At 58.8% G+C, this 57,671-nt stretch carries 51 protein-coding genes and 1 pseudogene (2 of these 52 cut by a window edge); 14 read left to right on the forward strand and 38 right to left on the reverse strand.

The genetic code is table 11. The annotated features are described in order from the left end of the window. Together C8K63_RS26335 and C8K63_RS26340 are read left to right on the forward strand one after the other, a co-directional pair. Positions 1–1,857, forward strand: partial view of an efflux RND transporter permease subunit gene (locus C8K63_RS26335; protein WP_108219341.1) — the 3' portion only. The gene continues 1,251 nt to the left of window position 1, outside the view; only the last 1,857 of its 3,108 coding nucleotides appear in the window; its start codon lies off the left edge, out of view; its stop codon occupies positions 1,855–1,857. 234 nt (positions 1,858–2,091) lie between these two features. Continuing rightward, positions 2,092–2,721, forward strand: coding sequence for a LysE family translocator (locus C8K63_RS26340; protein WP_108219342.1), 630 nt, complete (start codon positions 2,092–2,094; stop codon positions 2,719–2,721). Positions 2,722–2,851: 130 nt separating this feature from the next. Here C8K63_RS26340 and C8K63_RS26345 read toward each other — a convergent pair whose 3' ends face one another. Next, positions 2,852–3,403, reverse strand: a complete 552-nt coding sequence (locus C8K63_RS26345) for a DinB family protein (protein WP_108219343.1) — start codon at positions 3,401–3,403, stop codon at positions 2,852–2,854. A 106-nt stretch (positions 3,404–3,509) separates the two neighbouring features. Next, positions 3,510–4,412, reverse strand: a complete 903-nt coding sequence (locus C8K63_RS26350) for a LysR family transcriptional regulator (protein WP_108219344.1) — start codon at positions 4,410–4,412, stop codon at positions 3,510–3,512. 117 nt (positions 4,413–4,529) lie between these two features. On the opposite strand from C8K63_RS26350, the gene C8K63_RS26355 reads away from it, so the two are divergent. From C8K63_RS26355 to C8K63_RS26370, 4 genes are all read left to right on the forward strand, one after another. Further along, positions 4,530–4,949, forward strand: coding sequence for an ester cyclase (locus C8K63_RS26355; protein WP_108219345.1), 420 nt, complete (start codon positions 4,530–4,532; stop codon positions 4,947–4,949). A 3-nt stretch (positions 4,950–4,952) separates the two neighbouring features. Further along, on the forward strand, positions 4,953–6,020 hold the full coding sequence (locus C8K63_RS26360; RefSeq protein WP_108219346.1) for an SDR family oxidoreductase: 1,068 nt from the start codon (positions 4,953–4,955) through the stop codon (positions 6,018–6,020). 170 nt (positions 6,021–6,190) lie between these two features. Next, entirely contained in the window at positions 6,191–6,733 is a 543-nt protein-coding gene (locus tag C8K63_RS26365; RefSeq protein ID WP_108219398.1) for a histidine phosphatase family protein, read from the forward strand. Between the two features lie 127 nt (positions 6,734–6,860). Then, complete coding sequence (locus C8K63_RS26370; RefSeq protein WP_108219347.1) at positions 6,861–8,054, forward strand: MFS transporter; 1,194 nt, start codon at positions 6,861–6,863, stop codon at positions 8,052–8,054. Between the two features lie 18 nt (positions 8,055–8,072). On the opposite strand, the gene C8K63_RS26375 is transcribed toward C8K63_RS26370, so the two are convergent. The 3 genes from C8K63_RS26375 to gabT form a co-directional block, all read right to left on the reverse strand. After that, positions 8,073–8,564 carry an Lrp/AsnC family transcriptional regulator gene (locus tag C8K63_RS26375; RefSeq protein ID WP_108219348.1) on the reverse strand — a complete coding sequence of 164 codons (492 nt, stop codon included), beginning with the start codon at positions 8,562–8,564 and terminating at the stop codon, positions 8,073–8,075. Positions 8,565–8,611: 47 nt separating this feature from the next. Then, a complete protein-coding gene (locus C8K63_RS26380) occupies positions 8,612–9,268 on the reverse strand; it encodes a 2-haloalkanoic acid dehalogenase (protein WP_108219349.1) in 657 nt (218 codons plus the stop codon). Between the two features lie 93 nt (positions 9,269–9,361). Next, a complete protein-coding gene (gene gabT, locus C8K63_RS26385) occupies positions 9,362–10,654 on the reverse strand; it encodes a 4-aminobutyrate--2-oxoglutarate transaminase (protein WP_108219350.1) in 1,293 nt (430 codons plus the stop codon). 287 nt (positions 10,655–10,941) lie between these two features. Between gabT and C8K63_RS26390 the strand changes: the two genes are divergently transcribed. From C8K63_RS26390 to C8K63_RS26405, 4 genes are all read left to right on the forward strand, one after another. Continuing rightward, on the forward strand, positions 10,942–11,868 hold the full coding sequence (locus C8K63_RS26390) for a glyoxylate/hydroxypyruvate reductase A (protein ID WP_108219351.1): 927 nt from the start codon (positions 10,942–10,944) through the stop codon (positions 11,866–11,868). Between the two features lie 464 nt (positions 11,869–12,332). Continuing rightward, the gene (locus C8K63_RS26395) at positions 12,333–13,190 is read left to right on the forward strand and encodes a GNAT family N-acetyltransferase (RefSeq protein ID WP_108219352.1); all 858 of its coding nucleotides are present in this window, start codon (positions 12,333–12,335) and stop codon (positions 13,188–13,190) included. A 57-nt stretch (positions 13,191–13,247) separates the two neighbouring features. Then, complete coding sequence (locus C8K63_RS26400; protein WP_108219353.1) at positions 13,248–13,955, forward strand: cupin domain-containing protein; 708 nt, start codon at positions 13,248–13,250, stop codon at positions 13,953–13,955. Positions 13,956–14,040: 85 nt separating this feature from the next. After that, positions 14,041–14,262: a twin-arginine translocase TatA/TatE family subunit gene (locus C8K63_RS26405; protein ID WP_108219354.1), complete on the forward strand. Its 222-nt coding sequence runs from the start codon at positions 14,041–14,043 to the stop codon at positions 14,260–14,262. Positions 14,263–14,835: 573 nt separating this feature from the next. Here the strand turns inward: C8K63_RS26405 and C8K63_RS26415 are convergent. The 12 genes from C8K63_RS26415 to C8K63_RS26475 all read right to left on the reverse strand — a co-directional run bounded on the left by C8K63_RS26415 (position 14,836) and on the right by C8K63_RS26475 (position 29,558). Continuing rightward, positions 14,836–15,915 carry a tartrate dehydrogenase gene (locus tag C8K63_RS26415; protein ID WP_108219355.1) on the reverse strand — a complete coding sequence of 360 codons (1,080 nt, stop codon included), beginning with the start codon at positions 15,913–15,915 and terminating at the stop codon, positions 14,836–14,838. A gap of 41 nt (positions 15,916–15,956) precedes the next feature. Further along, positions 15,957–17,414 (reverse strand): NAD-dependent succinate-semialdehyde dehydrogenase, encoded by a 1,458-nt coding sequence (locus tag C8K63_RS26420; protein WP_108219356.1) that lies wholly within the window; start codon positions 17,412–17,414, stop codon positions 15,957–15,959. Between the two features lie 723 nt (positions 17,415–18,137). Continuing rightward, a complete protein-coding gene (gene argE / locus C8K63_RS26430) occupies positions 18,138–19,295 on the reverse strand; it encodes an acetylornithine deacetylase (RefSeq protein WP_108219358.1) in 1,158 nt (385 codons plus the stop codon). Continuing rightward, positions 19,292–20,446, reverse strand: a complete 1,155-nt coding sequence (locus tag C8K63_RS26435) for an FAD-binding oxidoreductase (RefSeq protein WP_108219359.1) — start codon at positions 20,444–20,446, stop codon at positions 19,292–19,294. Before C8K63_RS26435 ends, argE begins: the two co-directional genes overlap by 4 nt. Next, on the reverse strand, positions 20,443–21,834 hold the full coding sequence (locus C8K63_RS26440) for an NAD(P)/FAD-dependent oxidoreductase (protein WP_108219360.1): 1,392 nt from the start codon (positions 21,832–21,834) through the stop codon (positions 20,443–20,445). Before C8K63_RS26440 ends, C8K63_RS26435 begins: the two co-directional genes overlap by 4 nt. Further along, entirely contained in the window at positions 21,816–22,124 is a 309-nt protein-coding gene (locus C8K63_RS26445; RefSeq protein ID WP_052964739.1) for a (2Fe-2S)-binding protein, read from the reverse strand. Before C8K63_RS26445 ends, C8K63_RS26440 begins: the two co-directional genes overlap by 19 nt. Beyond that, entirely contained in the window at positions 22,121–23,965 is a 1,845-nt protein-coding gene (locus C8K63_RS26450) for an ABC transporter ATP-binding protein (RefSeq protein ID WP_108219361.1), read from the reverse strand. Before C8K63_RS26450 ends, C8K63_RS26445 begins: the two co-directional genes overlap by 4 nt. 1 nt (position 23,966) lies before the next feature. Beyond that, a complete protein-coding gene (locus C8K63_RS26455) occupies positions 23,967–24,839 on the reverse strand; it encodes an ABC transporter permease (RefSeq protein ID WP_108219362.1) in 873 nt (290 codons plus the stop codon). Further along, a complete protein-coding gene (locus tag C8K63_RS26460) occupies positions 24,836–25,792 on the reverse strand; it encodes an ABC transporter permease (protein ID WP_108219363.1) in 957 nt (318 codons plus the stop codon). The genes C8K63_RS26455 and C8K63_RS26460 overlap by 4 nt, the downstream gene beginning before the upstream one ends. A 46-nt stretch (positions 25,793–25,838) precedes the next feature. Then, the gene (locus C8K63_RS26465; protein ID WP_108219364.1) at positions 25,839–27,485 is read right to left on the reverse strand and encodes an ABC transporter substrate-binding protein; all 1,647 of its coding nucleotides are present in this window, start codon (positions 27,483–27,485) and stop codon (positions 25,839–25,841) included. Positions 27,486–27,578: 93 nt separating this feature from the next. Continuing rightward, on the reverse strand, positions 27,579–28,853 hold the full coding sequence (locus C8K63_RS26470; protein ID WP_108219365.1) for an FAD-binding oxidoreductase: 1,275 nt from the start codon (positions 28,851–28,853) through the stop codon (positions 27,579–27,581). 36 nt (positions 28,854–28,889) lie between these two features. Then, positions 28,890–29,558: a haloacid dehalogenase type II gene (locus C8K63_RS26475; protein ID WP_108219366.1), complete on the reverse strand. Its 669-nt coding sequence runs from the start codon at positions 29,556–29,558 to the stop codon at positions 28,890–28,892. An 862-nt stretch (positions 29,559–30,420) separates the two neighbouring features. Here C8K63_RS26475 and C8K63_RS26480 point away from each other — a divergent pair. Beyond that, a complete protein-coding gene (locus tag C8K63_RS26480) occupies positions 30,421–31,908 on the forward strand; it encodes an aldehyde dehydrogenase family protein (RefSeq protein WP_108219367.1) in 1,488 nt (495 codons plus the stop codon). 202 nt (positions 31,909–32,110) lie between these two features. On the opposite strand, the gene C8K63_RS26485 is transcribed toward C8K63_RS26480, so the two are convergent. The 7 genes from C8K63_RS26485 to C8K63_RS26515 are packed head-to-tail and all read right to left on the reverse strand — an operon-like array spanning position 32,111 to position 38,394. After that, positions 32,111–32,815, reverse strand: coding sequence for a 2-oxo acid dehydrogenase subunit E2 (locus C8K63_RS26485; protein ID WP_108219368.1), 705 nt, complete (start codon positions 32,813–32,815; stop codon positions 32,111–32,113). A 3-nt stretch (positions 32,816–32,818) separates the two neighbouring features. After that, entirely contained in the window at positions 32,819–33,052 is a 234-nt protein-coding gene (locus tag C8K63_RS26490; protein WP_108219369.1) for a lipoyl domain-containing protein, read from the reverse strand. Between the two features lie 4 nt (positions 33,053–33,056). Beyond that, positions 33,057–34,082, reverse strand: coding sequence for an alpha-ketoacid dehydrogenase subunit beta (locus C8K63_RS26495; RefSeq protein WP_108219370.1), 1,026 nt, complete (start codon positions 34,080–34,082; stop codon positions 33,057–33,059). 24 nt (positions 34,083–34,106) lie between these two features. Further along, positions 34,107–35,186, reverse strand: a complete 1,080-nt coding sequence (locus C8K63_RS26500) for a 2,3-butanediol dehydrogenase (RefSeq protein WP_108219399.1) — start codon at positions 35,184–35,186, stop codon at positions 34,107–34,109. 56 nt (positions 35,187–35,242) lie between these two features. Beyond that, positions 35,243–36,232, reverse strand: a complete 990-nt coding sequence (locus C8K63_RS26505; RefSeq protein WP_108219371.1) for a thiamine pyrophosphate-dependent dehydrogenase E1 component subunit alpha — start codon at positions 36,230–36,232, stop codon at positions 35,243–35,245. Positions 36,233–36,244: 12 nt separating this feature from the next. Then, positions 36,245–37,825: a GMC family oxidoreductase gene (locus tag C8K63_RS26510; RefSeq protein WP_108219372.1), complete on the reverse strand. Its 1,581-nt coding sequence runs from the start codon at positions 37,823–37,825 to the stop codon at positions 36,245–36,247. A gap of 50 nt (positions 37,826–37,875) precedes the next feature. Further along, a complete protein-coding gene (locus C8K63_RS26515; protein WP_108219373.1) occupies positions 37,876–38,394 on the reverse strand; it encodes a transcriptional initiation protein Tat in 519 nt (172 codons plus the stop codon). A gap of 493 nt (positions 38,395–38,887) precedes the next feature. Here C8K63_RS26515 and C8K63_RS26520 point away from each other — a divergent pair, with 493 nt between their 5' ends. Continuing rightward, on the forward strand, positions 38,888–40,837 hold the full coding sequence (locus C8K63_RS26520) for a sigma-54-dependent Fis family transcriptional regulator (RefSeq protein ID WP_108219374.1): 1,950 nt from the start codon (positions 38,888–38,890) through the stop codon (positions 40,835–40,837). Between the two features lie 61 nt (positions 40,838–40,898). Here the strand turns inward: C8K63_RS26520 and C8K63_RS26525 are convergent, their stop codons facing one another. From C8K63_RS26525 to C8K63_RS31040, 4 genes and pseudogenes are all read right to left on the reverse strand, one after another. Continuing rightward, positions 40,899–41,459: a VOC family protein gene (locus C8K63_RS26525; RefSeq protein WP_108219375.1), complete on the reverse strand. Its 561-nt coding sequence runs from the start codon at positions 41,457–41,459 to the stop codon at positions 40,899–40,901. A gap of 260 nt (positions 41,460–41,719) precedes the next feature. Continuing rightward, complete coding sequence (locus tag C8K63_RS26530; protein WP_108219376.1) at positions 41,720–43,132, reverse strand: aldehyde dehydrogenase family protein; 1,413 nt, start codon at positions 43,130–43,132, stop codon at positions 41,720–41,722. 5 nt (positions 43,133–43,137) lie between these two features. Continuing rightward, positions 43,138–44,187 carry a homoserine dehydrogenase gene (locus tag C8K63_RS26535; protein WP_108219377.1) on the reverse strand — a complete coding sequence of 350 codons (1,050 nt, stop codon included), beginning with the start codon at positions 44,185–44,187 and terminating at the stop codon, positions 43,138–43,140. A 169-nt stretch (positions 44,188–44,356) separates the two neighbouring features. Beyond that, positions 44,357–44,434 (reverse strand): annotated as a pseudogene (locus C8K63_RS31040) (outer membrane lipoprotein carrier protein LolA); the annotation flags it as partial. Positions 44,435–44,821: 387 nt separating this feature from the next. Between C8K63_RS31040 and C8K63_RS26545 the strand changes: the two are divergent. Next, entirely contained in the window at positions 44,822–45,181 is a 360-nt protein-coding gene (locus C8K63_RS26545; protein WP_108219379.1) for a DUF6124 family protein, read from the forward strand. A 329-nt stretch (positions 45,182–45,510) separates the two neighbouring features. Here C8K63_RS26545 and C8K63_RS26550 read toward each other — a convergent pair whose 3' ends face one another. From C8K63_RS26550 to C8K63_RS26600, 10 genes are all read right to left on the reverse strand, one after another. Next, positions 45,511–45,948: an Lrp/AsnC family transcriptional regulator gene (locus C8K63_RS26550; RefSeq protein ID WP_108219380.1), complete on the reverse strand. Its 438-nt coding sequence runs from the start codon at positions 45,946–45,948 to the stop codon at positions 45,511–45,513. A gap of 22 nt (positions 45,949–45,970) precedes the next feature. Further along, positions 45,971–47,350, reverse strand: coding sequence for a threonine synthase (gene thrC / locus C8K63_RS26555; protein ID WP_108219381.1), 1,380 nt, complete (start codon positions 47,348–47,350; stop codon positions 45,971–45,973). 16 nt (positions 47,351–47,366) lie between these two features. Beyond that, the gene (locus tag C8K63_RS26560; RefSeq protein ID WP_108219382.1) at positions 47,367–48,257 is read right to left on the reverse strand and encodes a LysR substrate-binding domain-containing protein; all 891 of its coding nucleotides are present in this window, start codon (positions 48,255–48,257) and stop codon (positions 47,367–47,369) included. Positions 48,258–48,317: 60 nt separating this feature from the next. Then, the gene (locus tag C8K63_RS26565; protein ID WP_108219383.1) at positions 48,318–49,748 is read right to left on the reverse strand and encodes an amino acid permease; all 1,431 of its coding nucleotides are present in this window, start codon (positions 49,746–49,748) and stop codon (positions 48,318–48,320) included. Positions 49,749–49,898: 150 nt separating this feature from the next. Then, a complete protein-coding gene (locus tag C8K63_RS26570) occupies positions 49,899–51,176 on the reverse strand; it encodes a cystathionine gamma-synthase family protein (RefSeq protein ID WP_108219384.1) in 1,278 nt (425 codons plus the stop codon). A gap of 394 nt (positions 51,177–51,570) precedes the next feature. Then, positions 51,571–52,509 carry a carbohydrate kinase gene (locus tag C8K63_RS26580; protein WP_108219385.1) on the reverse strand — a complete coding sequence of 313 codons (939 nt, stop codon included), beginning with the start codon at positions 52,507–52,509 and terminating at the stop codon, positions 51,571–51,573. A 69-nt stretch (positions 52,510–52,578) separates the two neighbouring features. Next, entirely contained in the window at positions 52,579–53,238 is a 660-nt protein-coding gene (locus tag C8K63_RS26585; RefSeq protein ID WP_108219386.1) for a nucleoside/nucleotide kinase family protein, read from the reverse strand. 126 nt (positions 53,239–53,364) lie between these two features. Further along, positions 53,365–54,291, reverse strand: a complete 927-nt coding sequence (locus C8K63_RS26590; RefSeq protein WP_108219387.1) for an ABC transporter substrate-binding protein — start codon at positions 54,289–54,291, stop codon at positions 53,365–53,367. A gap of 46 nt (positions 54,292–54,337) precedes the next feature. After that, on the reverse strand, positions 54,338–55,360 hold the full coding sequence (locus C8K63_RS26595; RefSeq protein WP_108219388.1) for a ribose ABC transporter permease: 1,023 nt from the start codon (positions 55,358–55,360) through the stop codon (positions 54,338–54,340). Further along, positions 55,357–56,916 carry a sugar ABC transporter ATP-binding protein gene (locus C8K63_RS26600; RefSeq protein WP_108219389.1) on the reverse strand — a complete coding sequence of 520 codons (1,560 nt, stop codon included), beginning with the start codon at positions 56,914–56,916 and terminating at the stop codon, positions 55,357–55,359. The genes C8K63_RS26595 and C8K63_RS26600 overlap by 4 nt, the downstream gene beginning before the upstream one ends. A 459-nt stretch (positions 56,917–57,375) precedes the next feature. On the opposite strand from C8K63_RS26600, the gene C8K63_RS26605 reads away from it, so the two are divergent. Beyond that, positions 57,376–57,671 carry the 5' end (the start) of a LacI family DNA-binding transcriptional regulator gene (locus C8K63_RS26605; RefSeq protein ID WP_108219390.1) on the forward strand. Its footprint extends 709 nt past the window's final position, so 296 of the gene's 1,005 nt are visible here — the first part of the coding sequence; the start codon lies at positions 57,376–57,378; its stop codon lies beyond the right edge, outside the window.

Below are 57,671 nucleotides of genomic sequence, written 5' to 3' on the forward strand. Positions count from 1 at the left end.
ACCGGCATGGATCGCGTGAAGGCAGCCGCCTTCTCCTATCAGTCCACCGCCATGCCGCGCCTGACCGGTGCACTCATCACCGTCGTGGGCTTCCTGCCGATCGGCCTCTCGAAGTCCACCACCGGCGAGTACGCGGGCGGCATTTTCTGGATCGTCGGTGCCGCGGTGCTGTTCTCGTGGATCTGCTCCGGCATCTTCACGCCGTACCTGGCGGTCAAGATGCTGCCCAACGACTTGGGCAAGCACCAGCACGGTGATCTGCACGATACCAAGTTCTACCGCAGCCTGCGCCGCCTGATCGACGCCGCCATCGAGCGCCGCTGGGTGGTCATCGGTGCGACGGTTGGCGCTCTGGTACTTGCTCTGGCCTGTATCAAGCTAGTGCCACAGCAATTCTTCCCCAACAGTTCGCGTCCTGAGCTGGTCATTGACCTGCGTGTCAAGGAAGGCTCCTCGTTCGCCGCGACGACCGAGCAAGTCAAGCACATGGAGGAGATCCTCGCGAAGGACGAGGACGTGCGTTTTTATACCGCCTACACCGGCGCCGGCGCACCGCGCTTCTATCTCTCGCTCAACCCCGAGCTGCCGAATCCGGGCTTTGCCCAGTTCGTCGTGATGACCAAGGATCTGGATGCACGCGAGCGAGTACGTGCGCGGCTGGTGGCCTCGGCTGACCAACAATTCCCACAGGCGTGGGTGCGCGTGACCCGGCTCGAGTTGGGGCCGCCTGTCGGCTACCCGGTGCAGTTCCGCGTCGTAGGCCCCGATACCCAGATGGTGCGCAAGATCGCCCGCGACGTGGAGAAGGTGGTTGCGTCCAACCAAAAGGTGCGCGATCTCCAGCTCGACTGGAACGACCCGGTGCGTACGCTGAAAGTGGAGCTCGATCAGGACAAGTCCAGCGCGCTTGGCCTTACACCGGCCGACGTGTCGTTGGCGACCCAGACCGTGATGAACGGCGCAACCCTGTCGCAGCTGCGTGAGCGCGAGGATCTGATCGACATCGTAGCCCGTGCCGTGCCAGAGGAACGTTTGAACCTCGACACACTGAAAGACATCAACCTCTACACGCGCCAGGGCACGGTGGTGCCACTGTCGCAAGTCGCACAGGTGCGTTCTGAACTGGAAGAGCCAGTGCTGTGGCGCCGTAACCGCGACATGGCGATCACGGTGCGTGCCGACGTGAAGGATGGCGAGCAGGGTGTATCGGTGACGCAGGAAATCCAGCCGTTGCTCAAGGATATCGAAGCCAGGCTGCCGACCGGTTACCGCATCGACGTGGGCGGCGCGGTGGAGGAAAGTGACAAGGCGAACAAGGCGCTACTCGCGGTGGCCCCGTTGATGCTGATCACCATCCTGCTGTTACTCATGCTGCAACTGCAGAACTTCTCCCGCATGTGGATGGTGATGCTGACCGCACCGCTGGGCCTGATCGGTGTGGTGCCGGCGCTCTTGGTGTTCCAGTCGCCGCTGGGCTTCGTCGCGATCCTGGGCATCATCGCACTGGGTGGCATGATCATGCGCAACGCGGTGATCCTGATCGATCAGGTTCAAATCGAAATCGCCGAGGGGCGTGACCCGTGGAATGCTGTGCTGGATGCCGCCATTCACCGGGCCCGTCCGGTGATGCTGACGGCGCTGGCCACTGTGCTCGCCATGATCCCGCTAACGCGCAGTGTGTTCTGGGGGCCGATGGCAATTGCGATCATGGGCGGCCTTACCGTGGCGACGCTGCTGACGATTTTCTTCGTCCCGGCGTTGTACGCTGCATGGTTCAAGGTGGGTCGCCAGACGGCCGCTGGTACCCTGCCGGTGAGCTCGCCATCGCCAACGCGCAAAACCGATTGTCCAGCGTGAACCGGACCACGGCCGCGCACGGCGCGGCCATCGCCCGGTTGGCGCGAGCCACCGACATCAAGTGCTGCGACCGCTGTATGACGTTTTGTCAGTCAATCTGTATCTAACGTTCTCCCTTTGGCCGCCCTACTATCGTCCGCACCATCCAGGTCCATACCTCAGAGATCGCGAAAGCCGTTTTATACGGATTTAGCGCAGCTTCAATTCGTTATCTCTTCCTTCAGGAGTTACGCCATGCCCGAACTGTCCAACCTGCTTGCCTACGGCCTGATCTCACTCGGCATGGTGCTGACTCCCGGCCCGAACATGATCTATCTCATCTCGCGATCGATCTGCCAGGGACGAATGGCCGGACTGATTTCCCTGGGTGGCGTGGCGTTGGGTTTCGTCGTTTATATGTTGTGCGCCGCATTGGGTATCACAGCCCTGGTCCTGGCGGTTCCCTATGCGTATGACGCCCTGCGACTCGGCGGCGCACTCTATCTGCTCTACCTGGCCTGGCAAGCGGTCAAGCCCGGCGGCCGTTCTCCGTTCCAGGTGCGCGACCTGCCCAAGGACAGCCCGCGCAAGCTGTTTACGATGGGGTTTGTCACCAACCTGTTGAATCCCAAAGTCGCGGTCATGTATTTGTCGCTGCTGCCCCAGTTCATCGACCCCGCCGGCCACGGCAGCGTGCTGGCGCAATCCATCGTGCTTGGCTCTACGCAGATCGTCATCAGCGTAAGCGTCAACGCCCTGATTGCCGTCATGGCGGGCTCCATTGCGACATTCCTCGCACGCAAGCCCGTGTGGCAGACCGTGCAGCGCTGGCTGATGGGGACGGTCCTCGCGGGCTTGGCCATGCGCATGACCGTCGAAGGGTAACGCTGAACCGCAATGCTGTTCAGTCAAGGAAATTGTAGGAGCGAGCTCGCTCCTACAAACAGCATTGGACGCCAAACCGGACTGTTTGCGGTTGGCGTATCGGGCACGCTTGAAAAAAGATCCGCGCAGGTTAGCGAAGGCCCCCGCTGGATCGGGATGGGATGAGGGCGACTAAATCTGTATCACCTATGTCGACACCAGCCTGTGAAAGCAGCGTAGTAACCTGGCCACGGTGATGGGTCTGATGGTTGAAGAAATGCATCACCAGGCCGAAAAAATCCTTGTCCGACACTACCCCCTTCAAGCTCGCATAATGGAGGGTGTGATCCAGATCGGACTCTGTAATAGAGCTGGCCCATTCGACGATGATCTGATCAAGCGTCTCTCGATACACTGAGAGTTCTCGAATAGTAGAGAACAACGCCTGGTCAAGGCTTTTCGGATCAGAAAATCGCCTCACCGGCTCCAATGTCGAGTGGTTCGCTGGATGTTTGGCGAATCGCTTTAGCCACACGGTGTCTCCGACTGCCACGTGGTTCAGCGTCCCGAGAATCGACCTGAAGAACGCTTTTCTATCAGCTGATAGCTCATCATCGGACAAGCACCTGGCCGCTCCATAGATCTTTTCGTTCATCCATTTGTTATAGGTCGCCATCAGGCAGATATGGCCGGTACGGCTCATGTGCTCATCCTCTGAGTGGGTATTTGACAAGCGCTCCACGCTCACCGCAAACCCAGTCTATTGCACGGTGACCCGTACGCGGTAGAGATCGTTATTGCCCCGATACTCACGGGCCACCCCCCAAGAGGTAACCTTCGACATTTTCCATGGACAGGGCTTCGAGCAGCACCTGCTCCAGAATGGCAAAAAAACATTTGATGTGGGCCTGCTTCAATGCCTGAGGCCGGGTCACCAGATAGACCTCCATATCTGGAAGGTGGAGATCCGGGAACAACCCGATCAGATCCTTCGCCAGTATACGGGGCAGTACGGCCACCCCCATACCTCGCCTCACCGATTCGAGCTGCACGGCGAACGAATTCACGCTGATCTGCGCGCGGTCCAGACCACCGGCCTTTGCCGCACGCATTTGCGGCAACATGTCCAGCGGGGGAAGCAAGGCAACATTGACCGCAGTGGCCGGGGTCACCCCTGGAAACCGCTTCAGATAACCTGCATCAGCGAAGACACCGTAGGCGAGCCGGCCTATGGGTCGATAAATCAGCGACGGCTCACCCAGATGAGCGGTACGTACAGCAATGTCTGCCACGCCGCGGACGATCTTGTGAAAGTCGGCTGTTACCAAAAGCTCCACCGAGCAACGCGGGTGCAGAGAAGTGAAGCGACTCGCGGCCTCCAGCACGCAAGACGAGAACCCCTCGCCTGCACTGACCAGGACACTGCCAGCCAGCTCTGTGTGTGGCTCGGATATGCCTGCAGCGGTTTGACGCCTCAAGCCCGCTTCCGCAGCCAGGGCAACTTCCACGAGGGATTGGCCCCGCGAGGTCAACCAGCATCCTTCAACGCCCCGCTCGACGAGTGGCTCGCCCAGTGCGACCTCAAGTTGGGTCAGGCGGCGGGACACGGTAGACGCCGCGATACCCAGCAACTGGCCAGCTTGAAGGAAGCTGCCACGCCGCGAGACTGCCAACAGCAGACGAAGATCGTCCCAATTTGCTTGCAACGCCATGCGTCCTGTCCTCCCTGGTCTGCATATGTGCAAATCCATTATGCAGTAGTCGCTGTTTTTCGGGGGAGGCCTCAAAGGTATATCTACAGACCCTCGACACGAATGGAATGGACTGTAATGACTACTGGCCCCAACGACTATGCGGAACGCGCCTCAAGAGCCTTCAATCGCCGTGATGTGGAGGCGATGCTTGCATTGGTTTGCGAAGACTTCATCTACGTCGATGGCATGGGGATTCAAACCGGTCGCGACGCCATGCGCAAACGAGAGACTGCGCTGTTCGAAGCGTTCCCTGATGCCCAAGTGACCTTCACCCCATTCATGGTCGCTGACGATCGTTTGGCGCTGACTGCTTTACTGACCGGCACCTTCGCCGCACCCTTGGTGCTGCCAGGCCGGGTGATTGCACCCCATGGACGCCATATTACCGTGCACTACGCCGCACACTTCACCTTCAGAAACGGGCTGGCCATCCGTGAAGAGGTTTTCTTCGACAGTGCGGTGTTGATGCCGTCAGCCGAACAGGGTGAGGGTTGAGCCATGCGCAGCGTATTTGTTACTGGAGCAACCGGCTTGCTGGGCAACAACCTGGTGCGTGAATTGGTCGCTCGTGGCTACACGGTCAAAGGCCTGGTCCGCTCAAGAGCCAAAGGTGAACAGCAGTTCAACAATCTACCGGGGGTGGAGCTGGTCGTGGGTGACATGGCCGATGTCGACGCATTCGCAGCATCGCTGCAAGGTTGCGATACGGTGTTTCACACCGCGGCGTTCTTTCGCGACAACTACAAGGGCGGCAGCCACTGGAAAGAACTCGAAAAGATCAATGTGTCTGGTACGCGGCGCCTGCTTAACCAGGCCTACCGCGCCGGTATACGACGGTTCGTCCATACCTCTTCCATTGCCGTGCTCGACGGCGCACCTGGCTCGTCCATCGATGAGACATGTCTGCGGGCCGACGCCGACGCGGATGACTACTACCGCAGCAAGATCCTCGCCGACCGTGTCGTCCTGTCGTTCCTGGAAGCACATCCCGAGATGCATGCCTGCATGGTCCTGCCCGGTTGGATGTGGGGCCCTGCCGACATTGGCCCGACCTCCTCGGGACAATTGGTCAACGATGTCGTGAACGGCAAGTTGCCCGGGCTGATCCCTGGCAGCTTCTCCGTTGTCGATGCCCGTGATGTGGCATGGGCGCTGATTGCTGCCGCCAAACAGGGCCGACGAGGTGAGCGCTATCTCGCGGCGGGCCGGAATATGACGATGCGTCAGCTGGTCCCTGTTCTAGGACGTATCGCTGGCGTAAAGACCCCCGTTCGACAACTACCGCTGCCCTTTCTATACACCTTGGCAACTGTGCAGGAGATCTATGCGCGCCTGACCGGCAAGCCCATTCTGCTGAGCATGGCCACGTTGCGCCTGTTGATACGAGAGGAGGACCGCTCCTGCTTCAACCATCGCAAGAGCGAGCAGGAGCTTGGCCTGAGTTTCCGGACGCTAGAGCAGACAATCACTGACACCGTGGCGTGGTACCGTGATCACGGCTGGTTTGAAAAGCACAGTGCGCGCGCCTCGAAGAAAAAAAGCTCATCGGTCATGGTCGACAACTGACTTTCGCAGAAGGGATTACCGTCCAGTCCCAAAGCCGATAATCTCGAGCCTCATTGTGCGGTTTTATGCGGGTACGCGAGGGGTACCTTGAGTTCCCGAGACCGCACTTGCTGGTCATTTACCACACACCAGAACAAGGACGTCAATTTGTGAACAGGGAAATCATCCTGATGCGTCACGGCCAGCCAAAACTGGCCGCAACCGACAAGATCTCAGCGCTCGAGATGAAAGACTGGATCGAACAATACAACCGATCCGAAATTACCCACCACCCGGTCCCGCCTGCCAGTCTGCAACTCGCCGCAACCGCCACGGTGATTGTTTCAAGCAGCGCGCCTCGTGCGCTGACCTCCGTCCAGGCGCTCGGCCTGAAGCCTGCGCTGGTAGACGCACTTTTCTGCGAAGCACAACTGCCTTTTGGTCATTGGAAACGGCCACGGCTATCGCCGTTTACCTGGGCATTTATCCTTCGAGTCTTATGGCTGTGCGGTTACTCGCGCAACGTCGAATCCGCCGGCACTGCGAGGATGCGCGCCAGTGTGGCAGCCAAACGATTGCAGTCCCTTGCCAGCGATGGACCGGTTCTGCTGCTCGGTCACGGCTTTATGAATCGAATGATCGCCAATCAACTGGTGGCCGACGGATGGGCTCGCCAAAAACGTAACGGCAACCAGTACTGGAGTGCGACCGTGTATCAGTACGGCGGTGTGTAAGAGGCGCCAACGGGTCGGCAGAGATGCCTGTCAAATGCAGCACTGCGTTCATCGTCATCCGGGTAACCCGTCTTGACGATGCAACGGCAGCAGCATTAAGGGACGATTCATTCAAGGGAGAGAAGTCGTGTCAGCCACATCCGGGAACAGCAACATTTTTCGACTGGCAACCGCCCAGGCATTGGCGGGTGGTAACTCAGTCATCGTCTATGCAACCGGCGCTATCGTGGGAGACATGCTTGCACCGGATAAGGCATTGGCGACGCTGCCCATCTCCATTTTTGTCGTGGGCATGGCGAGCTGCACGCTACCTGCCGGTGCCATTGCGCAGCGCTATGGGCGCAGCCTCGTGTTTATGCTGGGAGCGTTGTGCGGCATCCTGATGGGAGTGCTGGCTGCGATTGGCATTTATTTGTCCTCCTTTTTCATTTTCTGCGCTGCGATGCTGTTGGGTGGCGCTTATGCCGCTGTGGTGCTGACGTTTCGTTTCGCCGCCGCAGAATGCGTTCCAGAAAACAGGCAACCCTGGGCGCTTTCAATCGTCATGGCTGCCGGGCTAGTGGCGGGTGTACTAGGTCCACAGACGGTCACCTATACGATGGACCTATGGGAGTCACACCTGTTTATCACCACTTACGTTGCAGCCGCATTAATGGCAGTGATTTCGGCGGCGGTGCTGTCAGGTGTCGATTTGCCACGCCATGAGGCAGCTGTTCGTACTCCAGGTCGCCCGCTTGCGGTGATTGTTCGGCAGCCTCGACTCATCAACGCCATGCTCTGTGGTGTCATCATTTACACCTTGATGAATTTCCTGATGACTTCGGCCCCACTGGCAATGAAGCATGAGGATCTTTCACTGGAATCATCGAATCTGGCATTGCAGTGGCACGTCATTGCAATGTACGCACCCAGTTTTTTCACTGGAAATCTGATCCGCCGTTTTGGAGCAAACCGCGTTGTGTTGATGGGGTTGATGTTAACCGGCGCTGCTATTGCGGTCGGGCTTGCCGGTGTGCAGCCCTACCACTTTTATCTATGTTTGGTGCTTCTGGGGATTGGTTGGAATTTCGGTTTTGTCGGCGCCTCTGCGCTCGTCCTTCAGTGTCATAAAACGAGCGAAAGACAAAGTGTCCAGGCGCTCAATGATTTCATTGTCTTTGGCGCCGTGGTGCTCGGCTCGTTTGCATCGGGAGGCATATTGAATCGATACGGTTGGACCGTTATCTGTGCGCTTGCCTTTGTACCTGTGCTGGTTGCCATACCGACGTTGATGTTGAGCGAGCATCGCGTCTGGCGCTCAATCCAGGAACGCACAAGCTAGGTGCCGTCAGCGAACCATTTAATGGTGACGCAATAGCCTACGCAGCGGGACCCCATCTTTAAGTACTGGGGATTTGATGACGATGTAACTGAAGTACTTGGAAATACCGATATTCTTGTCCAGCAGCCCTTCGATCACTTCCTGATAATGCTGAATACTGCAGGTCATGAAGCGCACCAGGTAATCGTAACCGCCGCTGACTAAATGGCACTCAAGCACCTCATCGACCAAACGAATATTGGACTCGAACTTGGCGAAGTCCTCCCGTTTATGGTCGCTGAGCGTGATTTCAGTAAATACCGTGACCGAGTCGGTGATCTTGGCAAGGTTTAGATGAGCTCTATACCCGGAAATATAGCCAGCCGACTCAAGCCGTTTGACCCGCTGCAAGCATGGACTGGATGACAGGCCCACCGCATCGGCCAGACTGACGTTGGTCATTCGACCGTCTTTTTGAAGCTCAACCAGGATACTGATATCAATTCGGTCTAGTTTAATTAAACCTTCCATCGGGTACCTCTTGATTGCCGTTCAGATAGACAGTGGTTTTAGCAAACTCAACGTCGCAAAGATAGCTGATGCTGCGCGACCAGGTCGGCCATGCTTGTGATGTAAAAATCTGCGGAATATTCCTGAGTATAATTCTCATGACCACGGCGGATCAGGCACAAACCAACCAATTTTGGCGGCTGCGCAGGAGGTCTGGAAATCTGCAGAATATTTTTGGGCTCCAGGTTGTTGGCCAGCAACCACTCGCTGTCCTCCAATGGATTACTGGCTCGGGAATGCAGGTCTTCGGGCACAATCCCCAAACGCTCGCAGAGCTGTTCGCGATCCTCGGCATCTCTATCGCAGTACACCAGCAGCCGATAGAATTTGCGCAGATACAACATGGCACCGGGCGCGTCCTCGAACAGCGACCAGTTGCATGCCGAACGGGCGAAACTCATGCCCTCTTCCCAACTGGCCTTGAGCCCAAAACGCTCGGCCAGCTGACGATGGGCAAAGCACAATAAGCCACTGAAGCCCAGCTCGGAAAAACGTGGATAGAGCGTGCGCACCGCCTCGTCAAACTCAGCCAATACCTCTTCCCTGCCTGGCATGCCCGGATGGTTTTCGAGCAAAGGTTGCAGGGCCGTCCAGATACCGGAATCCCGATCGACCAGGACTTCGTCGCAATCGATCAGCAGTGCACAATAATCAGTCAGGTACATGGTGTGTAGCCTCCCATGATGCATTCATCAATCCATGTGCTCTAAATGCCCTCGGTCGGCGCATTGCTACATTGCGCCAACCGAGACCTGAGATTAATCCAACACTCGCAACAATGCCGCTTCAAGAATTGTCAGCGCTTCGTCGATCTGATTTTCTTCGGTTACCAGAGGAGCCAGGAAGCGCAGCACATTTCGGTACACCCCGCATTTGATCACCAACAGCCCGCCAATCCTGGCCTGATCGATCAGTTGTTGGGTGAGCTCTGCATCGGGGCTACGGGCCTCATCGTCTTTGATCAATTCGATTGCCAGCATGAAGCCGGTGCCGCGCACGTCACCAATACGAGGGTGACGTGCCTGCAAGCGCAGCAGGCCCTGACGCAGCCGCTCGCCCAATACCTCACCACGCTCGAGCAACTGATCCTGCTCGTAAGTTTCGATCACCGCCAACGCGGCCGCACAAGCCAGGGCGTTACCGCCGTAGGTACCGCCGAGACCACCGGGTAATGGCGCGTCCATGATGTGCGCACGACCTACCACGCCCGATATTGGCAAACCACCGGCGAGGCTCTTGGCGACGGTGACCAGATCCGGCTGAATCCCGGCGTGCTGGAAGCCGAACCATTTGCCGGTACGGCCGAATCCGGTCTGAATCTCATCGAGAATGAGCACGATGCCATGTTGCTCGGTCAGAGCCCGCAGCGCCTGGAGAAATTCCGGCGGCGCGGACAGGAAGCCTCCGTCACCCTGCACCGGCTCGATGATGATCGCAGCTACTCGATCCGGAGCGACTTGGGTCGCCAGCAATTCGTTCAGGGCTTGCAGCGCCATCTCACTGCTGAAACCACGATAGGCGTTAGGGTATGGGGTATGGAAGACTTCGGGAGCGAAGGGCCCGAAGTTCTGCTTGTAGGGTTGGCTCATGCCAGTCAGGGTCGTACCCAGTAAAGTACGCCCATGGAAACCGCCACGAAAGGAGATAACGGCTGAACGATTGGTATGCGCGCGGGCGATCTTCACCGCGTTCTCTACCGCCTCTGCACCAGACGTAAACAGCGCCGCCTTGTAGGCTTCTTGGCCACCCACCAACTCGCACAAACGCTGTACCAGGTCTATGTAGGGTTTGTAGGCCACCACCTGGAAGCAAGCATGGCTGATCTTTTGTAATTGGGTCTGCACTGCCGCGACCACCTTCGGGTGATTGTGACCGATGTTCAAAACGCCAATGCCGCCGACGAAGTCCAGGTAGCGCGTCCCGTCCACGTCCCACACTTCAGAACCCTGGGCCCGGTCGATGACCAGCGGGTGTGCCGTGACCAAACCCCGTGGCACGAATTGATCGCGCTGACGGAGCAAACTCGGGGTTTCTTCGACTTTACTGTTCATGGCATCTCCCATAGTGAACCTGGCAACCGGGAAACGGCTGCAATGTGTTCCAAAGGTTAAGCTTTCGACGCAATTGTCTAAGCCGAACTTGGCCTCTGAGAAATTCGGATCGACTGTTTTCACCCCGGTAAACAGCAGAATCCTTCAGCTGTGGCCAGCGCCCATGGAATCTGCCGACATGCGCCCCATACAACGCAACGTTATGCGTTTACGCAGATTCTTTCGACATATCCTGCTCTGCCACTCGGGCATGCTGGATACTCCCAATCTGAAGCGAGAAGTTACCCATGGCCCTGCTCTATAAAGCTGACCCGGTGCGCGGCGAACAATGGAAGCGCCTATTCGCTGAGCACGCTCCAGATATCGAATGGCGTGCCTGGCCGGACGTCGGCGATCCGAAGGATATTCGCTACCTGGCAGCCTGGCAGGCGCCGGACGATCTCGAAACATTGTTGCCAAACCTGCAGGTACTGTTCGCCTTGTCTGCCGGGGTCGACCAACTTGACCTTGACCGTCTGCCAACGACCCTGCCGGTGGTACGTTTACTCGACCCGAGCATCACCCGGGGCATGTGCGAGTACGCCAGTTTTGCGGTGCTCAGCCTGCACCGGGATATGCTCCGTTATCGCCAGCAACAAATGGCGCGGTGCTGGCAGGCTCACCTGCTGCAACCTGCTGCCAAACGTCGGGTAGGTGTGATGGGGCTCGGCACGCAGGCTCAACAGATTCTGGCCACCTTGCAGACCTTTGGGTTCGACTTATCGGGCTGGGCACGCAGCGAGCACCACATTGCCGGGGTGGACTGCTTTGCGGGTGCCGAGCAACTTCCAGCGTTCCTCAGCCAGTGCGACATAGTGCTTTGTGTCCTGCCATTGACCGAGCAGACTAAAGGGATTCTCAACCGACAGTTGTTCCAGCACCTGCCCAAAGGTGCTGCCTTGGTCAACATGGGCCGGGGTGGGCACCTGATAGAAGAGGATCTGCTGGAGGCTTTGGCCAGCGGCCAGCTCAGCGCGGCGGTGCTCGACGTACTGGAACAGGAGCCGGCAGCGCCGGACCATCCCTTCTGGCACCATCCGCAGATATTGCTGACACCGCATATCGCTGCGATGACCCAACCGGAAAGTGCGTTTAGCGTGTTGCTGGAGAATATCCGCCGGCATCAACGCGGTGAGTCAATGCTTGGCCAGGTTGACCGCGAGCGAAGTTACTGAGCAACGGCTGTCAACTCACCAGTAACAACCAACTGGCGCCAGATTTTTTAGGTTCTTCACGCAATCCAGGGAAACTGTAGGAGCCAGCTTGCTGGCGATGGACTCAAGTACGCCGCGTTTATCCGGTTCACAAGCGTTATCGCTATCGACCATCGCTGCGATGCGGCGACCCGACAAGTCGGATCGCCGCATCGCAGCTCCTGCAAGGGAGCGTGCCCACGCTTTTTTTAAGCAATGTACCCATCAGCAGCGCCTTTGGCTTTGCCCTGCAGCCTGAAAACCGACCCGGTATTTGCTGCCGATCTTGCCTCTCATTTGAGCAGCAACTGTGGCCTGCAGCGCTGTCGCCTACAGAATCTGCCGAATCAATGACCGCCTCTTGTCAGGCCTCACAGCAGGTGAGATACCAACACTTTCAGCGGAGAAATCCGACCGGTCACGCTCCCTGTCTACGGAGATCTGTCATGTCCAACTCGCAACGCCCTGCGTATACCTATCGCCCCATGACCCCGGCCGATGTGCCGCTGGCCCACGCCTTGTCCGTACAGTTGAAATGGCCCCACCGCCTGGAGGAATGGGCCATGTTGCAGCGCATCGCGCAGGGTTTTGTCGTAGAAGATGGAGGTCATCTGATCGGTACTGCGTTCACCTGTGCGCAGGGAGATTACGCCACTATCGGCCTGGTGATCGTCAGTGATGAGTACCAGGGCCAGGGTATAGGTCGCAAGCTGATGGAACTGGCACTTGAGGCTTGCGGATCACGTACCGCCATGCTCAATGCGACGCTGGCCGGTGCCCCACTTTATGCCAGTCAGGGATTCATTGACTTTGGACATATTCAACAACATCAGGGGCATGTGCTGCCTCCAGTACCCAATGATCTGCCAGCCGGTGAGCGCTGCCGCCCGCTGACCGAAGCCGATCGAAGCGATCAAATCGAACTGGCCAACGCCGGCAGCGGCCTGAACAGACACTCCGTGCTCAACGATCTGTTCGATACTGTCGAACACTCGGTCGGTATCGAGCGCGATGGTCAACTACGCGCCTTCGCCATGCTGCGCCCATTCGGCCGTGGTCGCTGCATCGGCCCGGTCATCGCGGAAAATCCAGAGCAAGCCAAGCACTTGATCGCGGTGTTGTTGGCCCAAGTGCCGGACGCATTCGTGCGCATGGATATACCGTCCGATAGCGGACTGGCCCCTTGGCTGGAGGAAGCCGGGCTGAAGCAGGTCGACACCGTTGCGCAAATGGCTCGTGGTACCCCACCGCAGGCTTTCGGCGGAGTGCGCCAGTTTGCGCTGGTGACTCAGGCCATCGGCTGACAAACCCCACAGATCCATCCAACGCCACACGACACATATTCCTGGAGAAACTCCTTCATGCAAGAGTCAGCTGCAGTGCTGTTGGCACACGCCGACGGCAGTCCCGTTTCAACAAAATTCACCCCCGGTTCGTTAGGGGCCAACGATCCTTTCGACAGGCATATTGCATATGTCGGGACGGATGACATTGCTGCTGGCGTGGTCCAGGCGAGCGGACAATTCAGCGTCAATGAATATCCCTACAGCGAAATGATTGTGGTACACGCGGGACAAGTCACCCTGCAGAGTCAGGATGGCACGCTCCAACTAAATCCCGGTGATAGTGCAGTGATTGCCCGGGGTACGTGTCTTCAAGTCGATGCGCAACCCGACTCTCTCTGGGCATTCTGCGCGGATACCCAGCTCGTTGAGGCATGCAATCCCGGGTTAACGCCTCTCCCCCAACTAACCCTGCTCTCTCCCTCGGCAGCACCGGATGCAGAAATTCTGCTAAGCCCCGCACCGCAATGTCGCTCGCACAATTTATTTGTGGAAGAACCGACCAACCTGCGCATCGGCGTCTGGGACTCGACACCCTATACCCGCAAGGCGAGGCCGCACATGCTGCATGAACTGATGCACCTGCTCGAAGGTAGCGTCACTCTCCAGGTAGCGGACGGGACCCATTTGACGGTCAACACTGGCGATACAGTGTTCGTGCCCCGAGGCGCCCCATGCGCCTGGAACAGCAGCGTCTATGTACGCAAGTTCTACGTCGTCAAGTAACTCGAACCGCGTTAGCGCCGGCAGATGGATTTCTCCTTCGCCGGCCCCACCACAAAACCGATCGATAACTTGCGGAGTACAGACAATGGGATTGGGTGGCTTCAGTACCGGAAAACTCCTGATCATCCTGTTGATCGTGGTCACGCTGTTCGGAACCAGGCGCCTGAAAGGCTTGGGGGCGGATCTCGGCGATACGATCAGGGGGTTCCGCAAATCCATGGGCGACGATAAGCCAGTCACTGAACCGCCCAGCGACCCGCCCATTGACGCTCAGGCGCGCACGCTCGAAGACTCGGTAAAACCCTAATTTATATCGGCTTTAACGAACGGCTATTGATGGACCAGGCAGCTCTGAAGAGATCACTGATCGCGCCATTGAAGCTCGTGGGCGTGGCGAGTGCCCAAGCCCCAGTCACCATTCAAACAGAGGTGAGAAGCGGGAATGGAAGTGCAGCTGATGTCAGACAAGTCTGTCGCTGGGGAAGCATTCTGGGAGCGCGTGTGCGCAGCCTATCCTGAGCAGCGCCCCCTATTGAACCTGAACAACGCGGCCGTGAGTCCGCCGCCGCTGGTGGTAGAGCAGGCCATGCACGAACCCTCTGTTCGCGCCAGTACGTAGACCGCTTTTGGCCGAACGGGATATGTGCGACCGATCGTATTCGCGCCAATTCTGCGCGCACAAAGACGACAACCCTCCCCCTCAATATAGTCCGCAATTAGTCCATCCAGGGCCGTGCACCGGGTCGATAGTTGCGTAGATCGAGAGCATCTTTCCCGGTAATCCGTGATGAACCAAAAAAAAGCCCGCAGTGTGAACGGGCTAAAAGGGTGACACACAAGAATGAGTAGAGCGGTGAAGCCGACCGGGTGTTTCCTCAGCTCAAAGCGCCGCGGCGATTGCCATACCGACATCCTGGGTCGAGCCCTGCCCTCCCAGATCGGGGGTGATCGGCCCCTCGGAGATAACCTGCTCGATGGCCTTGAGAATACCGTCATGGGCCGCCCGGTAGCGCTCATCGCCATTGCCCAGGAAATCCAGCATCAAGGCACCGGACCAGATCATCGCAATCGGGTTGGCGATGTTCTGCCCGTAGATATCCGGTGCTGAGCCGTGGACCGGTTCGAACAGCGAGGGGAAGCGTCGCTCCGGATCGAGGTTGGCCGAGGGGGCGATGCCGATGGTACCGGCGCAGGCAGGTCCCAGGTCAGACAGAATGTCGCCGAACAAATTGGACGCCACGACCACATCGAAACGATCAGGTTGCAGCACAAAACGCGCACAGAGAATGTCTATGTGTTGCTTGTCCCAGCTGACCTGCGGGTACTGCTGCGCCATTAGCGCCGTGCGCTCGTCCCAGTAGGGCATGCTGATGGAAATGCCGTTGGACTTGGTCGCCGCCGTCAGACGTTTTCGCGGCCGGGTCTGGGCCAGATCGAAGGCGAACTTGAGAATCCGGTCCACGCCGCGCCGGGTGAACACCGACTCCTGCAGCACGAACTCATGCTCGGTGCCTTCGAACATCTTGCCGCCGACCGACGAATACTCGCCCTCGGTGTTTTCTCGGATCACCACGAAATCGATGTCCCCCGCTTCACGTCCGGCCAGCGGACACGGCACGCCGGGAAACAGCCGCACCGGGCGGATATTCACGTATTGGTCGAAGTCACGGCGAAACTTCAGCAGCGAACCCCACAGGGAAATGTGATCCGGCACTTTGTCCGGCCAGCCCACGGCGCCAAAGTAAATCGCGTCGAAGCCCTTGAGTTGTTCGAACCAGTCGGCGGGCATCATCTGCCCGTGTTCCAGGTAGTAATCGCAGTGCGCCCAGTCGAGCACTTCGATGCTCAAATCCAGCTGCCATTTCTTCGCCGCCTGTTCCAGTACCCGCAGTCCTTCCGGCAGTACTTCCTTGCCGATACCATCGCCGGCAATCGCGGCGATTCTGAATAGTTTGCTCATCAATCGTGGCTCCTCAATGTCCTGTTCAAACGGTGACCGGATCACAGCCCGCCAATGTGGAAGGCTTTGACTTCAAGGTATTCATCCAGGCCGTACTTGCTGCCTTCACGGCCAAGACCCGATTGTTTGATACCGCCGAATGGGGCGACTTCCATGGAAATGAGCCCGGTGTTGAGACCGATCATGCCGAACTCCAGCGCCTCGCCGAACCGCCATGAACGGCGCAAATCCTGGGTGAAGAAATAGGCGCCCAAGCCATAAGGCGTGGCATTGGCCAGGGCCAGCGCTTCTTCTTCACTGGTAAAGCGCATCAGCGGTGCAACTGGGCCGAAGGTTTCTTCGTTGGCCAGCAACATCCCGGCATGGGCCTCACCGAGTACCGTCGGCTGGACGAACTGGCTGTCGCCCTCAGGGATACCGCCACAAAGCAGACGGGCTCCCTGACTCAAAGCATCGTCGATATGCCGAGCGACCTTGTTCACCGCGGCCGCATTGATCAATGGGCCAATGGTCACGTCGGCGTCCAGGCCATTGCCGACCTTGAGCTTGCCCACCTCCTCCACCAGGCGCTGGGCGAAGCGCTCGTAGATTCCGTCCTGCACCAGAATCCGGTTGGCGCAAACGCAGGTCTGGCCAGCGTTGCGGAACTTGCTGAGCATGATGCCGGCCACTGCCTGCTCCAGATCAGCGTCGTCGAACACAATGAACGGCGCGTTACCGCCCAGTTCCAGGCTCAAGCGCTTGATGTGTTCGGCGCTCTGGCGCATCAGCAGCCGACCGACAGCAGTGGAACCGGTGAAGGAGATCTTGCGCACCGTCGGGTTGCCGGTCAGCTCTTCGCCGATGCCGGAGGGCATACCGGTCACTACGTTGAACACCCCGGCCGGAATGCCGACGCGTTCGGCGAGCACCGCCAGAGCCAGGGCGGACAGTGGAGTCAGATCCGAGGGTTTGACGATGACCGGGCAGCCGGCCGCCAAAGCGGGTGCGCATTTGCGGGTGATCATCGCGTTGGGGAAGTTCCACGGGGTGATCGCGGCACAAACCCCCACCGGCTGCTTGAGCGTGAGCAAGCGGCGGTCACCACTGGGTGCCGGTATGGTTTCGCCGTAAACCCGGCGGGCTTCCTCGGCGAACCATTTGACGAAACTGGCGCCATAGCGGACCTCGCCCTTGGCTTCATTCAGCGGCTTGCCTTGCTCGCAGGTCATGATCAACGCGAGATCGTCCAGGTTGTCGATCATCGCCTGATACCAGCGCTCCAGCAGCGCCGCCCGTTCTGCCGCCGGGCGTGCGCGCCAGGCCGGCCAGGCGCGTTCGGCAGCTTCGATGGCGCGTCGGGTTTCGCTGCCGTGCATCGCGGGTACGCGGGCGAGCAACTGGCCGCTGGCCGGGTCGATGACGTCAAGGGTGGCGTCGTTGTCGGCGCTGATCCACTGACCGTCGATGTAAGCGAGTTCTACCAGCAGGCTGGGGTCTTTCAGGCGATTGTTGAGCATGGTCGAGTCCTGTTCCGAGACAGCCTTCAGTCTATTGTGTCGTCCCGGACGAGGATGCTGAAAGCGCCGCCCCGGCAGTCGTCGAATGCTGAAAATCGGCATGCGACGGCAGGCTCTACTGTTGGTGGGGTGATGGATATTGTCGCGGTCAGACGATGTAGTGCTTGACGATGTCATTCAGTTTGCAGGCCAAGATCAACAGCTTCGCGAGCAGGCCCCCACAGTTGGACTGGGTACATCCGGAGAAGATTGATCGGCTGACAGGCCGCCATCGCAGCGATGCGGCGACCCGACAAGCCAGCTCCCACAAAAAAATCAGCGCCCATCCGCTCTGCTTTTCACCACTCATCAGGCCGAGCGTTAGCTCGCCTGCAGCTGTTGATCTTGATGCACCTATATCGAGAGGCCGAGTGGAGGTTCTGCGCAGTGGGCAACCCGGCATGGATGCCGGGTTAGCCGCGCACGGCCATGAATGGCCGATCGCGGCGGGCCCTGTAGGAGCGAGCTTGCTCGCGAAAAACCTGAGAGCACCGCGGGGTGTCAGGCTCCCCGCGTCATCGTTGACCTCCATCGCGAGCAATCGAGCGTCGACCGGCTGCTCCTACAGGCCGGGCGGCGTTCCGTTTTTCCAAGTGACTCGCTGTAAAAGCAAAACCAATAGTAGCCGTGACCACAGAAACGGATATGTACACCGATCAATGTTCGGTGTCAGCAAGCGGGACACTAAAGCCGCATCGAGCCCAACAACCCTTGCAGGAAGTGTTCGCCGGCTTCCATCTGGCTGATCTCGATGAACTCGTCAGGCTTGTGCGCCTGTTCTATCGAGCCCGGGCCACAGACCACCACCGGCACATCCAGGCGTTGTTTGAACAGCCCGCCCTCAGTGCCGAATGAAACTTTGGCAGTGCCAATGTCCGGGGCGGCGAAGTTTTTCAGGAAGCGCACCGCTTCGACACTCGGGTGGGTATCAAGACCCGGATAGACGTTCAGGGTTTCGATCTCGATATCCGCCACACTGGACAGCTTTTTGGCTTCGCGCACGATCACTTCGGCACGCTCGCGCATCTGTTCCAGGAACTGATCCAGGTCGTCCGCCGGCAAGTTACGCACTTCAAAATCCAGGGTGCACAAGTTCGGCACGATGTTCAGCGCCTTGCCGCCGATAATCTGCCCGACATGCACAGTGCTGTAAGGCACGTCGTAATCGGTATCCTGAGCGCCCTGCTCTTGTAGCTGATGTTGGCTTTGACGCAGCGCAGCAATGAAATCGCAGGCCACATGAATCGCATTGACCGAGCGCGGTGCCAGGGAGGAATGTGCCTCCAGACCGCGACAGTAAGTGCGGTAAGAACCCTTGCCCTTGTGCCCGAGCACAAACTGCATATTGGTCGGCTCACCGATCACGCACAGAAACGGCCGCACCGGTGCCAGGTGCAAAACGTCCAGTAAGCGTCGAACACCCACGCAGCCGATTTCTTCGTCATGGGACAGCGCCAGTTGCAATGGCCGACTCAATGAATGGTCGGCGGCGTCGAGCATGGAGTCGATGGCCAACGCGATAAAGCCCTTCATATCGCAACTGCCACGCCCGTAAATCCGTCCGTCCTGCACCGTTGCCTGAAACGCTGGAAAGGTCCAGGCCTGCCCCGCTGCCGGCACCACGTCGGTATGACCGGACAGCAGAATCCCCGGCACTTCCCGCGGCCCGGTACTGGCGAAGAGGTTGGCTTTTTTGCCAGTGGAGTCCTTGACGATCAGCGACTCGATGCCCTTGGTCAGCAGCAGATCGCGCACGTATTCGATCAAGGCCATGTTCGACTCCGAAGAGACGGTGTCGTAGGCCATCAGACGTTTGAGAATGTCCAGCACGCGGGGTTTCATGAGACCTTGCTCCGTTGCTCGACTGAGGAGGCGAACCGGTTGATGGAGAACGGCGAAATCGAAGTGCTGGTGCTGCCGGTGCTGATCAGTTCCGCCATCACATCGCCCACCCCCGGCCCAAGCTGGAAGCCATGACCGCTGAAACCGAACGCATAGAACAAACCATCAACGGTGCCGCTTGGCCCCATCACCGGCAGGGAATCAGGCAGGTAACCTTCGATACCACTCCAGACCCGAATGATGTTCAGGTTGCCGACACCCGGCAGCAGGCGACGCATCTGATCGAACTGATTGAGAATGCTGCGAGGCTCGACATAGGCCCGGCGGTTGAGCATGTCCGGTTCGCTGCGATAGCCGCCACCGATGATGATGTTTCCACGGGGTATTTGACGGAAATAAATCACTTCCTCGGGAATCCTGGTATAGACACCGATGACTGTCGGCAAGGCGTAAGGCACTGGCTCGGTCACGGCCATTTGCGGACCATGGGTCTCCAGCGGCACCGGTTCGCCGAATTGCGCCGAGAGTTTTTGGCCCCAGGCGCCAGCGGTGATCAACAGCTGAGCGGCGCAGAACTGACGACCGTCGGTGGTGCTGATGTGGAACTCACCGCCGACCTTTTGCACCTCGGACACTTCAGTGCGCTCTTCGATCTGCGCACCGAGGCGTCGTGCCGCGCGGGCAAATGCCGGGGCCGCCAGACGCGGGTTGGCATGCCCATCGTGGGGGGCATAAGAGCCGCCTTTCACATCCGGGCCGAGAAACGGAAAGCGCTTATGTAATTCGTCGCCACTAAAGATCTTCAGCTCCAGCTGCTCTGCCTCAGGGGCGTCTGCGTAGGCTTGCAGTTCGGCGATCTCGTCTTCGCGGTAACACACCCGCATATGCCCACTGGCGATGAATTCCAGGTCATCGTCGATCAGCTCCGGCAGACGCTTCCATAACGCCCAGGAACGATTGGCCAGTTCCAGCTGCCCGAGATAACGCCCTTGGCGTCGCACGTTGCCGAAATTCACGCCGCTGGCGTACTGACCGATCTGGTCGCGCTCCAGCAAGATCACCGACTGCCCGCGCAGGCGCAGGAAAAACGCCGCCGCCGAGCCCATCAGGCCGCCGCCGACAATCACGACATCGGCTTTCTGTACCGTCATGGCGACACCTCCTCGGTGAGTATCGAAAGGGGTTTGACCGGCGCCTGCCCCCGTTGTCGGCCGACCTGTTGCACGCTGACGCCCGCGGCAGCGGCAATCACCTCTGCCCCGGCCTGCGAGCAATAACGCCCCTGGCAGCGGCCCATACCGACCCGACTGAAGGCCTTGGCCCGGTTGACTTCACAGGCCCCCTTCTCACTGACGGTCCGACGCAACTCGCCGGCCGTGATCATTTCGCAGCGGCAGACGATCGCCTCATCCGGCAGCGCTTTGGCCTGGGCAGAAGGCCACGGAAACGCCTGGGCCAGTCCGAGACGAAACTGATCCATTACCGCCAGCACGTGCCGTTGTTCGTCGCGCAACCCGACGTTCATCGGTTGCTGCTGATCCTCCAGCAGCGCCATGGCCACCAGTCTCCCGGCGTGTTCGGCCGCATCGGCGCCGCGAATCTTCGAACCGTCACCGGCGGCATACACACCGCTGACCGAGCTCCGGCCGTCTTCATCCGTAGCCAACCACCATTGGCTCGACGCTTCATCGAAGCGCATACGGCAACCGGCCAGGTCGGCCAATTGAGTTTCCGGGCGCAGGTGATAACCCAGCGCGACGGCATCGCAATCCACCGTCAAGGTCTCACCACGTGCCGTGCGCACGCGTACGCCACTGACACCGCTGGCCGCATCGCCCTGCACTTGAAGCGGCGAAATGCCCAGATGCACCGGGATCTTCGCGCGATACAACTGCGCCAATAACTTCATCCCGGTGAACAGCAACCCCGGGCGCGCCAGCAGTTTCGGCATGGCAAGGATGCGTTTGCTCAGAGGCGAAGTGTCGAGCACTGCCGCGACCTTCGCTCCCGCCTTCACATACTGACTGGCAACCAGATACAGCAAAGGCCCGCTGCCCATGAACACCACGCGGTGGCCGATGGACACAGCCTGAGATTTCAGGGCGATCTGCGCACCGCCGAGACTATACGTGCCCGCCAACTGCCAGCCTTCGATCGGCATCAAGCGGTCGGTGGCACCGGTGCAGAGGATCAGCGCGTCGTAATCCACTGTCGAGTGCTTGCCCTGGCTGACACAGCACAATTGCCCCGGTGTCAGGTTCCACACCAGCGTGTCCGGGCGATAGTCGATCTGCCCGCGCAAACGATCGAAGCTCTGGTGCAGGTCGTTGGCCTTGGCGGCTTCGGTACCATACAGCGTGGCGTAATCCCGGGTAAAACCTTCGGGCTGGCGACGGTAGATCTGCCCGCCATCCCGGCGATTCTCGTCGATCAGGATGGGCTTTAATCCAGCGGCGACCAGGGTTTCGGCACAACGTGTACCGGCCGGCCCGGCGCCGACGATAACGACTCGATGAGTGCTCAGCCGCGCAGTGGCCATATCGCCTCCGGTTGTGTGGTGACAATATCCAGGCCTTCACGGACCTCATTGGAACAGGCGCGTAGACGCTCGCCGCTGCGGGTCCAGACCCAACAGTCCTGGCAGGCTCCCATCAGGCAGAAACCGGCGCGGCGGCCCGAATCGAACTCCGATTGGCGCAAGGCCGAACCCTGAGTCAGCAACGCGACCATCAGCGTATCGCCCTGCAGCGCCTCGATAGGCTTGCCGTCTACCTGAAGTTTGATGATGGGCCGGCCCTGTTCGGCCAGCCTTACGAAACGCCCGTTCATGCATAGGCTCCCACGGTCATGCTGTTGGAATCCTGCTGAGCTTTCAGCAGCTCGGCACTGTCGTGATGGCAAAGGACTTCACTGCCGCCAACGATCATCCGACGGTCCGGCGCAACGCAATTGCACAGGCCGTCGACCCGCACCGGGCAGCGATTGAGGAAGGTGCACAACCCTGGCACATTGGCCTTCGCACCTATAGGCGGCAGCGTGCCACAGGTCGTTGTTCCGCAGCTTTCCAGCCAGCCCTGACGCAACTCCGGCACCGAATGGATCAACAGGTCGGTATAGGGATGGAAGGGTGCTTCAGCGTACGATTGTCGAGTACCGGCCTGAATCTTGTGGCCGCTGTACATCACCACAATGTCGTCGCACAGGGCTCGCACGGTGGAGATGTCATGGCTGATGAACAGATAGGACACGCCCAGTTGCTGACGCAGGTCGCGCAACAGTTCGAGAATCGCTGCACCGACCACGGTATCCAGTGCCGAGGTCACCTCGTCGCAGAGAATCAGATCCGGTTTGGCCGCCAGGGCCCGGGCCAGATTGACCCGTTGTTTCTGCCCGCCGGACAGTTCGTTCGGACGACGTTCAGCCAGCGTGCGCGGCAAACGAACGAGATCCAGCAACTCACCGATACGCTCGCGCAAAGCCGCACCCTTGAGGCCGAAGTACATCTTCAGCGGGCGACTCAGAATAGTGCTGACGCTGTGCATCGGGTTGAGTGCGGTGTCGGCATTCTGAAAGACCATTTGAATGCGTCGGAACTGCTCGTCGGTGCGCGACGACAGGCTGCCTCCCAGGGGCTGGCCATCGAAGGTCAGCCCACCGAGGGCCGGCGCCAACAACCCGGCCACAACCCGCGCCAAAGTCGACTTGCCAGAACCTGACTCACCGATGACGCCAATCGCCTGGCCTCTGCGAACCGTCAGATCAATGTCCTCCAATACCAGGATCGATGGCATGCCATGCGCGTTTTTGTTGCCGTAACCGGCGGTCAGTCCCTGGATAGTCAGCAAAGGCGTGTCTTCAGCGACACCGCAGGGTGGACGGATGGTGGTGTCCGGCCGTGCTGCCGCCAGCAAGCTGCGGGTGTATTCGTGGGCCGGGCCTTTAAGCAAGGGTGCCGTGGCGCTCTGTTCGAAGATCTCGCCACCATTGAGCACCACGATCTGATCGGCCATCTGCGCCACTACGGCCAAGTCGTGGGAGACGTAGACCGCCGTCGCGCCACGTTCACGGACCACCCGTTTAAAGGCGCGCAGCACATCGATCTGGGTGGTCACATCAAGCGCCGTCGTCGGTTCGTCGAGCACCACCAGCAATGGATCGCTGATCAGCGCCATGGCCGCCATCACACGTTGCAGTTGCCCACCGGAAACCTGATGAGGGTAACGCTGGCCAATGTGATCGGGGTCTGGCAGGGCCAGGTCGCGGAACAACTCGATGGCCTTGGCCTCAAGCACAGTCCTGCTGCCCAGGCCATGAATCAACGCGCCCTCCACCACTTGGTCGATAAGTTTTTTCGCCGGATTGAACGCCGCGGCGGCGCTCTGGGCGATGTACGACACACGGTTGCCGCGCAAGCCTTGCAGCTCGCCTTCGCTCAACGCCAGCATGTCGTGTTCGCCGATCTGCACCACCCCGCCCGCCAACCGACAACCGCGTCGGGCATAACCGAGTAACGCAAGGGCGATAGTGGTCTTGCCGGAGCCGGACTCACCGATCAACGCCAGCACTTCGCCTTTCTGCAGGGAGAAGCTTACGCCCTTGACGATTTCCACATCACCGAGCTCGCCACAGGCGACCACTCGCAGGTCCTGAACGCTAATTAATGCACTCATTTCAATGACCTCCCGAACGTCGACTACGTCGCGACGACAGTCGGTCGATAAACAGATTCACACCGATGGTCAGGGTGCCGATGGCCAACGCCGGAATCACGATGGCCGGCGCCCCCTGGTTGAGACCGCCGATGTTCTCGCGAACCAGCGAGCCGAGGTCGGCATCCGGTGGTTGCACACCCAACCCGAGGAAACTCATGCCACTGAGCAGCAGCACGATGAAGCCAAAGCGCAAACCCAGGTCCGTCAGCACCGGGTTGAGCATGTTCGGCAGGATTTCCACGCAGGCGATGTACAGCCGACGCTCGCCGCGAGTACGGGCCACTTGCACATATTCCAGCGCTTCGATGTTCACCGCCATGCTGCGGGCGATGCGGAATGCGCCCGGGGTGAAGCTCAATACCGCCGTGCAGATCAGCAAGGTGACCGAGGAGCCGAAGGCCGAGACCATGATCAGCGCCAGCATCTTGCTGGGGATTGAAATGAAAGCGTCCATCAGGCGACTGATCAACTCATCCAGCCACTTCGGCGACACCACCGACAGCAACGCGAAGCTGGTCCCCAGACCGCTGGCCAACACCGCCGCCACCAAGGCCAGGCCGACGGTGAATCGTGCGCCGACGAGGATCCGGCTGAGCATGTCGCGGCCCAGGTAATCGGTGCCGAACGGGTAAGTAGCGCTCAGGGTGTCGAAGACATTATCAGAGACCACTTCCCCGACCGGATGCGGTGCCAGCCATGGGCCGAAGATGGCCACCAGCAACCAGATCACACATATCGCAGCGCCGATCAGGCCGACCCAGGACGATCCGTGGGAAACCTTGCCCAGTGCCAATTTGGTAGTAGTCGGCGATTTCACAATGAGATTGTTCATTGATTTCTCAGCCTCGGATTGGAAAGAATCGCGCACAGGTCGGCAATCAGCACCAACGTCAAATACGCCGTACAAAACAACATGGTGCAGGCTTGAACCAGGGCCATGTCGCGGTTGGTCACGGCATCGACCATCAGGCTGGCGATGCCGGGGTAGTTAAAGATCGTTTCAACGATCACCACCCCGCCCAACAGGTAAGACAGGCTCAGGGCGATGGCATTGGCAATGGGTCCGATGGCGTTGGGCAAGGCATGGCGTAAAACGATCCGAATCTTGCTCACACCTTTGAGCCGGGCCATTTCCACGTAAGCGCTGTCGAGCTGATCAATCACTGCCGCCCGGGTCATGCGCGACATTTGCGCGACGATGACGCAGCACAACGTCATCACCGGCAACGCGTAAGTGCGCATGAATTGCCAGGGTGAAGTGATGTCACTGGCGTAGGACAGCGCCGACAACCAACCCAGGTTCACCGCGAAAATCAGAACCGCCAGGGTCGCGACCAGAAACTCCGGCACCGCAACCATGGTCAAGGTGAAAAAGCTCAGGAAACTGTCGATGCGCCCTCCCCGGCCCATGGCCGAACCGATGCCCAGAAACAACGCCACCGGTACTGACACCAGCGCCGTCGCGGCCGCAAGCATCAAGGTATTGGGCAGACGCCCGGCCATCAAGTCACTGACCGGCATGGCGTTGGACACCGACTGCCCCATATCACCGCTAAGCAGGTTCATCAACCAGTGCAGGTAACGCAACACACCGGGCTGATCCAGCCCCATTTTCAGGCGCAAGGCGGCCACTTGTTCCGGCGTGGCGAACTGCCCCAGAGACTGTTGCGCCGCGTCCCCCGGCAGCACCGCCGTGATGGCGAACACCACCATGGACACAATCAACAAGGTCACGATCGCCGCGCCCAGGCGCCGGCCGATCAACCACAGTGTGTTGCTGTTCATCACCCTATCCTCATGCAATGTAGCTGCAGCAAAAACCCGACTTTCATCAAGCGTCCAGCCAGACCTGCTCGGCAAACATGTACCCCATGAAACCGCCCAGGGGGTTGGTGCCGTAGCCCTTGACTCGCTGATCGGCGCCATCGATGTTGCTGATGAACACCGGCACGCCGATACCGCTGTGCTCATGCACCAGGGTTTGCATATCTGCGTACATCTTGCCGCGCTTGGCCTCGTCGGTTTCACCTCGGGCTTGTACCAACAGTTGGTCGAACTGTTCGTTTTTCCAGCCGGACTCATTCCAGGGTGCTGTCGACTGGAAGAACTGCGAGAAAAGCATGTCGGCATTGGGCCGCGGATTGATGTTGCCAAAGCTCAGCGGGTGCTTCGCCCAATGGTTGGACCAGTAGCCATCGCTCGGCAGGCGGTTGACGTCGAGCTTGAGCCCCGCCTGTTTGGCTGACTGCTGCAGCAGCACGGCGATGTCCACCGAACCGGTCGCAGCCGGCGAGCACATCAGCGGCATGGTAATGCTTTCCATGCCGGCCTTTTTGAGCAGGAACTTGGCTTTTTCCGGATCGTAGGCACGTTGTGGCAGGTCGGCGTTGAAGAAGCGCGCACCGGGTGCGATCGGGTGATCGTTGCCGACCCTGGCGTAGCCACGGAAAATCGCCGACTTGATCTGCTCGCGGTCCAGCAAGTATTTCATGGCCTGGGTGAATTCCGGGCTTTGGCCTGGCAGCTGGTCCTGACGAATGATCAGGTCAGTGTAGTTACCCGACGGCGAGTCCACTACCTGATGCCTGGTGCTGCCCTTGATGCGAACCGTTGAACGCGGGTTAACCTCGTTGACGATGTGTACGTCGCCCGACAACAGGGCGTTGACCCGTGACGACTCGTCGGCAATGGCAATAAATTCGATCTCGTCCAGATAGGGCAAGCCGGGTTTCCAGTAATTGGAATTGCGCACACCAATCGAACGCACCCCTGGCTTGAACTCCTTGGCCTTGAACGGGCCGGTACCGATGCCCTGGCTGAAATCGCTCGTACCCTCGGGAACGATCAACATGTGAGAGATGGCAAGAACCGACGGCAATTCAGCATTCGGGCCGCTCAATTGTATCTGCACTTCGTGCGTGCCGACGGCCTTGACCTCGGCGAACTGCGACGCCAGCGGCAGGACCTTGGAGCCGGTGATCGGGTCCTTGTGCCGCAACAGGGAAAACACCACGTCAGCGGCGGTCAGGGGCTTGCCGTTGTGGAAGGTCACTTCCTTGCGCAGGCTGATCACCCAGAGCGTGGCGTCAGTGGTTTCGATACGCTCGGCCAGCTCCAGTTGCGGCACCATATGGCTGTCGAAACGGGTCAGGCCGTTGTAGAACATGTAATGGCGCACGTAGTCGGTGGACGACGAACCTTTGGCTGGATCCAGGGTGTCGGCGGTGGAACTGGACGAGCCTGCGACGCGGATACGACCGCCGGGCTTGCCTTTGCCAGGGCTTGCACCTTCATCATCGGCAAACAGTTTGCCAGCGGCGCCGAACAGACTGCCAGCCCCCACTGCGGCCACCCCTGCCAACCCCAGCATTTGCAACGCATTGCGGCGTGACATGCCGCGATTGAGCCCTTCAAAAACACGCAGACTTTCTTCACCGGTGATCAACTGGGAGTCGATATTCTTTTTATCGTCAGTCATGTCAGTCCAACCTTTCGCAAATGATAAGGCTCAAGTGCTGGCGATTAAGCGCAGCGTGATTGAAACGTAAAAATGAGAAGCAACCACATGAACTCAGTGCAGGTAGTCCTGCAGGCGGTAATACGCTCCCACCAGAGGCAGGAACCAGGGTTTGCCGAAATGCCCGGGAATCGCCGGCCAATCGAGTTCGCGCCACGGATTGGCCTCGACCTTGCCAGCCATTACCTCGGCCATGACCTGCCCCATGTGCACCGACATTTGCACCCCATGACCGCTGTAGCCCATGGAGTAATAAACCCCTCCATGCTGCCCGGCGCGGGGTAACCGATCGGAGGTCATATCCACGAGACCACCCCAGCAGTAGTCGATCTTCACGCTAGCCAGTTGCGGAAACATCTGGACCATCGCCGCCTGCAATACCTTGCCGCTCTTGGCGTCGGAAATGCTGTCGGACATGGCAAACCGGGCACGACCGCCAAACAGCAAGCGGTTGTCCGGCGTCAGGCGGAAGTAGTTACCGATCATGCGGCTGGTGACATAGGAGCGCCGTGCCGGTAGCAAGCTGTCGATCAGGGCCTGCGGTAGCACCTGCGTGGCGATCACGAAACTGCCCACCGGCACGATCCGCCGCCGATACCAGCCCAATCCGCCCTGCTGACACGTGCCTGTGGCCAGCAGAACCTGCGTGGCGTGTAGCGAGCCCTTGGTGGTGTTGACCTGATAGCCGCCGGCTCCGGCTTTCCAGTCCGTCACTGTCACGCCCTGAAAAATCGATGCGCCATGACGTGCCGCCGCTTCGGCCAGCCCGACACCGAAGCGCCCGACGTGCATCTGCACGCCGTTGCGCTGCAGCATGCCTCCATGGAACTGCACCGAGTTGGCTTCAGCACGGGCCTCTTGCGCGGACAGCAATTCGACATCGGCATCCACCTCTCGCCGAATCAACTCGCAAGTGCGCGCCAGGCTTTCGTAATGCATCGGCTTGGCGGCCAGCTTGAGCTTGCCATTACGCGTGAGATTGCAGGCAATCTGCTCCTGCTCCACCAATGAAACGACGCTCTGTACGGCGCTTTCATAGGCCTGGTAATAAGCACGCGCCTTATCAGCGCCGAGGCTGGCGCTGAGTGCCGCGTAGTCCTGGGCAACGCCGGTGCTGCAGTGACCACCATTACGCCCCGAAGCCTCGCCAATCACTCGCCCGCCTTCCAGTACCACCACACTGGCCCCCTTCAAGGCCAGGGCTCGGGCCGCGGCCAGGCCAGTGAGACCACCACCGACGATGGCCACATCGACCTGCCCGGGCAATGCACCGAGCTGTGCACCGGTGAATTGCGGTGCGGTATCGAGCCAATAGGACTCACTGCCCATGTCTAACCCCTTTTGCCTTGAAGAGTGCCTTGAGACTTAGAGACCGACCAACCCGGGCAATGCGCCGATATCCGGGATCTGGTGGTAGCCATAGACCGCATTCGCTGGCTGCTCGTGACCACGAGCAACGAAGGCCTTGTTCTTGATCTTCATGTCGTGGGCCGGCATCAGGTCGTAACGGAAGCTGGAGGACACATGCAGGATGTCTTCCGGGCCGCAGTTGAGGTTGTCGAGCATGAACTCGAACGCCGCCAGACGCGGTTTGTAGGCCTGAGCCTGTTCGGCGGTGAAGACCTTGTGGAACGGCGCGCCGAGCTTGTCGACGTTGGACATGATCTGGCTGTCGCTGGCATTGGAGAAAATCACCAGGGGGATTTTGTCGGCGATCTTCGAAAGGCCGGCCGGTACATCGGCATGTGGCCCCCACGTCGGTACGGCGTCGTAGTAGAGTTGGCCTTCACCCCGGTACTCGACACCCCAACGTTTGCAGACGCGCGCCAGAGCGGTCTTGATGATCTCATCATATGGCCGCCAGTCACCCATCACCTGATCCAGACGATAGGCGGCAAAGTCCTTGACGAACTGATCCATTTGCTCAAAAGGGACACGATCGGCGAACAGTTCGCGCGTCATGTTTCCCATTTGAAAGTTGGTCAACGTGCCATAGCAGTCAAAGGTAATAAACTTGGGTCGAAGAAAGCTCATGAGTGCGGTCCTTAATGATGGTTGAGGTCATGACGGGGCAAGCAGTTACTCCGCTCTGGAAGCATCGGAGCAACGCTGCATCACGGATTTATTACAACACCAAGAGACCATGCATAAACTGTTAAAAGTATAGGCTGCTTGGTACAAACCACCGTTTTGCAGGGCTTGCTCAGCAGACTTTGCGGGATGCTCCAGACCCGGGCGCTCACCCCCTGTTTCTACGCCTTTGCGGGCTTTTATAGTGCGCTGGCAAGCCACGCACAACGCAATGTGCGGCAGTATTCATGACTGGCGAAAGGAGAACGGGGGCATTCGCTGAGCTCGCGCCCGCTGATTGTGCTGCGAGGTGAGGCGGGGCCAGGCAAGACTTCAATGCGTTTGGGGACAACCTTGCTTCTATTGGCGATAGGTGTGACATACCGGTCAAAGCAACATCTGTACGCGTCGTGACAGCTCTACAAAGGCGGCGCATTGCACGATGCAGCACCACGTCCCTTCCTGCTTATCTATATGGCCCACCACCGCCACCGATGAGCCTGCGACCGCACTGACCGGTAATGGTCTCCTTGAGCTGTCTATCAGCAAGGTTTCTGACGAAATCGGGTCAACTTGCGCTCATACAAAGTCAGCCTGACAGATACGGCAGATTCTCCCTTGCAAACCTCAAGAACAGCACATTTCATCTGGCACGCTTTGTTAGCTTATTGAGAAGACGCGGCATAGCGATGTCCTGGTCGCCACGGCGATGTTCTGGTGATTTCCACGTTCGGCTTGATCTATGTTTCAGCGGCCTTGCAGGGTCGCGAGCCAGACCGACCTCTGCTGCTTGCAGTGCCTATTACCGCTCAAGGGAGCCAGTTGGATGACAATACAATCTTCGAATAGCTACAGCGCTGATCCGCAAACGTCTCACAAATTTTATATCAATGGCTGTTGGTCTTCCCCGGCAATCCCGGCAAGTTTGCCGGTGGTCAATCCGGCAACTGAAGAGGTCGTTGCGCAGGTCGCGCAAGGCTCCGCCGAGGATGTTGATCGGGCAGTAGCTGCGGCGCGTGCAGCATTTGCTGGTTGGTCTGCTACCTGCGCAGAGTCGCGCGCGCTTGTCCTTGGAAAGATCCATGAGCTCATCCTTGAGCGAAAAGAAGTGCTCGCGCAGGCCCTCTCTCTCGAAATGGGCGCTGCCATCGGTTCCGCCCGGGCAATGCAAGTGCCTCTCGCGGCCGAACACGTTCGGGTCGCCCGCGACCTCCTGTCCACTTATCGTTTCCAGACGATTGAAGGTGGAACCGCGATTGAACGCGAGCCCATAGGCGTCTGCGGTCTCATCACTCCGTGGAACTGGCCGCTTTATCAAATCGCCGCGAAAGTCGCCCCGGCTATTGCTGCCGGGTGCACTGTGGTCCTCAAACCAAGCGAACTGTCGCCTCTGAGCGCCCTGCTTTTTGCACAACTGGTCCACGACGCTGGCCTTCCACCAGGCGTCTTCAACCTCGTGAACGGAAGTGGATCCGAGGTCGGCGCAGCGATGGCTGCGCACCCTGATATCGATATGATTTCGATTACCGGCTCCAACCGCGCGGGCGCGCTGGTCGCACAGGCGGCCGCCCATACGGTGAAGCGCGTCACGCAAGAATTGGGAGGCAAATCCCCGAACATTCTGCTTCCCGACGCCGACTTTGCCAAAGCCGTTCCATTGGGCGTGATGTCGGCGTTCCGCAACGTCGGACAATCGTGCAGCGCCCCAACACGAATGATCGTACCTAAGGACCGGCTGGCGGAGGTTGAATCGCTGGCAGCCGAAACCGCCAATGCGATCATCGTGGGTGATCCGCAATCGGAAGCTACGGTGCTCGGTCCCATTGCCAACGAGGCCCAGTTCAATCGCGTGCAAGCCATGATCGAGGCAGGCCTGAGTGAGGGTGCAAAACTCGTTTGCGGCGGACCCGGACGTGTGCCGGGTTTTGAAAAGGGCTTCTACACTCGACCGACAGTATTCTCCGAGGTAGATACGGCAATGCGCATCGCCCAAGAAGAAATTTTCGGACCGGTGCTGTGCATTATTCCGTATGAAACGATCGAAGAGGCGGTCGTTATCGCAAACGATACGGTATACGGCCTGAGCGCCCATGTTCAGTCTCAGGACCTTGATCTAGCGCGTGCAGTGGCCTCTCGTATCCGCGCGGGACAAGTGCTTCTGAATTACCCCGCCTGGAATCCAATGGCTCCATTCGGTGGTTATAAACGTTCTGGTAATGGTCGTGAGTATGGTGTCTACGGCTTGGAGGAATACCTGGAAACCAAGGCAATCATTGGATTCGGCGGATCACTTGATAGTACTTCCCGCACGTAAAACTCATTCAAATGTCCGGTACTGTCCAATTCGGCTAGCCACCGATGCGGACGCCCATCGCACAGACCGGATGAATCCACAGCCAAAAGCGGACGCTTTTCAAACGTCCGCACGGCTGGATTGTCTTAAGGAAATCGACTCGTCCTCAGCCTTTTTCGCTCAGCCTCCAGGCCGGCCTCGACAATGACGCGCCAGATCCGGCTCATGGTGGCTCTACCCCTTCGATTCGCTGGCACAGATCATCGAGGAAGTCTGCGGCAGGAGCACCGTTCACGGCCCGGTGATCAAAGGTCAGCGAAAGGCCCATGAAGTCGCGCTCCGATAACGAACCATCAGCGCCTCGTTGCAGGCGACGCTGGATGCCTCCCAGCCCGATAATGGCCACCTGAGGGACATTGAGGATGGGCGTGAAGAAACGCACCCGCGACAGCCCCAGGTTGGTCACGGTCACCGTGGCACCCGTCAGCTCCTTCACCGAGAGCTTCCCGGACAGTGCCTTGTCCACCAGGGCCCGGCGTGCAAATGCCAAGCCCTGCGCATCCAGTTGGTCGGCATCGAACAGTGCGGGCGCCACCAGCAGATCGTCCGGCAGCGGGATCGCCAGACCGAGATGCACCGAACCATGCCGCGTGATCTGGTTATCCTGCAGGGTTGCGTTGAGTCCCGGATGGTTCTTCAGGGAACATACGATCTCAAACAGCAGCAGGTCCTGGAGCGATACCTGGCTACCCGCAGCCTTCAGCTGCGCCCGTTTCGCCTGCAGGTTGGTCAACTCGCATTCAGCGTGGTGAGTCAGTTGCGCTGCAGTCTGCAAGCTTTCGCTCATCTTCGCAGCGATCATTTTTCGCATGCCTTTCAAGAGCACGGTGCTACCGGTACGGGCAGCAACATTCTGTATGTGCCCCATGGCTCACTCCACTAACCCGATGGTCGCGCCTTTGGCGACCACCGCGTCTTCTTCTTCGAGGATTTTCAGCACGCCTGAAGCCGGTGCCTCGATCTCGAACTGGGCCTTTTCAGACATGATTTCTGCCACCAGGTCGCCTTGGCCAACTTCGGCGCCATCACTGACCAGCCAGGAGGTGATCACGGCTTCGGCGTCGCCTTCCCAGAGGTCGGCGGGAATCAGGATTGAGTTGGACATGTTGTTATTCCTCGTTCTTCAGGTTCTGGAAGGCCGCAACGATCTTTGCTGCGCAAGGCAGCGCCCATTGCTCCATAGGCGGTGTGAAAGGAATCGGAATGTCGGGGAAAGCCACTCGCTGCGGGCACGCCTTGAGCATCCCGATGTCGTGTTCGACGACGCTAGCGATGATTTCGCCGCTCACACCGAAGCTGTGGTAGTCCTCGTCGACAACGATAAGTCGGCCGGTCTTGCGCACAGAGGCGATGACGTGCTCACGGTCCAGCGGCACCAGACTGCGCAGGTCCACCACTTCGGCGCTGACACCCTGCTGCTCCAACTGCCGGGCAGCGCGCAGCGCGTGATGCACGCCGGCACCCAGGCTGACGATACTGACATCACTGCCTTCGCGAACCGTCTTCGCCTTGCCTATCTCCACGGTATAGGGTTCCTCCGGTACAGCCACCGTGGCGCCCTTTTCGGTACCCAGCCAGCCCATGCCCTGCAGCGACTTGTGGAACAGGTAGATGACCGGGTTGTCATCACGAATGGCGGCGGTCATCAGGCCCTTGGCGTCGTAGGCGTTGCTCGGCACCACCACCTTCATGCCTGGCAGGTGAGCGAAGGTGCCGTAAAGGCACTGCGAATGCTGCCCGGCGTCGGAGTAGCCGGCACCGGTGGATGCCATCAGCACCATGGGCACGCTGACCTTGCCGCCGGAGAAGTAGGTGTTCTTCGCCATCAGGTTGTAGATCGCGTCCATACAGACGCCGAAGAAGTCGACGAACATCAGTTCGACAATCGGACGCATGCCGTCAGAGGCCGCGCCCACGGCCGCGCCGATGAAGGCGGTTTCCGAGATAGGCGTATCGCGAATGCGCGCGCTGCCGAATTCTTCATGCAGGCCACGGGTGTTGCCGAACACTCCGCCGAGTTGGCCAATGTCCTCGCCCATCACGAAGACGCGTGGGTCGAGGCGCATTTCCTGGGCCATCGCCTCGGCCATGGCGCGGGCGACGGTGAGTTTGCGTTCTTTGATTGTTGCGGACATGTCTTGTTTCCTCCGTCGATGGGATCAGTGACGGGCAGCGGCAGGCGCGGACGGCCTGACGATGATCTTCACGTTCTGGTCCTTGTTGTTAACCAGCTCCTCGAAGCCCTGCTCGAGGATGTGTTCCAGTTCGATCCGCCCGGTGATCAGCGGAGTGACGTCCAGGCGGCCGTCGGCGATCAGAGCGATGACATCGGCGAACTCACCGTTGTAGGCCAAGGCGCCAATGACCTGCTTTTCGGTGGCGACGATTTCGAAGAAGTTGAATTCGCTGGGCTCCTCGAAGATGCCCACCATCACGCAGCGCCCGCCCTTGCGAATGACATCGATAGCCAACTTGGCAGTGCTCTTGTGGCCGATGCACTCGAAGGAAACCGCGGCACCATATCCATCTGTCAGTTCGCGCACCGAAGCAATGGCATCGCACTGGCTGGGGTCAAGCACCTCGGTGGCCCCCACCTCAAGCGCCTTCGCCTTGCGCGCCGTGGACATTTCGAGCGCGATGATCCGGGCCGCACCCGCGGCACGGGCGCACATGATGGTGCACAGACCGATGGTTCCAGCGCCGACTACCACCACAGTCTGGCCGAGGAGGCTGCCGGCCTTCTTCACCGCGTGCATGCCAACCGCCAGAGGTTCGATCAGCGCGCCGGCCTCATCAGGGAAGCCTTCCGGTAGGCGGTACAGCAGATTTGCCGGGATGTTGACCAGTTCAGCGAACGCACCGTTGTTCATCAATCCGGTGAAGGCGAGGTTCTCACACAGGTTGTATTGGCCCTGCTGGCAGAACCAGCATTTTCCGCAATGCTGGCAAGCATCGGCGGCCACACGCTCACCTACTGCAAAGTTCTGAACCCCCTCCCCCACGCAGACAATCTCGCCACAGAACTCGTGGCCGAGAATGCACTGCCCTTTGAGGCCAGTCAGTGGATGGGCGGTATCAGTGGGAATGAATACCGGCCCAGCCAGGTATTCGTGCAGGTCCGAGCCACAGATGCCGCACCATTGCACACGGATTTGCACCCAGCCCGCCTGAGGTTGCGGCGGGCAGGCAACGTCCTGCAGGCGGATGTCGCGTCGGCCATGCCAAACTGCGGCCTTCATCGTTGGTTGTCGGTACATGTCGATCTCCTTCTTGTCGTTGTTGTGGCGGGCTCCGTTCACACGAACACCATTTCCAGAGCTTCTTGCGGTGCCGGATAGGCACTGTCGCGGGCGAACTGCACCGCGGCGTCGACGCGTCCCCGGGCACGTTCTTCAATGGCGGCGGCGCCGACCTCGTCCAGCACGCCCAGATCCAACAGGCGTTGGCGGTAAACCGGAATCGGGTCCTTTGCCAGCAAGGCTTGCTTCTCGCCGGCAGGACGGTAGGTTTCGCCGTCACCCATGAAATGGCCGGCCAGGCGGTGAGTTTCGATCTCGATCAGGCTCGGCCCTTCACCGGCACGGGCCCGAGCAATGGCCTCACCGGCCGCGGCGAAGATGGCGTCGGCGTCGTTACCCGGGACGAACACGCCGGGCATGCCATAAGCGGCAGCACGCAGGTAGTTGCGCTCGATGGCAGTCGAAGAGGCCTTGGCCACCGAGATGCCCCAGGCGTTGTCCTCGATGACGAAGACCACCGGCAGCTTCCACAGCGCGGCCAGATTCAGGGTTTCGTGGAAGGCTCCCTGGTTCGCTGCGCCTTCACCCAGGTAGGCCACGGCGACTCCGGACTTACCCTGTAGTTGGCGCGATAACGCAGCACCGACCGCAGGGCCCATGCCCTGGGCGATGATGCCGGAGCAGGAGAAGTTCACCCGTGCGTCGAACAGGTGCATATGGCCGCCGCGGCCGCCAGACAGGCCGGTCTTTTTGCCGAAGATCTCGGCGACCATCTCGTCCAGGTCTACGCCCTTGGCCACGGCGATGTGGTGTGGGCGGTGAGTGGCGGTGACGATGTCCTCCACCGCGAGGTGGGCGCAGACACCGACGGCGCAAGGCTCCTGGCCGTTGGACAGGTGCATCTCACCGGGAATTGGCCCATTGGCCATGTTGAATACAGGCGTCTTGCCTTCCATGTAGATTCGTTCGATGGACTCTTCCAGGTAACGGCTGACGAGCATCTGCTCGAGCATCCAGAGTCGCTGGGCTTTGCTGGGCGTGGTCATGGGATTGTCTCCTCAGAGGGCTCGCTGGTTCATCAACGCGCCGATGTGCTCGGCCTGGCGCAAGGCCAGGGCGACAATGGTCAGGGTCGGGTTCTGCCCGCCGCTGGTGGTGAACTGGCTTCCGTCGGAGACGAATAGATTGGGGATGTCGTGGCTCTGGCCCCATTTGTTCACCACGCCGTCGGAAGCTTTGGCGCTCATGCGGTTGGTGCCCATGTTGTGACTGGCCGGGTAAGACGGCAGGCGGATCACCTCGGTGGCACCGACCGCCTCGTAGCACTTGCGGGTCTGCTCCACGCCGTGATTACGCATGGCGATGTCGAAGGCATGGTCGTCCTTGTGCACCACCGGGACGGGCAGGCCGTACTGGTCCTTCTCGACGCCGTGGAGGGTGATGCGGTTGCTCTCCATGGGCAGGTCCTCACCGCACAACCACACGCCGGACATATGGTCGTAGCGCTCCATCCGCGAAGCGAAGGCACGCCCCCAGCCCTGCGGGGTCGGATCGAGGAAGGCAGACATGAACGGCAGGCCGAGGGACAGGATTTCCAGCCGGTAGCCACCGACGAAGCCCCGCGAAGTGTTGTTGTACGACTCGTCGGAAATGATTCCGGCACAGGTGGTGCCCCGATACATGTGAATCGGCTTGGGCAGCACTGCGTAGATGCCCGCGGTGGTGTGACACATGTAGTTGCGCCCAACCTGACCGGAGGAGTTGGCCAGGCCGTCCTTGAACATCGAGGACTCGGAGTTGAGCAACAGGCGCGGCGACTCGATGGAGTTACCGGCCACGCACACCACTCTGGCCTTCTGGCGCTGCTGGTGGCCCTCGGCGTCGGCGTAAACCACCCCGGTGACTCGGCCGCGGGCATCATGTTCGATGCGAAGCGCCATGCTCTGCGGACGCACCTCACAGTTGCCGGTAGCCTCGGCGCGGGGGATATCGGTGTAGAGAGTCGACCACTTGGCGCCGACGCGGCAGCCCTGCATGCAGAAGCCGATCTGCATGCAACCGGGACGACTGTCATAGGGCTGCGTGTTGATCGCCATGGGGCCGGACTGGATTTCCTTGTAGCCAATGCGTTGGGCGCCTGTGGCCAGGACCTTGAAGGAGTTGTGCCATTGGTGATAAGGCATTCCGGTGCTTGGACCGGTCACGCCCATGTGCTTCTCAGCCTTGACGTACCAGGGCTCCAGCTCCTCATAGCTGATTGGCCAGTCCAGCACATTGGCGCCCTTGATATCGCCGTTCTCGGTGCGCATGCGAAACTCGAAGTCGCGAAAACGCAGGGCCACGCCGGCCCAGTGAACGGAACTGCCGCCCACCGCTTTGACGATCCAGGCCGGCAGGTTCGGGTGGTTGCGCGCCACGTCCCAGCCGCCGGTGGCGATGCGTTTGTCGAGCCAGGAAATCTTGTTGAACATGGCCCACTCATCGTTTTCGATGTCGGACATCTCGTAACGCTTGCCGGCTTCCAGCACCACGGTACGGATTCCTTGCTTGGCCAAGGCGTGAGCCAGGGTCCCGCCGCCGGCGCCCGAGCCAATGATGACGACGACATCGCTGTCGTCCTGGGAGTATTTCGCTGCCATGGGGTTAACCCTCATTGTTGGAATGGATGGAGCCGCGAAGAGAAGGCTGATCAGAGCCAGTCGAGGTCGTTGAAGCCACGCGCGATATAGCCACCTTTCTCCACCGACGAGCCCTCGTAGCCAAACAGTGGGAACAGCGTCTTGTTGTCGTAGATGCCAAACATCAGCGCACTGCGGGTTTCGCGGAAGAACGGCGTGGTCTCGATCTCGCGAAGCAGAGCGACGCGATCGTCCTCGCTGACGATCTCTTCGAAAGGCCGACCCTGTGTGGTGCGGGCTCGCCCCTGCAGGGCCTTCAAGCCATCGTTGACCAGGTCCGGGTGTTTACCGAGCAGCTCGACCAGCGACTTGGCATACGGTGCATCGCCGAGCCGGTCATGGGGATAGATATCGCGCCCCATCTGCAGCAGCCCGGCGGGCAACCGGGGCAACACGTCGTCGGCGATGGCGGTGACGGGAATGAGCTGGCTGAAAACGGCGGTAGCGCCGATGATCAGGGCCGACTGCCCCGAAAGACTGAGGAAGCGCCGACGGCTCAGAGGGCCACTCAGGGGTGAAGAGTCATGCATGGCAGAGCTCCAGGCTTTTGCCGGCACGCCTGTAAGGTGGGAACAGGTGTGGCCGACGTTATTGTTATTAGTCCGGGTGCCTTTTCGGCCCCTTCGGCAGTGAAGGGGCAACTTGTGTGCCAATGCCAAAAACAAATTTTAACCTGCTGTTTTTAAATGATTTTTTAGAAATCAAAAAACATCTTTCGAGCATGACCTGTAAAGCGAAGGCTTTACACCTGTAAGCATCCGTCCAGGCCTTTTACATACGTAAAGGCTGGCGATACCTGAACTGAGTGAAAGATCGCAGCGACGGCATTGCCGGGCACCGCCAACAAAAAGGGGGACCCTTTACCGGACTTCTGGCGGTGCTCCAGCCGCATCAACGAGGGAAGTGACAGCGCAGGGCTAAACTCGTAATGTGATTGCAACCGTGCCAGCCCGCCCCCCACGTGCTGATGCCAAACAAGAACAAGATCGTCACGGACCCCTCATCCCGTGCCCGGGAGGCCGCATGAGCACCCTTTCGACCCCCAGCCTGCACATCGACACTGTGCTGTCCTACGCCAGCGATAGCGCTGGGCACGAATCCATCATCACCCGGTCCTGGAAGCGTTGTATCCAGGATTACGGTCTGGATCCGGCCAAGCCCGCACCACCGCGGTTTGTTCCGCGTCAGGTATTGCGCGAACACCAGGACCACGCGGACGAGCTGATCAACGTGGCCCGTGCAGGCGTCGAGCAGCTGTACCGCCACATCGCCGAGCTGGGGTACGTCATTCTCCTCACCGATAGCCGGGGGATCACCGTGCAGTTCCTCGGCGATCCACTGGATGAGGCGGCGCATCGCAAGACCGGCCTGTACCTCGGCGCCGACTGGAGCGAGAACCACGCAGGAACCTGCGCGGTGGGGACCTGTATCAAGGAGCAACTGCCGCTGACCTGCCACCACCATGATCATTTCAGCGCCCATCACATCGCCCTGACCTGCACCGCAGTGCCCATCTTCAATCCCCACGGGCAGCTGCTGGCCGTGCTGGATATCTCGGCATTGAATTCACCACCGTCCAAGGACTCCCAGCAATTCGCCCTGCAACTGGTCAAGCAGTACGCACGAATGATCGAGGATGCCTACTTCCTGCGCCGCTACCGTGAAGCTCATATCCTCTGCTTCGACCGTTCCCGCGAGTTCGTCCTGATCAATCGCCAGTACCTGCTGGCGATTGCCGGGGATGGCAGCCTCCTGGCGGCGAATACCGCGGCCCGTGTACTGCTCGCCGAATGTGGCTTGCAGTTGCCGGAGCGGCCTTCGGCACTGGCGCGTCGGATCGGTATCCAGGATCTGTTCGACTGCGAACCTGAAGACATCTTCAGCATCCCCCGCGCCAGCCCCGACCAGGTACGCGCCTTCCGTACCCACCGTCAAAACGCCCTGTTCTTTGCCGCGTTGATGGAGCCCAGCCGAACGCCCGTTGCCCCTCAAGCTCAACGTTCGAGTGAGGAACGCTGCCCGCTCGATGAGCTCTCCGACGACGACCCCGCCATGCGCAAGATGCTCGCTCGTGCCAAGCGACTGTGCAACGAGCCGCTGAACGTGCTGCTCAATGGCGAAACCGGTACCGGCAAAGAACGCCTTGCCCGCGCTTTGCACGACAGCAGCAACAGGCGCAAGACCCCCTTCGTCGCCATCAACTGCGCGGCAATGCCTGAGTCATTGATAGAAAGCGAACTCTTCGGCTACCAGCCAGGCACCTTCACCGGGGCACGCAGCAAGGGTATGCGAGGACTGATCCAGCAGGCCGATGGCGGCACACTCTTCCTCGATGAAATCGGTGACATGCCGCTGCATCTGCAGACGCGGCTGCTGCGCGTGCTTGCCGAGCAGGAAGTGATGCCACTGGGCAGCGAAAAACCGATCAAGGTCAATATCCGCGTCATCGCGGCCAGTCACCGCGACCTGCGGCAGTTGATTGAACGAAACGAGTTTCGCGAAGACCTCTACTACCGCCTCAATGGCGCGATCCTGCGCCTGCCGGCGCTGCGCGAACGGGCCGACAAGAACTACCTGATAGAACGCATTTTCAGAGAGCTCTGTGAACAGCGCCAACGTCCCGCACGAATCCGGGGCGACGCCATGAGTGCTCTCCTCGGCTACGCCTGGCCAGGCAATATCCGCGAGCTGCGCAATGCGTTGCAGTACGCGCTGGCCACCGCGGAGACGGATGAAATCACTGTGAACGACCTGCCCGAAGAATGCCTGCCGAGCGTCAATCAAAAACAGGCCAGGAGTTCGGTTCCCGTACAGGAACGACAGACATCCCATGCACGCGAAATCGAGGACTGCTTGCGCAGGCAGCGCTGGAATGTCAGCGCCGCGGCACGCGAGCTCGGCATGTCGCGCCCGACCCTATATCGCTGGATGAAGCTTCACAACATCGTTCCTCCCAACGCCCTGGACAGCTAAACCAGAAGCTTCAAATGCCCGTAACCGGCCCGAGCCGGGCCGGCCGGGCTTTCAAGTCGAATCAGTGCTCAGGTGTGCGCGGGTCCCAGAGAAGGCGCGTCACGCCTTTCTCGTAGCCCATCCCGTCCGGGAAACTCACCAGCTCCAGCTGCAGCCCCCAGGGCGCCAGGAAGTACACCCAGGTCAGGCCCTTGGCCGGGCCATCGGTGAAGGTCGATGGAGTATCCAGTACCTGCACGCCACGAGACTGCAGGTACTGCACCGCCGCCTCCATGTCGTCCACATAGAACGCCAAGTGGTGCCCGCCGACGTCGCTGTTGCGGGGCAACCGACGATTCTGGTCGGGAGCTGTGTACTCGAAAATTTCCAGGTTGGTGCCGTTGCCACATCGGACCATCTGGAAGTCGCGAATGGACGCGCGCGGATGCACGTTGAGGTGCCGCTCCATCCAGTCGTCTTCAAAACGGAACTCGCCAAAGGTGAAGTATGGCTCGCAACCAAGCACCTCGACGAAGAAGGCAACAGCCTCAGACAGGTTGGGCACCGTGATGCCGATATGCTGCATGCCGCGCATTCCCGGCAGAGCGTCATTCAGGTTGTTCTTGTGGGTCATGAGGGTCATGAGGGTCTCACTTGTTGTTGTATGAGATTCGCCAGCTTCGTGCTGACACATTCCCTGCTGCACACTCGATGCCACAAACTAACCCATTGATTTGAATAGCAGTCACTCCCGCCGTTGGCAGCAGCGGTGTAAAGGCCTTTACAGCTGCAAGGCGTTACAACACACCTTCCATCCTCTCCCGCCCCATTCAGCAGAACGCATTGGGCCAGTGACCAAACCGACCCAATGCCATACGAGCTGATCCATTTACCGCGAATCGACTAACGCAACGTGTTAAGGCACACCACCTTGGGTTGGGTCATTTCCTCGTAGGCAAAACGCACCCCTTCCCGGCCCAGGCTACCGTACTTGGAACCACCAAACGGCATCGCATCGAAGCGGTAGTCGGAAGAGTCGTTGATCATCACTCCCCCGGCTTCGATCCTCCGTGCGGCGCTCATCGCGGTTGCCAGATCATTGGTGAAGATCCCCGCATGCAGGCTGTATTCGGGTTCATTGGCCAACGCGATGGCTTCATCGAAGGTTTCGAACAGCTGCAATACCACCACCGGCGCGAAGACCTCATTGCGCCAGAGTCGACTGGCGTGATCGACGTTTTCCAACACGGTGGCGGCGTAGCACGATCCTATACGCCGATGGCCGCAGAGCAACGTGGCGCCCTCTTGCACGGCCTCGTTCACCACTTGCTCGGCATTCTGCGCGGCTTGCGCAGTAATCATGGGGCCGATATCGGTATCGGCCAGCAATGGATCGCCGACCACAAGCGCACGGGCCTGGCTGACGAATCGCTCTCGGAACGCTTCATAAATCGACGCCTGAATCAGCAAGCGCTGAGTGCCTACGCAGTTCTGCCCCGCTGCCCAAAAGGCACCGGACACGCAACTCTCGACAGCGGCCTCAAGGTTGCAATCGCCCATGACGATTACCGGCGCATTGCCGCCCAGGTCCATGGCGAGTTTCTTCAACCCGGCCGTGCGGGCAATCTGCTCTGCGGTGACGAAACCGCCGGTGAAGGAAATCATCCGCACCTCACGGGCGGCGACCAAGGCTTTGCCCAGCTCCGCGCCGCCGGTGGCGACCGTAACCACTGATTCAGGCAAGCCTGCTGCGACCAGATAGGACACCAGTTTAATGGCCGACAAGGGCGCGAGCTCGGAGGGTTTGAGAATCACCGCGTTACCGCCCGCAATGGCCGGACCGAGTTTATGCGCCACCAGGTTCAACGGATCGTTGTACGGCGTGATCGCAACGATCAGACCCAGAGGTTCACGGGAAAACCAGCCCTGACGCGATTCGGAACCTTCATAAGCGTCGAAAGGCACCACCTCCCCGGCATTGCGCCTGGCCTCCTCGGCCGACAGCTTGAGGGTGTTGACGCAGCGTTTGACCTCTTTTTCCGCCTGCTTGAGGGTCTTCCCGGCCTCGTCGACGATCAGCCTGGCAAACACGCCGGCATCACGTTCAATGTCGATTGCGGCTTGCTCAAGAATGCGAGCCCGACGATGACGAGCTAACGCCACGCACGCTCTTGCACCACTGCGCCCAGTCTCCAACAATTGCGGAACTTGCGACGCACAGACATTCGTTACGCTACCGATGACAGAACCGTCATAGGCGTTAAAGACTTCAATGGGCGGCTCCACGATATCCAGAACCAGGCGCGATAATTTCACAGGGTTTACTCCTGGTTGCGGGCAGTGGATTGATGGATGCTGATGATGTCCGAGAGCAGCGCAAACGCTGTTTCCGTACGCCCGGCTCCCGGCCCTGAAACCGTCACCGCACCGAGCAGTTCGGAGGTAAACGACACCGCATTGGTCGCGCCACCGACACTGGCCAGCGGATGATCGTTGTTCAACAGCCGCGGTTCGACACTGGCGCTGATCGAGCCGTCGGCATGGCGCATCGCCGACCCGATCAGCTTCCAGCGAGCGCCGTCCTGCCGGGCTTTTTCGATGTCGCCAAGGCTGAGGGATGAAATGCCGCTACACGTGACGTCGCTGACCGTAAGCTTCGCGTCCAGCAGTTCATTCGCCAGGATCACCACCTTGAGGCGTACGTCATGCCCCTCGACATCCGCCGTCGGATCGGCTTCGGCGTAGCCCAGTTCCTGAGCCTTGGCAACGGCCTCGGCAAACCCCAGGCCGCCTTCCATGCTGGTGAGCACGAAGTTGGACGTGCCGTTGAGAATCCCTTCAAAACCGACAATGGAGCTGCCTGCCAGCGCCTGCCGGGCCAGGCGAATAACCGGCGTGCCGCTCATGACCGAGCCTTCGTATTCAAAGGCGACATGCTTGCGTCGAGCCAGTGCCTTGAGCTCGGCGCCGTGCAAGGCGATGGGGCCCTTGTTGGTGGTGACGACATGCTGGCCGCCCTCCAGTGCCCAACGGCAGAACGACGTCGCCGGTTCACCGTCCACCGGGTTGGTGAAGGTGGCTTCAACAATAATGTCCGCGCCGGAATCCTTGATCACCGCTTCATTGAGGGCGGTGACGTCGCCACCCGGCAGTTGCGCCAATGCACCTTTGGCTGCCGGCAATTGGGCGAGCGCATTGGCATCCAGCCCTTCGCGGCCAATCACCGAACCGAGAAACAAGTCCGTCACACCGACGATTTTCAGGGTGAAGCCCAGTTCTGTTTTCCACTGTTCGTTACGTTCGGCAATCAGCTGAGCCAATGCCCGGTTAACACCACCAAAGCCAACCAGCGCCAATTTGTATTCAGTCATTTTGTTATGCCCTTGATCCGGGTGATGGGTTGTTGGGCACTAGGTTAGGGCTGAGGCCAGGGCAGTGAAATAGGCCAATTTGCTCTATTTTATGGGCGTTTTGACCAGTGTCTGGGCAAAGCTTCAGAGTCGGTAGGAGACGAACCAATCTTGACCACCACATACCCCTTGTAGGAGCGAGCCTGCTCGCGAAAAACCGGAGAACGCCACGGGGTGTCAGGCTTTCAGCGTTATCGTTGACGACCATCGCGAGCGAGCTCGCTCCTACAGGATTTGGGCCTATAGATAGGGCCTGTTTAACGGCTGTCAGTGTTACTCGATGAAAGCTACAACGCCTTGCGTCGTTGCCTACAGGTACGCCAGAATCCGCCGGCTTGTGCGCCTTGGAAGCCATCGGTAACTTGATTCGTGTCACTGCCCATCAGTGATCGGGTTTAGTCGCCTGGGGTATATCAAAGCGCATATGCGATCAGACAGTCAGGTTATTTCATGCCTGCACTTCATGGTAGCTGTGCGCAGGGCGCCTTCGGGCGCGCCGGTTTGATACTCCCCCGGTCGACTAACCTGCGTACAGCTGCCACCCCTTGTTTAGTCGCAGGTCGGTGACGGCTCCATATATTTGGGAGTTCAACCTATGATCAAGCCTTCGCCTAATCCCCCGGACACCGATCCAGCATCCCCATACGAACCCGATTCAAAAAAACTGCACGAGGCCGCCGAGCATGCCCTCGCGTACCACTTCCCCTCGACAGCCGACATCAAAGCCACCCCGCGAACAATCAGCACCTTATTCACCGTCGACCCCGAGGCAACGACCGAAACCCTGGTGGTCTATCTGGTCGAGACTTTGGCCTCGGTGGATGTGATGGTGCATCAACTGGTGGATCATCTGGAGGGCAGTGACCGCAATGCCCTGCTGGGCATTTCCAATAGCGTCATGCTCGCCGAAATCACCGCGAACCGCGTGCTCGATCAAATCGAACCGGTCGCATAAACCCGCAATACCACATACCCCTGTAGGAGCAAGCTTGCTCGCGATGCACCAAAGAACGCCGCGTGGTGTCAGGCTATCAGCGTTTTCGTTGGCGACCATCGCGAGCAAGCTCGCTCCCACAGGGATTGTGGCCGGCCGTGGGATTGGCGGTCACTGAAGATCAAAACTGTGGGAGCGAGCTTGCTCGCGATAGCGGACTGTCAGGCACCCCTTTTGTGACTGCCCAACCGCCATCGCGAGCAAGCTCGCTCCCACAAGGATTGCGGTGTTCAAACCCTTAACTGATCGGCATTAGCCTTTCTGGCCCGTTTTCTATTACGAAAAATCGGCTACACGACAGACGACAACACAAAGGAGGTCACGGTATTTTCCACTCCGGGCAACGCGGCAATTTCAGTCCAGACCTTGTGCACCCGCTGCGGGCTCGCAGCGCCCACCCGCAGCATCAGGTCGAATTCGCCGCTCATGACATCGCACTGGATGACTTCCGGAATGGATCGCAGCGCTTGCAGCACTTCCGCACCCCGCATCCGGTCGTAGCGGTAGACGAAGATCACCGCGTTGATGTTCGACGTGGCTTGCCGCCCCTCCCCCGTGCGTACCGTATATCCCTGTATGACCCCGTCGCGTTCGAGTCTTTCTATACGCTGGCGCACCGCATTGCGTGACAGATTGACCTTGGCCGCCAGTTCGGCGTGTGCAGCCCTGGCATTGAGCTGTAGTTCAGCGATGATGTGTTCATCGAGAGGGTCCAGAATTCGCTTCACTTGGCCTCCTGTTGTCGCGCCTTCACAGCGCGCCGAGCCGCTCATGGATGGTGTCGAGGTCCTCCGGTTGAATCCGGTAAACCTGCGCCTGTCCCTGCGTCGCGACCTCAGGGTGCAGCCCCGCCACACTGATGCCCAACTCGCCAAGCAGTGCCGCCGACTTGACCGGTGAGATTTCCCCCAAGGTCACCATTGGCGCCACCAGGCTTCGCCGATACAACCGGGCGGCCAGCACGCCGGTGGCTGTATGCGGGTCGATGACGTATCCCGTGTCGCGATACAGCGAGGTGATTTCCGTCAGCGTCTGCTCATCACTGACTGCGTAGGAGTCGATGATCATCCGCGCCTGCAACCAGAATTCGTTGGCGATGACCATCTCGCCGCTGGACTCGAACCCCTCCATCAGTGCACACACCGCCTGGTCGTCATGCCCGTAGAGCTCCCAAAGGAAGCGTTCCAGATTGGAAAAGATCGACAGGTCCATGGCAGGCGAAAGCGTCTTGTTGGCGCGTGACCTGCTGTAGTGGTTCTTCTGAAACAGCTGATGCAACGCGTCGTTCTGGTTGGTCGCAACAATCATCTGGGTGATCGGCAGGCCCATTTTTTGCGCGATGTAGCCGGCATACACCTCGGCAAAACTCGCCGCCGGCACACTGAAACCGATCGGACGTTGACCACCCCCCAGTTGCAACACCGCGTGGAAGTAAAACACCAGTTGCGCCAACACACTGACCCAGTTACTCGAGTTGAAACTGATCGCCTCGTGCTGCGTATTGGGCCATTCTCGGAACAGCCGGGTGACGATGGTCTGGCACTCGTCGAAGCTGCCATTCACTGCAAACTGATGAACCCTTGGGTGCGCCGCTGCTTGCAGATGCTGGAGTTGGTCCAGGGGTACGCCCTTCTCTGGGTAAAACACCACCACGCAGGTGTCCTCGCAGTGCTTGAACGCCTCGATGGCCGCCAGCCCCGTATCGCCATTGGTGGCACCGATCACCACCCCGCGACGCCCGCGCTTGCGCAGAAAATACGGCACCAGCCGTGCCTGCAACTGCGCGGCAAAATCCTTCGAGGAGCGAGTCGGCCCGTGGAACAACTCCAGCACCCACTCGTTACGATCGACCTGATGCAAGGGCGCCAGGGAACGATGGCGGAATTGACTGCCCGCCTCTTTGAGCAGGCGCTTGAGGTCTGTCTCGGGGATCGCCTCCCCCACGAACGGACTGATCACCCGGTAGGCCAGTTCGTCATAGGGCAAGGTCGACCAGTTGGCGATGTCCTGCGCTTCAAACAGCGGCAGTTCAAGCGGTACGAACAGCCCACCGTCCTCGGCAATGCCCGACAATACGACCTGTTCGAAGTCGACCTGCACGGCCGAATTTCGGGTACTCACATAACGCATGGTTGGCTCCGGTCATTCATTTGAAACGATGTGCCTGCTCGACCAGCCAGGTGGAAAACATCACCGCGTCGGGGTGCTGCTCGGCCCCGGAACCGCGCACTAGGTAAAAAGACTCGCTGGCTTCGATACGCTGGGTAAAGGGTTCGACCAATCGTCCATCCTGAAGCATCTCCTCCACCATCGAGGACCGCGCCAGGGCGATCCCCTGCCCTAACTCGGCCATGCGCAAAGTGGAGATCAATGTGTCGAACTGCATGCCGGTCGAGGAGTCGACGGTGTCCGCACCGACCATGTTCAACCAGTAACCCCAACCCTCTTCATAACCCAGGACATGCAACAGCGGATGGTGCGACACGTCCGCCGGGACCGTCAGCGGTGACTTCGCCATCAGGTCCGGCGAGCAGACCGGGAACAACGTGTCCCAGGTCAGGCGTTGCGACACCAGGCCGGGCCATTGACCGTGGCCCCAGCGAATCTCCATGTCATCCTCCCCGTCCAGTTCCTTGACCCAGATATTGCTGATGTAGCGGATATCGACATGCGGATGCGCCTGGCTAAACCCCGCCAGCTTGGGTGCCAGCCAGTGCACGAAGAACGCCAGGCTGCCACGCACCTTGATCGGCCGACGTTTGTGCTGACCAAAAATCTCGTTGGTCCCCACTGCCAGTCGCGTGATCGCATCCTGCACCACCGGCAGATAAGCCTGGCCTTCCTCGGTCAGCCCCAGGCCACGGGGCAAGCGCTTGAACAGTGCCACTCCAAGATGGCTTTCCAGTTGGCGGATTTGCTGACTGACCGCGCCCTGGGTCAAAAACAGCTCTTGCGCGGCATGGGTGAAGTTCAAACAGCGGGCAGACACCTCGAATGCCCGCAGCCAGTTCAATGGGGGTAGCGTCTTTTGCTTCATGGCTTGAACCTCTTGGACGCCCCCTCCACCGAGCACGCTTGCCCATCCCGTCGACGCTGACTAGAACGCGTCGGACGGTTGTGCCAAGGGGGCAACCGACAAGCGTCGCTCGCGGCTTTTGCGGGTAATGTAATACACGAAATAGCACCAGGCGATGAAGGGCAAACCGAAGTACAACGCCACTCGCTGCTCCGGATCGAACGCAATCCCGACGCACGCCAGACTGCAGCAGACCAGCGCTCCCAACGGCACCCATGGATAACCCCGGACACGGAATTTCAAGTCGCGGATGTCACCGCCGTTGGCCACATAGTGACGGCGGAAAGCAATCTGGCTCGCAGCGATGCTCATCCAGACCACCACCACCGCCAATCCGGAGATCGACACCAGCGCCAGATAGATGGTGTCGGCGGCAAACACGCTGCTGAGCAACGAGGCAGCCCCACCCGCCATGCTGATGATAATCGCGTTGAGCGGCGTGCCCATGCGCGTCAGTGCCGAGAATCGCTTGGGCAGATGACCCTGGTCACTCAGCGTCCAGATCATCCGCGACGCGGCATACAAACCGGAGTTGGCGGCCGACAGCAAGGCACTGATGATCACGAAGTTCATGATGTCTGCCGAATAGGGAATCCCGATGTAGGTGAACACAGTCACGAATGGACTCTCTACCAGGCCGGCCTGCTCTCGAGGCAATAGTGTCGCCAGGACAAAAATGGTCCCTACGAAGAAGATCGCCAGGCGCAGCACGGTCGTGCGGATGGCACGCGGCACGTTGCGCTGCGGGTCCTTGGTTTCCCCGGCGGCAATACCGATCAACTCAGTGCCGGAGAACGCAAAAGACACCGCCAGTAACGTCATGGCTATCGGCATGACTCCGGTAGGAAAAAGCCCTTCACGAGTGAAGTTGCTCAACCCGATACTGTGGCTCTGATCGATGTGCAGCAGACCGAGAATCGCGCCACCGCCAATCATCAAAAACACGATGACGGTCACCACTTTAACCAGAGACAACCAGAACTCGGTCTCAGCGAACAAGCGCACCGAAATCACATTGGTCAGGAACACCAGACCTGCAAACAACGCACTCCAGATCCATACCGGTGTATCCGGGAACCAACGCGCCATCAAGATACCGGCGGCGGTGAATTCAGAACCGATGGCCACCGTCCAGGTCAGCCAATACAGCCAGGCGACGGTATACCCGGTACCAGGCCCCAGAAAGCGGGTGGCATATGTACTGAATGAACCGGTTTCCGGCATCTGTACCGCCAGTTCGCCCAGGCACATCATCACCATGTAAACCATGAGCGCGCCGATGATGTAAGCGATCACCGCGCCCAAGGGACCGGCCTGGTTAACCGTGTACCCGGACGTGAGAAACAGCCCGGTACCGATGACGCCGCCTAATGCCAACATGACAATATGCCGTGTTTGCATTTCTTGTTTAAAACCGGAACGCGAATGAAGTTGTTCTTCTTTTATGGACATGGTTGTTCTCATGAAAGTTATTAGGGCGCGAATTAACGTCTGCGATGACTGACTGGGCAGAGAAAAAACAGATCGCCACTAAGTTTTATTATTATTCCACTTCATGAACGCCCCACTCACATCCTTGCAGTGAGGTTTAACGCTAACGCTTCAGTTTGCAACTTCGGTGCAACTTTCATTGATTGAAAGCTGCGTGTTTGATTGCGCGGGTTCGTTGCCCGCGCCCCTGACAAATGCGAACGCCTGTTTCAGGTCGTCGAGCAGATCGTCGGTGTCTTCGATGCCGACAGAGATCCGCACCAACCCTTCGGAAATACCCAAGGCCAGGCGTTCCTCCAGCGTGTTCTCGACATGGCTGGTGGTGCGGGCCGGACCGTAGATGGTTTCCACCGCACCGAGATTGCCCGCGCAGTGGGCGAATCGCAGTCGTGGCAAGAGTACTTTGACCGTGTCCATGCCGCCCGCCACGACAAAGCTGACGATGGCACCGAAGCCGGACATTTGCGCGCACGCCACCGCATGATTCGGATGGCCGGGCAAACCGGGATAATTGACCGACTCCACCAAAGGTTCGACGCAGAGGTACTCGGCCAGTGCACGGGCACTGCGTTGCTGCTGACGCATGCGCAGCACCAGGGTTTTCATGCCGCGAATGATCATGTAGGCGGAGAACGGGTCGAGTGTCGCTCCGTTGATTTCCCGGTAATGACGCACCTTGGCCATCAGTGATTCACTACCGCACACCAGGCCGCCAAGCACGTCGCCGTGGCCGCTGAGAAACTTGGTCGCACTGTGAATGACCACGTCCACACCCAGCGCCAGCGGGTTCTGATTCAATGGCGTGGCAAAGGTGTTATCCGCCACCACAATGGCACCGACGCGCTTGGCCGCAGCCACCAGACGCTCGATATCGAGTATTTTCAGCGTCGGGTTGGTTGGGGTTTCCAGATACACCAATTGGCAACCTTTGGCGATTTCGCGCTCGATTTCTTCGTGATCGAACGTCTCGCACAACGTCACGTTCACACCGGTGCGCGGCAGGAACTCTTCGAAAATCTTGTTGGTGCCGCCATAGCTGTCCCTGGTCGAGACCACCCGATCGCCATGGGCCAGGAAGGTGTAGAGCACGCTGCTGATCGCCGCCATCCCGCTGCTGAAAGCCACGGCTGATTCGGCCAGTTCCAACTCGCGAATCTTTGCCTCGAGGGTCTCGACTGTCGGGTTGCTCATGCGGCTGTAAATAAAACCAGGCGTCTTGCCCAACGCAACGTCGTACCAGACATCGATGTCGTCATAACCATAGGCGGCACTGACCACGATGGGCGTTTGAGTGGCGTTGTAGGGATGCCTGACCTGCTCCCCGCCCCACACGGCACGGGTTCCCGCACCTGCATTAACAAACCCTGCGTTGTCTGGTTTTTTATTCATAAAGACTACTCGCACTGAGGGTGGCGAATGTTGAGTCACTCACCGGATCTGGCGGCCAATATAGTGAAAAGCAGCGCCGCCGAGAAACGATGTTATCGGTGCCAAAGGGCCGCTTTTTTTAATGGCTGTGATTGCGTGGAGCCAGGTCGATTGCAACCTTTCACCACAAGGCGCAGTGCGGCGGCTGGAGCGAAACGATCTCGTTCACCGCCGGCTTGAGTCGAGCGCCATCGAAATTCGATACACCGATGACGTGAGTTTTTCCTTGATCGCGCGCGACTGCCAAAACCCCGGCATCAACGGTGAGTGCAAAGTTTTCCCGTGTTGATATCCGGCACGGAGGCGGCGCGATCAGGCTAGAGTGCAGTGCCGACGAAACAATCCTGACCAGATATCAATGCAACTGATGCCGAAAAGGTAAGTCCGGCCCGTTTTTACCGCAGGTCAGGGCCGCGGCGCTGACGGCAAAGTCGAGCATTGCGTCGATCTGTTCACGGCTCAAGCGTTGCAAGCCCTCCACCGAATCCAGTTGCTGCTCAGTCAGCCAAGCAATCAATGCCGCCTGGAAGGTGTCGCCGGCGCCTACGGTATCGACCATCACCACGGCTCGGGCCGGTACCGACCAAGTGCCATGACGGCGGCTGAAAACTGTCGCGCCCTGACCGCCACGGGTGAGGAATACCAGTTGGCAGCGGTGCTCCAGCCAGCCCTCGATCACGCTCTGCGGATCACGCTCGGGGTAGAGTAGGTTCAGGTCTTCGTCACTGACCTTGATCAGATCGGCATGTTCGACCAGAGCGCCGATACGTTCGCGCCACAATTCGATATTCGGCTCTGGGTTGAGTCGCACGTTGGGGTCGAGGCTGATCAGGCGTTTGCCACTTTCCCGGCGGACCAGAGCCAATAGGGTATCGGCAATCGGCTGCACCACCAACGAGAACGAGCCGATATGCAACCCTCGCACCTCAGCGCCCAACTCAGGCAAATGCCCCGGTAACAGCTGACGATCAGCGCAGCCTTCGCCGCGAAAGCTGTAATGCGGCGAGCCATCGGCACCAACGGCGACCATGGCAAGGGTGGTCGGTGCGTCGAAGTCCTGAAGGAAATCCAAACGCACGCCCTCGTCCTGCAACACGTGCTGTAAACGCCGACCCAGATAGTCGGTGGACAACCCGGCAAACAGCGCCACATCGATGCCCAGCCGCCGCAGCCCGACGGCGACGTTGAATGGTGAACCGCCGGAAATGGCCTTGTAGTTTATTTTTGAAGCTTGAGCTCCGGGGTCGTTTTCACTAAAAAAATCGAACAGCGCTTCGCCACATACCAGATACATAGTCGTTTGCTCTTTAATGGTTCGCTACAGATTGTCGATAGGCAGCCACGCCGGCTGCGACACGCTCGTTCAAGGAGAAGCAGCAGGTTCTTCATCTGTGATCGTGAAGTCAGCTCTACTGCTGGCCAACATCACAAATTCGGCATTCGGAAGGTCGTTGCAATGAACTTTTTCATAGGCAGTAGACTCATCGAACCCGAAGGATCGCCATCGATCAAGCAGTCGCGTCTCCAGGGTTTTACGGTCAACCTGCAGCATAATGGTGGTGTCAAAACAGTCCCTTAAGGACGACCATGGGGCAAGATTCAATAGAAGGTAGTTTCCTTCTACGATGAGATATTTCACGTCAGAGGAAACCAACCGTCCTGCGGCACGGGATATCTCCAGGTTACGATCGAATACTGGAACGGCAACCGTTGGCTCGTTGTTCGCACGAAGCCGCAGCAGCAGACTCCTGAAGCCACCCACATCGAATGTATCGGGGGAGCCCTTACGGTCTAAAAGGTTCAAGGACCCAAGAACCGCGTCATCGTAATGAAAGCCATCCCCGGGAATGACCGCTGCACTCCCCGGCTTAATACTATTAAGGGCCTCTACCAAGGCCTCCGAGACGGTGGACTTACCGGCACCAGGTGGCCCCGCTAGCGCAACGACAATTCGATGACCAGGCAGAGCCTTGACGTAGTCAAGTAGCTCTATGCTTACTATTGTGTTTGCGTTGGAAAACATGCCAGGGCCATCGAAAGATCATTAAATTCAGGCTGTTCGGCTACTGCGAGCACCTCGCAGCAGCCATTACCCGCATTCCAGATGTGGCTGGATACCCCTATGCCACCTGACTAAACCGCCTATTAGTCATTGGTCAGCTTGCCAACCTTTGTACTCCATAACATTAGCTCGGGTTACAAGTGAGGGTTGAAGCAGTACCGTTGTGCTCTCCAGGGATTTTCCATTCAGCAGGTCGTTACCCATCGTTACGGCCTGTTGTGCCTGGCCCCAAGGGGACTGAGAGGCAGAAGCCTGGATCTGTGTATCGCTTTTGAGTGCTGTCTCTATATCGGGAGCCCCATCCACCGATGCGATAATGATGCCTTTACGCTTGAGTTGTTTTGCTGCCAGGTCTGCACCTATAGCTTGGGGATCATTGATAGCGAACACCGCATCGATTTTTGCAAAGCGAGTCAGGTCGCCTTGCATCACGCTGTAGCCACCTTCTCGCGAGCCTTTGGCATCCTGATTATCGGACAGTACCTTGATATCGGGTGCCTGTGCGAAAACACTCTTGCACCCATTGACGCGATCCAGGACTGCTGAAGTCTGCGTACCATTCTGGATAATAACGTTACCCTTGCCACCCAGCTGCTCGGCAATGTACTGACAGACTATCTTGCCGGCTTCAACGTTATCTGTCTGTACCGTGGCGTTGGCACCCTGCACCATGACATCAACCCCCACAACCACTATGCCGGCCTTTCTGGCTTTGGCAATCGCAGGTGCAATCGCTACAGGGTCGACGGCATTGACAAGAATCAGGTTTACGCCCGACGAAATGAAGTTATCAATCTGGGTGAACTGCTTGTTTAGATCGTAGTCGGCCGAGACTGAGGTGAACTTTGCGGCGGGGTTGATCTGCAATGCCTGCGCTTTGGCGCCATTTACCATCGCTACGAAATACGGATTTCCCAGCGAGCCAACGGTTATCCCGACGGATTTCAATTCTTGCGCCTGAGCGGTATTAAATGCCAGGAGTGCACAAGCAGCGGCCAATATTGTTTTTTTCATGAGCACAGTCTCTTATTGTTGGAGTATTAGAGGAGTTTTATAGCGTTCAGGTTCGTGCGCCGGTCTGCCGAAAACGATCGAGTGCTACCGCCCCGATGATGACGACACCCTTGATGATGTATTGCCAGATATCCGAAACGCCCAGCAATATCAGACCGTTGGAAAGTGTCGCGATGATCAGGGCGCCAATCAGCGTACCGACGATGGTGCCGACGCCGCCGGTGAAACGTGTGCCACCCAGGATGACGGCGGCGATAGCGTCGAGTTCATAGGACTGGCCCATTTGCAGACCGTTGGCCGCCATCAAACGAGCGGAAGTCATGATGGCCCCCACACCTGCCAGCAAACCGGATATGGCGTAAACGAAGAGCAAGACTTTCCAGACCTTGATTCCCGATAACCGCGCGGCCTCAGGATTGCCACCCACTGCGTAAATCTGTACGCCTAAAACCGTCCGACGAAGAATGAGCCACGAAAGAGTCACCACTACCAGCGCGATGACAACCAGCCATGGCACCCCGAACAACGTATCGTTGCCAATGAAGGCAAATGACAAGTCGGGGTTGAACACCGTTTTGTCTTCGCCGATGAGGCGTGCGATCCCACGCATCGCCGTCAATCCGCCCAGTGTGACGATAAACGCAGGCAGCTTGCCAAAAGCGACCAATACGCCATTGACGAGCCCGAGCAACAGGCCGATTCCAAGCCCCGCAGGGATGGCCAGAGAGGACAATCCGGGAACTTGCGATATCAACAGCGCCACTACCGCGGAAACAGCCAGGATCGAACCCACGGAAAGGTCGATGCCCCCGGTCAAAATCACGAAAGTCAGGCCGGATGCCAATACCACATTGATAGAGGCTTGTTGGCTGATGATCGAGAAGTTCTGCGCCGAGAAGAAGTTGTCGCTCATCAGGCTGAAGCCCACACACAGGAGCAACAATACGGGGAGCATGCCCGCTACCCTCATCAGTTGGCGCATTTTTTCCTGTGCGCCAGGTCCGGCAATGTTCCGCGCATTGGGTGTGATGAAGTCACTTGCTGCTTTGCGTTGCAGTGGGGAAGTCATTGAACTAAGTCTCCGTTGGCTAGAGTCAAGCTGTCGCTGCCTGTGGCAAACGCGATAATGGTTTCGGGTGTGATATCAACACCGCTGCGGCCACCGAGTTCGGCGACAAGTTTCCCTTCACACATGACCAATACACGGTCAGCGATTCCAACAATCTCTGGCAGTTCACTTGAAATCATCACGACACAAACGCCGGAGGCGGCCAATGCATTGATTATTTTATATATCTCTGTTTTGGCTCCAATATCGACACCCGAGGTGGGTTCGTCCAGGAACAGCACTTTGGGCTTCATCTCAAGCAGACGAGCCAGCAAAACCTTTTGTTGGTTGCCTCCAGACAGCGCGCCGACATTGATGTCTGGAGATGCTTTGATATTGAGTGCCTGAATGGCTTGTTCGGTGCGTCCGGTTCCAGCCGTCCGGTCCACAAAACCCGTCAATGAAGCATCATTTCCCAATACACAAACATTGATATTGTCGTGGACACTCATATCGAGAAAGAGGCCCAAGGCTTTACGGTCTTCTGTCAGATAGGCGATACCTGCATTGCCTGCATCGCGAGGGGAGCGTATGGCTACAACTTCGCCGTCCAGTTCAATGTGTCCACCCGAGTATGCATCGACACCTGCAATTAATCGGGCAAGTTCTGTTCTCCCTGAGCCCACCAGCCCTGCAATCCCGAGAATTTCGCCGGCATACAGATCAAAACTGCAATCTCGAATTTTTAAACCATCAGTCAGGTGGCGGACACGTAGTACCGGTTGCTCGTAAGAACACGTAGCACGCTCATGGGCATAGAAACCGGAAACATCGCGACCCACCATCATCCGGACCAGGGTTTCAGCCGATAGCGTGCCACGGTCCAGCGAACCCACGTAACGGCCGTCCCGGAGCACCGAAACGAAATCGGACAATGCGTATATCTCAGCCATTCGATGGCTGATATAGATGATTGCGACACCGTCATCACGTAACTGGCGAATCAACGCAAATAGACTTTCCGTCTCTTTTGAAGACAGCGGCGTTGTAGGCTCATCCATCACCAGGATTCGCGTATCGGCATGAATTGCACGGGCAATTTCAACAAGTTGTTGGTCGGCGATCGACAATGTACCGACCAGCGCGTGTGGATCAAATGTGACGCCAAGTCGCTTTAGTACAACCTGCGCGCCTTCGGTCATTGCCTTGTGGTTTACAACCCCACATCGACGAATTTCTCTACCCAGGTAGATGTTCTCGACCACGCTCATATTCGCGCACAAGCTGAGCTCTTGATAGATAACTGAAATGCCATGGCACTTCGCATCGTTCAGGCCATAGTTTCGAATATCACATCCATCGATTCGGATAGTGCCACTGTCGGCTATATAGGCTCCCGACAGGATTTTCATCAGAGTGGATTTTCCGGCGCCGTTTTCGCCCATTAGCGCGTGGATTTGTCCGGGAAAAATACTAAGGTCGATGTCATGCAACACGCGTACGCCATTGAATGACTTGGAGATGGAACGCATTTCCAATAGAGCAGGAGGAGGACTTTCAGATCCAGTACTGAGCATAGCGGTTGACTCCTTATCTGCCGATTTGAGAAGCAGTGAAACCTCTCATCGGTGTTCTTGTTCGACAAACATAGTGCAAAGGAAAGCGCTTGCGCAAGCGCTTTCCTTTGCTCGGGAGGGAAATTGAAAGACTTAGGAAAGCGCTTGCGCAAGCGCTTTCGTGTCGGCTATGCTTTTTTCGACAGCGTCCCTGCGTCCCGTTAACGGTCCGCTACGTGGTCGTAAAAATAATAAAAAAGGAGTGCCCGGCTATGCTGCATAGCGGATTCCATCGTCTCGCCTCACCCGCTATCGGTGCGCAGCGCACCTCGCTGGGTCTTCCTCGATATTGCGCGCCTGTCCTTGCACCGATTCCTGGAGCTTGCGACACATTTTCTCGTCGTGAGCTTTACAATGGCTTACTGCCGGGCATGGTCCCGGCGCTATCCATGAATTCACGTGAGAAAGGAGTGGTACACAGTGGGCGCAAAGATGAGTGATGTCGCGCGGGCCGCAAACGTATCAATGTCTACGGTATCCCATGTACTCAACGGTACTCGCAAAGTACATCCGGACACCGTTCGTAGCGTGAATCAGGCTGTAGAGTCCGTGGGCTATATTCGAAACTCGCTCGCTCGGTCTCTGGCACGCTCCTCTTCAGGTGCTATAGGGGTAGCGATTGCTACTCTGTCGAACTATTACTTCAGTGAAACAGTACGTGCCATCGAAGCGGCCTGTGCGAAAAGCGGCTTGATGATGATTCTGGTCAATACGCA

The sequence above is a fragment of the Pseudomonas sp. GV085 genome, from assembly GCF_003050925.1.
Classification (GTDB): Bacteria; Pseudomonadota; Gammaproteobacteria; order Pseudomonadales; family Pseudomonadaceae; genus Aquipseudomonas.

What these genes read in the sequence shown, in the direction of transcription:
- C8K63_RS26360 (WP_108219346.1), top strand. Translation starts at nt 4,953, where the DNA reads ATGCGCAGCGTATTTGTTACTGGAGCAACCGGCTTGCTGGGCAACAAC.
- C8K63_RS26420 (WP_108219356.1), bottom strand. Translation starts at nt 17,414, where the DNA reads ATGCTCAACAATCGCCTGAAAGACCCCAGCCTGCTGGTAGAACTCGCT.
- C8K63_RS26570 (WP_108219384.1), bottom strand. Translation starts at nt 51,176, where the DNA reads ATGAATAAAAAACCAGACAACGCAGGGTTTGTTAATGCAGGTGCGGGA.
- C8K63_RS26340 (WP_108219342.1), top strand. Translation starts at nt 2,092, where the DNA reads ATGCCCGAACTGTCCAACCTGCTTGCCTACGGCCTGATCTCACTCGGC.
- C8K63_RS26455 (WP_108219362.1), bottom strand. Translation starts at nt 24,839, where the DNA reads ATGAACAATCTCATTGTGAAATCGCCGACTACTACCAAATTGGCACTG.
- C8K63_RS26585 (WP_108219386.1), bottom strand. Translation starts at nt 53,238, where the DNA reads ATGTTTTCCAACGCAAACACAATAGTAAGCATAGAGCTACTTGACTAC.
- C8K63_RS26465 (WP_108219364.1), bottom strand. Translation starts at nt 27,485, where the DNA reads ATGACTGACGATAAAAAGAATATCGACTCCCAGTTGATCACCGGTGAA.
- C8K63_RS26600 (WP_108219389.1), bottom strand. Translation starts at nt 56,916, where the DNA reads ATGCTCAGTACTGGATCTGAAAGTCCTCCTCCTGCTCTATTGGAAATG.
- gabT (WP_108219350.1), bottom strand. Translation starts at nt 10,654, where the DNA reads ATGAACAGTAAAGTCGAAGAAACCCCGAGTTTGCTCCGTCAGCGCGAT.
- C8K63_RS26495 (WP_108219370.1), bottom strand. Translation starts at nt 34,082, where the DNA reads ATGTCCGCAACAATCAAAGAACGCAAACTCACCGTCGCCCGCGCCATG.
- C8K63_RS26595 (WP_108219388.1), bottom strand. Translation starts at nt 55,360, where the DNA reads ATGACTTCCCCACTGCAACGCAAAGCAGCAAGTGACTTCATCACACCC.
- C8K63_RS26470 (WP_108219365.1), bottom strand. Translation starts at nt 28,853, where the DNA reads ATGGGCAGTGAGTCCTATTGGCTCGATACCGCACCGCAATTCACCGGT.
- C8K63_RS26445 (WP_052964739.1), bottom strand. Translation starts at nt 22,124, where the DNA reads ATGAACGGGCGTTTCGTAAGGCTGGCCGAACAGGGCCGGCCCATCATC.
- C8K63_RS26400 (WP_108219353.1), top strand. Translation starts at nt 13,248, where the DNA reads ATGCAAGAGTCAGCTGCAGTGCTGTTGGCACACGCCGACGGCAGTCCC.
- C8K63_RS26535 (WP_108219377.1), bottom strand. Translation starts at nt 44,187, where the DNA reads ATGACTGAATACAAATTGGCGCTGGTTGGCTTTGGTGGTGTTAACCGG.
- C8K63_RS26375 (WP_108219348.1), bottom strand. Translation starts at nt 8,564, where the DNA reads ATGGAAGGTTTAATTAAACTAGACCGAATTGATATCAGTATCCTGGTT.
- C8K63_RS26395 (WP_108219352.1), top strand. Translation starts at nt 12,333, where the DNA reads ATGTCCAACTCGCAACGCCCTGCGTATACCTATCGCCCCATGACCCCG.
- C8K63_RS26390 (WP_108219351.1), top strand. Translation starts at nt 10,942, where the DNA reads ATGGCCCTGCTCTATAAAGCTGACCCGGTGCGCGGCGAACAATGGAAG.
- C8K63_RS26380 (WP_108219349.1), bottom strand. Translation starts at nt 9,268, where the DNA reads ATGTACCTGACTGATTATTGTGCACTGCTGATCGATTGCGACGAAGTC.
- argE (WP_108219358.1), bottom strand. Translation starts at nt 19,295, where the DNA reads ATGAAACCCCGCGTGCTGGACATTCTCAAACGTCTGATGGCCTACGAC.
- C8K63_RS26450 (WP_108219361.1), bottom strand. Translation starts at nt 23,965, where the DNA reads ATGAGTGCATTAATTAGCGTTCAGGACCTGCGAGTGGTCGCCTGTGGC.
- C8K63_RS26480 (WP_108219367.1), top strand. Translation starts at nt 30,421, where the DNA reads ATGACAATACAATCTTCGAATAGCTACAGCGCTGATCCGCAAACGTCT.
- C8K63_RS26580 (WP_108219385.1), bottom strand. Translation starts at nt 52,509, where the DNA reads ATGTATCTGGTATGTGGCGAAGCGCTGTTCGATTTTTTTAGTGAAAAC.
- C8K63_RS26565 (WP_108219383.1), bottom strand. Translation starts at nt 49,748, where the DNA reads ATGTCCATAAAAGAAGAACAACTTCATTCGCGTTCCGGTTTTAAACAA.
- C8K63_RS26460 (WP_108219363.1), bottom strand. Translation starts at nt 25,792, where the DNA reads ATGAACAGCAACACACTGTGGTTGATCGGCCGGCGCCTGGGCGCGGCG.
- C8K63_RS26350 (WP_108219344.1), bottom strand. Translation starts at nt 4,412, where the DNA reads ATGGCGTTGCAAGCAAATTGGGACGATCTTCGTCTGCTGTTGGCAGTC.
- C8K63_RS26545 (WP_108219379.1), top strand. Translation starts at nt 44,822, where the DNA reads ATGATCAAGCCTTCGCCTAATCCCCCGGACACCGATCCAGCATCCCCA.
- C8K63_RS26440 (WP_108219360.1), bottom strand. Translation starts at nt 21,834, where the DNA reads ATGGCCACTGCGCGGCTGAGCACTCATCGAGTCGTTATCGTCGGCGCC.
- C8K63_RS26415 (WP_108219355.1), bottom strand. Translation starts at nt 15,915, where the DNA reads ATGAGCAAACTATTCAGAATCGCCGCGATTGCCGGCGATGGTATCGGC.
- C8K63_RS26365 (WP_108219398.1), top strand. Translation starts at nt 6,191, where the DNA reads ATGCGTCACGGCCAGCCAAAACTGGCCGCAACCGACAAGATCTCAGCG.
- C8K63_RS26560 (WP_108219382.1), bottom strand. Translation starts at nt 48,257, where the DNA reads ATGAAGCAAAAGACGCTACCCCCATTGAACTGGCTGCGGGCATTCGAG.
- C8K63_RS26345 (WP_108219343.1), bottom strand. Translation starts at nt 3,403, where the DNA reads ATGAGCCGTACCGGCCATATCTGCCTGATGGCGACCTATAACAAATGG.
- C8K63_RS26520 (WP_108219374.1), top strand. Translation starts at nt 38,888, where the DNA reads ATGAGCACCCTTTCGACCCCCAGCCTGCACATCGACACTGTGCTGTCC.
- thrC (WP_108219381.1), bottom strand. Translation starts at nt 47,350, where the DNA reads ATGCGTTATGTGAGTACCCGAAATTCGGCCGTGCAGGTCGACTTCGAA.
- C8K63_RS26485 (WP_108219368.1), bottom strand. Translation starts at nt 32,815, where the DNA reads ATGGGGCACATACAGAATGTTGCTGCCCGTACCGGTAGCACCGTGCTC.
- C8K63_RS26500 (WP_108219399.1), bottom strand. Translation starts at nt 35,186, where the DNA reads ATGAAGGCCGCAGTTTGGCATGGCCGACGCGACATCCGCCTGCAGGAC.
- C8K63_RS26405 (WP_108219354.1), top strand. Translation starts at nt 14,041, where the DNA reads ATGGGATTGGGTGGCTTCAGTACCGGAAAACTCCTGATCATCCTGTTG.
- C8K63_RS26590 (WP_108219387.1), bottom strand. Translation starts at nt 54,291, where the DNA reads ATGAAAAAAACAATATTGGCCGCTGCTTGTGCACTCCTGGCATTTAAT.
- C8K63_RS26475 (WP_108219366.1), bottom strand. Translation starts at nt 29,558, where the DNA reads ATGAGCTTTCTTCGACCCAAGTTTATTACCTTTGACTGCTATGGCACG.
- C8K63_RS26355 (WP_108219345.1), top strand. Translation starts at nt 4,530, where the DNA reads ATGACTACTGGCCCCAACGACTATGCGGAACGCGCCTCAAGAGCCTTC.
- C8K63_RS26515 (WP_108219373.1), bottom strand. Translation starts at nt 38,394, where the DNA reads ATGCATGACTCTTCACCCCTGAGTGGCCCTCTGAGCCGTCGGCGCTTC.
- C8K63_RS26505 (WP_108219371.1), bottom strand. Translation starts at nt 36,232, where the DNA reads ATGACCACGCCCAGCAAAGCCCAGCGACTCTGGATGCTCGAGCAGATG.
- C8K63_RS26510 (WP_108219372.1), bottom strand. Translation starts at nt 37,825, where the DNA reads ATGGCAGCGAAATACTCCCAGGACGACAGCGATGTCGTCGTCATCATT.
- C8K63_RS26490 (WP_108219369.1), bottom strand. Translation starts at nt 33,052, where the DNA reads ATGTCCAACTCAATCCTGATTCCCGCCGACCTCTGGGAAGGCGACGCC.
- C8K63_RS26435 (WP_108219359.1), bottom strand. Translation starts at nt 20,446, where the DNA reads ATGACGGTACAGAAAGCCGATGTCGTGATTGTCGGCGGCGGCCTGATG.
- C8K63_RS26525 (WP_108219375.1), bottom strand. Translation starts at nt 41,459, where the DNA reads ATGACCCTCATGACCCACAAGAACAACCTGAATGACGCTCTGCCGGGA.